Raw genomic sequence first — 57,671 nt, forward strand, 5'->3', positions numbered from 1 at the left:
CCCTTTGGCTCTGTTTGCAAAAGGGAATTTAAAAAAATGAGAGGATCACTCAGGGCTTCGCCTGCACCCAGGCTACATTACTGTCATCCCTGTAGACTTAGAATACTTATTTTCCCGGTTAAATTTTGTGAGGAACTCTCAGGGCTTGTCCGCGGGATCCAGAAGATCTACTAAGAGACAGTTGCAAGTAACCAGGCTACGTTTACTTCAGCACCAGCCTACATGGTTATCAAATAATGTTTCTTTGGAATGGAGGCTCTAGGTTTTTGAAGAGGTAGGGGTATACCATGTCTCTTCACGGATAATTTGTTCCCACCAGGCAGACATTTTTTCCTCATTCATTTCGTGCCATTCAACAGGATGTAGTACCAAAGCATCAGCCATTCGTTTTGATAAATCATACATGGCAAGTCGTTTGGGAAGAGAGTCTTTCTCCCATGCTTCAATCGCCTGCTGAACATTATCCCCTTTCTTGAGATGTTCACTAAGACTTAATGCATCTTGGATGGCTAAGGAAGCGCCGTTTCCTACATGAGGTCGTAATACCGCACTAGCATCACCCAGTAAAAGAGCACCTGGAACCACAAGACGATTGACACAAACATCAACAATTTTCTGCATGAACGGAGATGACGTATCGAGAATTATTTGTGCAGCTACCTTAGGCAATTGATTAAGAGCTAATTGATGTAGATGTTCTTTTGCTTTTGCGGAAAAGTCGATTAAAGAGGTTGGGCCTAAACCCTCTAGATCTGCAATCGCTATTTTTTCATAAAAAACCCAGTTTAACTTATTCGTTTGATGATGATAGACCGGATAAGTTAATAAATGTCCTTTGTTATAGCAGTAATAAAGCCCCTGATCATTGAAAAGAGTATTATTTTTTATCTTCTCAAATTCCAGTGTTCCACGCCATGCAACATAACCCGAATATTCCGGTTGCACATTGGATACCAATTTTCTTCCCAGAGATTGAACACCATCAGCAAAAACAATGAGATCAAAGGGCTGTGTTTCTCCAGACTCTAAAGTGACTTGGCCAGGGCCTTTATCATGGAGCTGTACATCAATGACTTTTACTCCATGACGATATATCGAGTTTGGTATTTTTTTTCTTAAGTTAGTGAATAAAGTATCCCAGTGGAGACTTGCCATGGACATTTCCTGTTTCCATAAAAATTTTCCGTGAAACGGTTCGTTATCCGCTTGGCAATAAAAACTGCGCGCTTTGAGTGTATGAGATAAGGTATCTGGGTCAATAATATTTTTGGCGATTAAGATATTCAGTAATTCAATAGAAACGGTAATACCCGCCCCACGTGATTTTAAATCATCTGCTCGCTCAAAAACAGTGACGGGGAACTGGTCTTTCAATAATAAGGCTAAGGCACAACCTGCTATAGAACCCCCAATAATAGCGATTTTCAACGTAATTTCTTCCAGGAAATTGAATGAATACGATGGATTATATAAAGTAACAAAACAAAATCAATAAAGACCAATTAAACGCACAGGAGCTTCGGTTAACTCAGCGATTTTCATAGGCAAAATCATGCTGTAGGCGCCAAATACGGGTAATTTTGTTGCATTAAAAACATTTTCAACTATATATTTCTCGTTTTCGAGCATCAACTGGTGAACAATATAGTCATTTTCTGGTCTATCCGGAGACAAGGTATCAATCCCAATGCCTGCGCAATTTCGCTCCAGGATTAATCGTGCAGCTTCTTCGCTAATACAGGGAAAAACCAAATTATTTCTATAGTGTTGGGCATCATGCCAATTATTTTCCCATCCAGTATAAAAAATAACAAACGTATGCTCAGTAATTGTTCGATGTTTTTTCTCGAAATCCAGAATGTCCTTCCTGGTAATACTGTAGCGCTCATGCGACTGAGGGCTTACATCAATAACCACACATTGAGTAATTAAATGATGATCAATAAGATCAAGTTCGGCAACGTGAAGCCCATTTTTAATACAATGAGCTGGAGCGTCAATATGGGTGCCAATCCCTGCTGGCATACTCATTTCTTGCACTTTAAATTGTACTGCAGTAGAACATTCGTCATAATTTAGGATTGTTTTATGACTAAAGCCACAGCCTATATCCCAGGATGGACTTTCTGGCGAAAGTGTATGGGTCATGTCAATGATCTTAAATGGAAAAGTCATTTGGATTCTCAAAAAAACGATACGTTCTTATGTTTTGCCATAATTTTGCGAAAAGGAAAATAGGGTTTTGTTTCTTTCTAAGGTTGTAGCCTGGTTGCTTGCAACCAGAATCGGATAACTTCATCAATTGTTAGAATTCGAGTTCAGCACCATCCCGGTTGCAAGCAACCGGGATGCCAAGGTATTTTTAATTAAAGTTCCAATCAGCAACTGGGGTTTCTGAATATTGATTTTTAGTATATTGCTCCAGCATATAATTAAAATCATTTTTGTGTTTCGTAAGATGTTTTTTTTGCCAGATACTTCCATTTTGATTTTTATACAGCCTGGTTTTAATGATATCTAAATAAAAATGGGCATCTACAGAGTTTATTCCCAAATCTTCAAGTCCTTTTAAAGCGAGCGGGACTAAGTTTTTTAAAAGAGTTCCAGCCTTTATCTTACCGGTAGTCCAATTTAATCTCGCCTCTAATCCATAACGAGCTGACTCATAAAAATTTTTTAAAGTAGATTCATGGGTTATTAAAGAAGTCAATGAAGGTAATGTGTTTGCGTAATAATAAGTGATGCCATAAAAAAACGCAGCATTTGCTATCATATCGATTACCGTTGGGCCTGTAGATAAGGCGCGGTGTTCTATTCTCAGATAAGGTTCACTCTGTTTATTAAAATCTAAAATAGGTCTGTTCCAACGAAAGATGCAACTATTTTGACATCGAACATGGAACATATGATCAATAGGTTCTTCATAAGCTGCCAGAGGCAAGAGATAAGGAAAATTTTTTAAATTATTTTCAAAAATGGGGAATAGAGTCTCTTGCATATAATTAGGTTCAAAAAAAACGGTTTTTTGCAATGGATGAGGAAATGTATAAAGTTGTTCAAAAATACCAATTCGTGTTTCGCTCCATAAATTTTTTCCACAAAAGTAAGGTGAATTACTGCTAAGAGCTAATAAGGGAGCTGATAATATTTGAATAATATTAAAATAATGAACTAATTGATGTTGAGGAACTTCTATATGAAGTTGCAAGGCACATATTAAACCTTCTATAGCTAAAGATTCTGGAGATAACAGGAGATTTTCATTTTTTCCTTTGATATGAATGGATAAAGGCTCTTCTTTGCGGTATTGGGTTACAAACTCATTCATTAAAAGAAAAGCATTCTTAGGCGTAATATAGGAAGATCGAAAAAGAGCAGGGTCTGTTTGCGGTATTGAGCCTATAAGTGCTAAGTGATGCCCCGTATTAAGTGCTATTTCGCAACATTTATTCCATGTCGTTAAAATATTTTGATGCAGAAGAGATAAAAAATTATCTTTTAAGGGAAAAACGGGAGTGTTAATTTCCAGTTGAGTACCTCCGGCTTCTCTTACCAATTCTTGATTTTTTAATTTTTTCGTAAAAAGAATGTTATGGGGCGTTAACTGATATTCTTTATCCAAAATAAGAAATTCAATTTCAGCACCTGCATTCATATGCTCCGATTTAAAATAATTTTTTGTGAACCATTTTTCTAAAAGCTGGGTTTCAGCAATTAAATTTTTTTCAAATAATTCACAATCAATTTTATAGTTTTCAATTTTTTTAATGCGCATTGCACAGTCCTTAGTATTTACAACTAAAGCTTTTGTAATGAAGTACTTAAATTTGCTTCAACCATGAAACAATGGTTCACCGGAATAATTTGCCATTTAAATCCATTATTGGTTGATAATTTTTCAGAAGCAATGATGATGTATTTGTAAATGGTTTCTTTTGATGCTTTTTGCACAGGATCTTCTTCTACGGAGAAATACATCGTTTCCGGTTTAATGCATGGAGAAGTACACGAGCGAAATGCAACGATTCTTTTTCCATCTGTAATGCAGATATTAAAATAAGACACACCTTTTTCATGATGTTTTTTTACTAATTCGTTAATTATGTTCAATGCTTTTAGCAACGTATCGTATATATCATGAGCGTTTTTTATTGTTACATTTTTTGCTAATTGCAAAAATAATGCAAAAATCAGTTCTGAGTCTGTACTGCCTTTAATCCAATTATAAATATCATTGTCCAATAAATTATGAATGTGACGTTTAATTTTTTCAAAGTAGGGTATCCATCCATTATGCATAAATAACCATTTTTTATAGATAAAAGGATGACAATTAAATTGAGAGATCCCTCCTGTACTTGCTGCACGTATATGGCCAAAAAACAAATGAGATTGGGTCTTTTTTGCCAAATAAGTTAAATTCTGATCATTCCATGCGGGGAAAAGTGATGTGAATAAAGCAGGTGTTCTAGAGAATGAAGTGTACCACCCTAATCCAAACCCATCGCCATTAGTCAAAGTACGCGACTCACGGGCAAGAAGGCTTTGCTTTATAAGCGAATTGTTCGGTTTTATTAAAAGATCCGCTAATAAAATATTTTCTTTTCCTATATAAGCTACAAATCGACACATAATTTGTCCTTATCGAGGCTTAAACGATCCAATCATTGTAATTTTAGGAGGGGAAAAATGAGATGTCCAAAATAAACATTCAAATCATTACTTTTTTATTCATTGCTATTCATGTTAACCAGACTTCATCTCGTGGTTTGTATTAGTATCTGCTGCCAATTCGACTCTCTTAGTCAAGAGGGTGCGATTACAATTTGGTATGGGATGTTGTGTAGTATAATTAATAACAATGGGTAGCCACGGACGTAGGCAAGATGGAAAAAAATAAATGGGAGTTTTGGATTGATCGAGGCGGCACATTCACCGATGTTGTCGCGTGCAGTCCTGAAGGGCATGTAAGCAGCCATAAATTACTTTCTGAAAATCCTGAACGCTATCCAGATGCAGCTATCCAAGGTATTCAAGATATTCTCAAATGTACCTCTATTCCAGCAGATGACATTGCATTCATTAAAATGGGAACAACAGTAGCAACGAATACCTTACTTGAGCGAAAAGGGGCGAAAGTGCTTTTAGCAATTACTCAAGGCTATGCTGATGCATTACGAATTGGGTATCAAAATCGTCCCGAACTTTTTGCATTAAATATTAGATTACCTTCTTTACTTTATAACGATGTGATTGAAATTAAGGAACGAATTGATGCAAAAGGTACAGTCCTACACCTCTTAGATGTAGAAACGTCCCGAAAAAAAATGGAGCAAGCCTATGCTAAAGGATATCGCACGCTTGCTATCGTATTGATGCATGCTTATCACTTTAGTCAGCATGAAAAAAAATTAAAGGAAATTGCTGAGGCAATAGGATTCACACAAATTTCGGTGAGTCATGAAGTCGTACCTGTCATGAAATTGGTAAGTCGTGGCGAGACCACTGTTGTTGATGCTTATCTTTCTCCAGTGCTACAACGCTACATTCAAAGTCTGCAAAATAAGTTAGGAAAAATTCCATTGTTTTTTATGCAATCAAATGGGGGGTTGGTGAGTGCAAAACTTTTTCGGGGTAAAGACAGTCTTTTTTCAGGTCCAGCAGGAGGCGTAATAGGTATGATTAAAACCAGCCAATTCGCTGGTTTTAATCAGGTTATTGGCTTTGATATGGGGGGAACGTCAACCGATGTTTCTCATTTCGCAGGCGAATACGAACGCAGCTATGATTATGAGTTTAGTGGAGTACATATTCGAACGCCAATGATGTCGATCCATACTATAGCAGCGGGGGGAGGGTCGATTCTTAATTTTGATGGTCAACGTTATACGGTAGGACCTCAATCAGCAGGAGCAAATCCTGGGCCTGCCTGTTATCGTCGTGGTGGTCCACTCACTATAACCGATTGCAATGTGCTGCTTGGCAAAATTCAACCTCAATTTTTCCCTAAAATCTTTGGTTCTACAGCCAATCAAGAAATTGATGCGCTCATAGTGAAGGAGCATTTTCGGGATTTAGCAAAAAAAATCCAAAAAGAAACAGGAAGTAAAAAAACGGTTGAAGAAGTTGCAGAAGGTTATCTCAACATCGCAGTGGAGAATATGGCAAATGCGATAAAAAAAATTTCCATACAACGTGGTTATGATGTGAGGCAGTATGTCTTAAATTGTTTTGGTGGAGCTGCAGGGCAGCATGCATGTAGGGTTGCTGATAACTTAGGGATCAAAAAGATATTAATTCATCCCCTGGCTGGTGTACTTTCTGCTTATGGAATGGGATTGGCAGAAATCAGCGTCATGCATGAACAAGCAATTGAAAGAGCATTGCAGCGCGGTATTCTTTCTTTTTTGCGTCCAAATTTTATAAAAATAGAGCAAAAAGCACATAAGGCATTAAAATCCCAGGGATTAACCAATGCGGCTGTGACATGCAAACGGCAAGTGCACTTACGTTATGAAGGCTCAGATACCACATTACTCGTTGCATTGGGAACCATTAAATCCATGCGGCAAACATTTATAGAGCAACATCGTAAAACTTTTGGATTCGCTTCATCCAGAAAAAAACTGATTGTTGAAGCTATTTCTATAGAATGTGCCGTTCCTAGTAAAACCTCTATTGAATTGACTGAAGAAACACTAAAGCACCGTCCTGAAAATAAAATTCCACACCGTGAGACAGTTAAAATTTTTACTCAGGATTCTTATCATAAAGCGTCCGTGTATGACCAAGGTGAATTAATTCCTGGGGATTGCATTCAAGGTTGTGCCGTAATTATCGAAGCCAATGCGACCACCATTGTGGAACCGGGTTGGCAAGCTGAGATGACTGCACAAAAATACTTATTATTAACACGATATCAAACCCCGGCTGCTAAAGGAGTCACTACGCAAATTGATCCTGCTCTGTTGGAAATATTTAATAATCGCTTCATGAGTATCGCGGAGCAAATGGGCGAGGTTCTACGTAAAACAGCAAGTTCGGTTAATATCAAAGAACGCCTTGATTTTTCCTGCGCTGTTTTTGATGAACAGGGCGAGCTCGTTGCCAATGCGCCTCATATTCCGGTGCATCTAGGCTCCATGAGCGAAAGTGTTAAATCCATATTAAAGAACAATCCGAAGATTCATCCTCACGATGTATATGTCTTAAATGCGCCTTACAATGGTGGAACCCATTTGCCGGACATCACTATGATCACTCCGGTTTTTGATAAGCAAGGAAGTAATTTGTTATTTCTGGTTGGTTCGCGCGGGCATCATGCGGATATTGGAGGGATTACTCCGGGATCTATCCCCGCAGAAAGCAAAATTGTCGAGGAAGAAGGAGTACTGATCAATAATTTTAAAATCATGGATCAAGGTCGTTTTTTAGAAAAAGCGACGTTAAATTTGCTCACTAAAGCAAAATATCCAGCGCGTAACCCGCACCAAAATTTAGAGGATTTTAAAGCGCAGATTGCAGCAAATGCTTCGGGTGTGCAGAGTTTATTGGATTTAATTGCGCAGTTTGGTTTGGACGTCGTGCATGCGTATATGAAACACGTACGTGATAATGCGACTGCATCAGTAGAGCGTTTATTGGGTAAGCTGGGTAATGGCCATTTTACTTATGCATTAGATGATGGAAGCCAAATTAGGGTCGCATTGAGTATTAATAAACAAACAAAACGGATGCACATTGATTTTACTGGAAGTTGCAAACAACACCCGGGCAACTTTAATGCGCCCACAGCGATTTGTAAGGCTGCTGTTTTATATGTTCTGCGCTGTCTGGTTGCTGAAAATATTCCGTTAAATAGTGGTTGTTTTGTACCGATTGAGCTGATTATCCCTGAAAAAAGCATTTTAAATCCAAGTTATCCTGCTGCGGTTGTTGCAGGTAACGTTGAAACGTCTCAATGTATTGTTGATACCCTGTTTGGTGCATTAGGAGTAGTCGCTGCATCCCAAGGAACGTGTAACAATTTCACTTTTGGCAATAAAGCGTATCAATATTATGAAACAATTTGTGGTGGCGCTGGGGCTGGGCCTGACTTTGATGGAGCTTCTGCAGTTCATACTCATATGACGAATACGTATCTTACCGATCCAGAAATTCTAGAATTGCGTTTCCCAATTCTGCTCGAGCAATTTTCCATTCGCAAAGGAAGTGGGGGAGGAGGTTTACATTGTGGTGGGGATGGTGTCGTTCGACGGATTCGTTTTTTAGAGAAGATGATCGTAAATATTATTTCCAGTCATCGTGTCATTCCTCCATATGGGATGCAAGGAGGGGCTTCGGGTAAGCCCGGACACAATTGGGTTCAACGTGCAAATGGTTACGTAGAAGAATTAGGGAGTTGTGCACGTAGAGAAATGCATCCAGGTGATGTTTTCATTATTGAAACGCCAGGAGGTGGGGGATTTGGTAAACCATAACCTAAACTAAAAAAGTCCTTCAAAAACCATTTACACCGTAATGGTGCCCTATTTCGACGCTCCGCGGCTTGTCCCTGAGAGATCCTCACAAAATTTAACCAGGAAGAATGTTATTTGTTGCCCGTCATCCCTGCCTACGCAGGGATGACAGCCTTTTAAACATCACCGTAAACTATAGAATAGGTTTCCTGGTTAAATTTTGTGAGGATCTCTCAGGGCTTGTCCGCGGAATCCAGGAGATCTACTCTGCCGGATCCTGGATCCCGCAGACAAGCCGCGAGACGTAGATGAAAAGGCTTCACTCCGAATTCTATTAAAAATGTGCCACAAAGCGCAGTATTCCATTTGTGCCTTGGGCGCGATTTCGGGCGCCTTGCTCAGAGTATACATTTAAAAAAATAAAGTGGTTTTTGCTAAGGCTATAGACCATCCCTGGACCAATTGCCCAAACACGTTCCTTGCGATCGGGAACCCCAACACCATTTACCAGAGTGTCGGTAATCTGATTGAAAAAATAGCCATTTACGCCCACAGTGAACTTCTCTATTATGGCATAACCTACTGCAATATCCCCAAAAACAGCTTGTCCTGCTTGTGTGGAATGGACAGTGGGTCCAAAAGCAACGTTAGGACTATGATTGACACCATTCCATAGATAATGCAGCCGTGCAGCTGCAGATAATTTAGGTGTCATCCAAAACGTAAAAGCCCAGTAGGGATTTAACGACAAAAAATGACTGCCGGGGTTAATTGCATTGAGGCTGCTGTATCGCCCTACTGGTATCACTACATCCAGTTCAAAGCGCTGAACAAATAAAGGCCCTTTTCCGTCTTTTCGCATAATCGGATCAAACTGCAGCGCAGGCCCGACCCACCAATCACCAGGACCATTATCAGCTTTTAGAATCATATTATCTAATCCATCATCCACACGGGCATTAACTACCCAAGGCAAAAGTGTGGCAAAACCTAAATTAGCCCCGAAAATTTTTTTTGTCGTTACATAGATAAACTGAGTCACATTTGCAACAACATCAAGTTCAGTACGTGGCAGAGGAAGTTTATTGCCCTTGTTATCATTAAACCGATTGGAAGTGTAGTACTGAAAATAATCTTGGAAATAAAAGCCTGGGCCAGAAGGAGGGCTCCCATCATAAAAACTGGTATAACCCAGATTAACAACGGGTTGATCATAAGCAAGCGTTGATGAAGAGGCTAATAAGAATGCCAAGCTAAAACAAAAATGCAGTATTCCTTTCCATTGCATAAAAAGTTGTCCTTTCTAAAACCTATTTCTTTCGTCTTTCTATTGCCGACTGAACTGTACCGAATTAACCGAATTTTTCAGGACTCGTTATTGTATCGTGGAAGATCTCGATTATTCTTTTTTGTATAATTAAATTATTACTCTTTGATAATTGAATGAAATTATGTCTGATTTATTTCAGAAGAACAATATATTGCTGCCATATCGGGTTTTTATAATTTGGGGCTGCTGAAATTGGTGGTGGGTGAGCGATGAACGATTTCGAGATCTAAGATAATATGGAAAAACGCTACTTGCAAAAGCAGAAGAATGAGCGAAACATATGGGATGTAACATTTTGATGGAGATTATACTATGCGTACTGCATTTATCGGCTTGGACTATATTATTGATATTATGCATCCTCAAGGAAAAATCGCCCGTTCCGCTTCACATGCACAGGAGCGTGATGTAATTAAAAAAGTAAATAAGGCGCTGGAGATTGCAAAACTAAAAAATTGGTTAGCCATAATGGTTAAAGTGGGTTTTAGTACACATTATATAGAGCAACCGAAACACTCTCCTCTCTTTGGTAAAGTTCATGAATTGGGTGCACTTAAGTTAGGTACTGAAGGAACTGAATTTCATCCGGAATTGCAAATTGGTGATAGTTTAGTCATTGTTAAACCTCGAGTTAGTGCCTTTTATGCAACGGCACTTGATGCTGCATTACGAGCAAATCAAATTGAACGACTTATTATAGGAGGAGTAAGCACTTCTTGGGCGGTGCAAAGCACGGCTCGCGATGCCCATGATCGTGACTATAAGGTTTGTATCGTTGAAGATATATGTGCAGCAGCGAATCAGGAGGAGCATCAATTTTCCATCCAATTAATGGAGAAAATAGCACACATAGTAACGGTAAATGAATTAAAAGGTATTTGATGCAGGTTATTTCTAAGGCGATACACGCAGTAAAAGATGAGATTCTGCTATGGCCGTTGATAAGAGGTATTATTGTATTATTGCCTTTCGCTTTTCTTTATTTGCATACCAATAATCCACGTTGGCTCCAGTCTTCTGTATTGACTATGGCAACCCTGATTGTAGAAGAGCGACTGGCACTGACTGCATTAGGCGTATTACTCCATGGCAGTATGATTATTGCAATGTTTTATTTGCTCTTTTTAACCCAACTAAAACCTGTGTTGTATGTTGTTTCATGTTCCCTTGCAGCAACGATTGTGATCTGGGTAACAATAAAAGGAGAGAAGTTACGTCCTTTGGGAAGTTGGACTTTTATTCCTGCCATTATTCTTGCTACGGAATTTGCAGCTGAGACTAAGCCCGCAACAATGTTTTATCAAGCGCCTCAATTCTTACCTTATTTAGTGTTTGCATTAATCCCTACTTTATTGATCGCGCAGATTGATAAAATGAGAGCATTTTATAAAAAACGTGTCACACATTATCATCCCTTGCGATTGGGCGGTTTAGGTGATTTCGGAGAAAAAAAACCTTATATTGAAAGCCTGATCGCTATGGCACTTGCTGTTTTTATTTCTGCATTTTTAGTTGAGTATTTGCAAATGGAAAATGGCCAATGGATGATTTGGGGTGCGGCAAGTGTTGTGACCGGTAACATAACGACAACGCCACAAAAATTACGTCAACGTGTTACAGGGGTCTCCATCGGTGTCCCCTTAGGTATTTTATTAGGTCAATTTATTCCTGATACCCCTTTTGATTTGACTTTTGCCGTGTGTGGTGTTTTTTTAACTTTAGTGGCTTTTCGTCGTTATGCGGTTGCATATACTTTCCGGTGTTTCTTTGTTACAACAGCGGTGATACTGGCGACTCAGTCAGTTAGTGTTGCTTCAGAGCGCTTTACTCACGTTATATTGGGCGGACTCGTAGGATTCATGTGTGTTATGATCTGCCATTTTTGCTTACTTTACACAACAAAAAAATAAAATTTAAAATTCAGGTGTCATTTGAATTTTTGAACGTGTTACATTAAGGCTTAGATATATTTTATCAATGTTCTGTGTAGGAAGATTTTCTAATAAATTAAGCTATAGGGGGGTATAACTATGCATTATCGAATGAGTTATTCAAGCGCTATTATTCCTGTTTTATTGGTTTTATTGATTATCCCAACTATTTCTTCAGCAGCACAAAAATCTAATCTGCGGAATATGCGTTATTGCGAGATTATTTTTTCTAAAAGTATCAGTTATTATGCAGTATATAATACGATTGGACTTAATGATTGCCCACAAAATATTTGGGCTAAGATAACACCTAAGGATGTAGAAAAAGCGACAGGATCAACCCATGTTCACTTGAATGGTCCTCGTTACTGGACAATTGATGGGATGAAAAATTCTGAGCTGGTCAACCCCGATGTCATGACATTTAATGGGTTGGCTATGCGAGAAGCGGGAATACTCCGTATTCGTATAAAGGATGTATTATTGGCTGTTCCTTATAAGCTGCGAGAAGTTGCTCGTACAACAACGTGGGTTTATGATGCTGGAAAGCCTGTTTATGAACTCATTGACCCAAAGGGCAATGTGTTTGTCATGCAATCCTATAGTGTGCAAAAAGTACCACAAACAGAACAATCTCTAGCTCAGTTGGGTGCAAAACTGAAGTTGCCTGCCCATTGGCAATTTAAAACAGGAGTTCTTAAGAAAACAAGCACAGTACAAGCGATTGATAATATGGCTGTAGTTGTTCAAGATGATTTTTTAAATACTTATCAAAAAGCAACTCACGATTTGCTTGCGGATTAAAGAGAGCCACAATAAATGGAAAATTCGAATTGCTACGATCTCTATTTTTAATTCGATGTAGCTTTTTAAATTTCTCTGAATTAAGACGCATCATCTTGGAGTTCTTGCCTAACCTGTGAATTTTGCTTTAGTGCAAGGTGTAATCGTTTCGAGGGGCGAAATGGTTACGCTTTGCACTAAAGTAAAAGGCGCAGGTTATTACTCATTGAGCACTTTAATGGGAAATGGAGGCAGTTCTTTATGGGCTTTTAAAAAGTCCGTTATTTGTTCTCCATCCTTAACTCTTGCAGATGAATACAGTCCAGTAGTACATGTATTTTTAGTATACTTATCAGTAACAATCATGTAAGGACCTTTATTACGTACTATAGAGCACAGGCACTTTGCTTTTGTGGGATCTTTTTTATCAATGACGCAAGGACTATCCAAACACCATGCCCAAGGACGATCATTTTTACACATTGCATAAGATTTAATAGGATAATAGCGTGATTTAATGAGTTCTCCTTTATTCGTTTTCTTTACGCTAGAACACGACTTTGTACCTACGGAGTATCCTTTGTGTACACTGCAATGACAAGATACCCAACCTTTTTTTCCAGGTATTGGTTTACAGGGTGCTGTAGTACATAAAGCAAATTTGCTTTTGCAAAGAGTGAAATCAGAAGTTTTAGCACTTATGGGGAAAGTAAACATCAATAATAAAAATATAAGTAGATTTTTTTTCATGTTTTGTGTTCCTTATATTTGTTTTTATTTCCATACGAGAATTTCTGGCAATTTACGAGGTACTACTGGGTGAGTTCCGGCTGGAGTCCCTACAATAATGGGGGCAATTGCTGTTATATCAGAAGGAATATTCAGTTTTGTTTTCCATTCAGGAGTATTCAATGCTGAAACCGCAAGGCCGATAACACAGGTACCCAGTCCTTGAGCACACGCAGCGAGTATTAAGTTTTCAGCTGCCAACCAACAATCTGCAGCTACAAAATGGCCATGATATTTACTGTAAATAATGATGAGGGTGCTTGCATTATAAAATGCATGAAAATCAGGATCATTTATAAGTTCTTGCAGATATCTCATCTGCATTTTTGAATAGTTAAGGGATTCTGAGTATATGAGGGCTTTCACACTGTCTGATAAACGATCCAGTGTATTCTGATCTTGAATTACAGCAAAAGACCATGGTTCTTCATGCATGGCAGTAGGCGCTTGAACTGCGGCATCAAGTAATGAATTAATGGTTGTCCGATCAAGTTTTTTTGATGTGTAATTACGTATGGATCGACGTTTGTAAATTATTTCAATTTCGTGCATTAGGGCTTTTTCTTCCTTGTGTTTTTTTGAAGTAGCCATAATTTTCTCCATTTAAACCCTGTGACCTATATAATCACAGGAAAAATAACACATTTTTTTCATACGACGATTTCTAGGAGTTTGTTATGCTTGTTTTTCATGACAAACATAAGAACTCCTTTTCCTAGGGCGATGAATTGTTTGTAAATGATAAACCTCTGCTAGGTATGGATGTTTTTTCATAACATCAGAATAATTCCTTTTATGGTTCTTAAATTTTGGTTCATCTTCTCGCTTTGTCAAGTTTATCAAATCAGGCTCGATTGATTTAAGGAAACAAAGTATTATTGGGGGGTATTAGAAGTAACTCAAATAATCGTATAAGTAGCATTTTGGGATTGTTGATGATGTAATTGAAGAATGGTCGTTGCGCATTTCGATGTTTAGTGACTATTTTATGATTTATTCATTACCAATGAGGCGTGCATGTTTCGTTATAATATGGATCTGAAATACTATGTATGACGCGATTATTTTTGATTTTGATGGGGTTATTTTAGATAGCGAACCCCTTCACTATGAAGCATGCTGTCATGTACTTAAGTTATTAGGGATAACGATAAGTTATTCTGAATATATGAAAAAATATTTGGGTTTTTCTGACAAGGACATGTTCCCAAGGCTATTACTCAACGAGGGATTTAGCTGTTCCGATAGTGAAATCAAACATTTGATTCAACAAAAAGCCAGTGCCTACATCAACATTATTCGTAATCGAGACTCCTTACCTCTGATTGTAGATTTTGAGCAATTTATTTTTAAAATTGCTCCTAAGATTAATAAAATCGCCATTTGTAGTGGATCCAGCCGCAGCGAAATTACTGCCGTACTCTCTAAAGTAAGGCAAGGAAAATTACACGCTTATTTTAATACCATTGTTACAACGGAAGATGTACAGAGCGGAAAACCATCTCCTGAGGGCTATTTACTCACTGCCAAACGTTTAAAGGTTGCTCCTGGACGTTGTTTGGTAATCGAAGACACACTCCATGGAGTCAAAGCAGCTAAAGCGGCGGGGATGCAAGTAATTGGTTTGACGACAACCTATGACAAACATCAATTTTTAATTGCGGATAAAGTCATTACAGGGTATAGACAGTTATTAGCTCGAGTTTGGTAATGGTAAGCATTTACGCAATGGCGTCACCTTAAGGGAGTCTGGGTGAAGGTCCGAAGGACCGAAACCCGGGTTTCACTTCGTTTCACCCAGGCTACACGTATATCCGTGAGAGTTAGGTGTGTTTAAGTTGATGCCATTGCTTGAACGGTTACTGGTAATGTGTATTCATGTAGCCTGAGTGGACGCAGCAAAATTCGGAAAAGTTCTTGGAATACCCCTGCTTCCACTTAGTCATTCAAAATAAGCGGCTCTATTGATTTGCTAACCAGTCTTCATAAGTTAAAGCAAAGCGAAAATGATCACACCATACGTCGTTCATTTTTAAGTATCTTGGGGAGAATCCTTCTTTAAGAAAGCCATTTTGGGTGGCTAAATGAATGGATGCAGTATTAGTAGGTTGGATGTTTGCTTCAATTCGATGCAGTTTTAATTCTAAGAAAATTTCTTTTAAAACCAGTTTTAATGCGCGACTCATTAGTCCTTGGCCAGCATAGGATACCGATGCAAAATAACCCATGTACGCACTTTGAAATACACCGTGCACCATGTCATTAATATTGAATACACCGATAATGTCTTCATTCCGATTTAATGCTAAAAAACATCGGCGATCCTCGTGCTGATATTTTTGTAAATAGGCTTGAAACTCCTCATGGGTTTGGGGGGTACTAACAAATGGATAGTGAAAATCCCGGCTTTTTTGCATGGTCAGGAGAAAATTGACTTCATCATGCTGACTTAATGTACGCAGCAATAGTGTATTTGTTGTTTGCATAAGTATAAACGTTTGAGAAAGCGGACATATTATCACAGTTATCATGTAGGAGTTTAGGGTTTACCCTGAGGGTTTGAAACATCAAGGACTGATTTGAGTTGCAAAGCAAGTTCTTCATTTGAATCACTTTATTATTTGGGATAAAATCGGCAAAAAAATACTCAGGTCATTGAAATCATGCCACTAATTGTCAATTTATCAGCCATACATGCTTTGAAACCCATCAGCTCCTGTGTTCGATCATTTGAGGATATTTGTGATCGTTATTCTACAGGTTATTTCAGTTGTTGCTCCAGTTTCTTTCAATCATGGACAAATTATGCTTGGCTTTTATGTATCAACTGGGTAGGAATGACTCTAAATTGATACAACCTTATCGTTTAGGCAAACTCACTACAGAGCAGTTTCTGGAGCGTTTATTGAAAATTTTTTCATTTCTTGAGGATGCGTCCTGAAAAGAGGGACATGGAGGAGTTAAAAGACAAGCAGTTGTATTCCAATACGTTTGCAAAGATGCTTTTAGAAGATGCTTGGAATTCACAAGTTGGATGGGATGAGTCAAAGGCAGATTATCTCACCGCATTAATTCATGAAGCGGAGCCTAAAAGAGATCCTATTTATTTCATTGCGAACACCAATGAATTGCATGTGTTACAGATTCTCAACATGTTGCGAAAAGCCTATCCATCCATTAATTTTTATCGAAATATTGATTTAAGTATTAAAGAAGATAAAGAGCCAGTTGAAATTGCTCCCGGTATATTTCTTTGTTTATCTTATCGCTACCAACTATTTAAAACACAAGAGGAAAACCAAACGGTTGATCCCAGCTCAACTATGTCTTTACTCAATTATTTGGTTATGAAACAACTTACAGATGTCCCTGTTTCAGAACTTCGTGTTATTAGTCAACACCAAGAGGATTTGGTTGAAGCACTACGCGTTGGTATTGATGCGGATCATATTTATCAGGCTAAAGATTATTTTGCAGTTCAAACAGCAAATATGAAGAAAATGAATTAAGTCTATGGATAAGGTGTGTTTGGGACTCACATTATATTTTTTCTTACTAGGGAGTACCGCGAGTATGGCTATGGACATAGTAACCGTAGAACAACCTGAATACCGCCAGGTTCTAAAGAGCAAGGCTCAAGAAGTCCAGTTTCCTTTAAGCCAGGAAGATAAAGAGTTAATTGCTGCAATGAAGACGAAATTGCATGGATTGGGCGGGGTTGGCTTGGCTGCGCCCCAGGTAAACTGTGCAAAAAGAATAATTGCAGTTTATATTCCCGAAGAAGCGACTTTATTACGAGATAATGTTAAAAAATTCTATCCTATGCATATTATGATTAATCCAAATTACGAACCGATGGCAGGCTCTAAGATGCACCAAGATTTCGAAGGGTGCTATTCTGTTTCCAGCAAATCTGGGAAGGTTCCTCGTTATGAGCAAATCACTGTGAGTTATTATGATGAGTCAGGTCATTTTCATCAACAAATTGAAGAGGGATTTTATGCTCGGGTTTTACAACATGAAATTGATCATTTAAATGGTTTTTTAATTCTCGACCGGCTTACTCCAGATTGCATACAAGGTTCAGTGGAAGAAATGATGGCTTTACGGCGAGAATCGTTACCCCCAGAGAAAAGAGCCATATTTGATCAGGTTGTTGCGCGAAAGAATAAAAAATAACCTTGAACTTAAAGATTAACTTATATGAGTTCATCCGCATTATGTTGAGGAGTATTTTTTAATAGTTCAGCTAAATTTTGAGCAGTAAACTGAGCTTTTGCTTGCTCATAACCCGTTTCAGCAATTTCTTTGTATTTTTTGAAATCCAGAATGCCGTATTGGTCTATTTTTAAAGTAATACCATAATCTGCCATGGCCATCATTTTCGAGGTATTTTGATGAGAGCTTATGGTTAATAGCCTCAACACCAACTCACCTAGGTTAATAGGTAATATCGATTCTTTCCCCATAAATTTATTGTAAAGTAGTTTCCAACCAGAAAGTGAATAAGGTATTGGTGTTAATTTAAATACGTTATTAATACTGATATTGGAAGCAATAATTTTACTGCTATGTGAGTACTGTCTCATGACATTGGTGGGGATATTATTGAGTATTCCGCCATCAATCAGAAGTTTGTCATTAAAGGATACTGGCGGGTAAATAAAAGGTAGGGATATGCTGGAGCGAATGGATTCCCATAATCGTCCTCTATCATGGACATATAAATTTTTGCTGATTAAATCGGTTGATACGCAAAAATAGTTTAGCCATAAATCCTCGATTTGACTGTTTTCACCATAGAGCTCAATAAGACTGTCTGTGGCTCTTTTGCCTGTAGCAATTGCAATATAGGGAAAGGTAAAGTCAATCTTGGCTCCTTTGATTAAATGTTCTTCCACATATTTCAAAACATCACTAGAGGAATATCCCATGGCAAAAGCGGCAGCGAGCATTGCTCCCATACTTGTTCCGGCAATATAATCTATGGGTATTCCTCTTTCTTCTAATAAGCGATAAACACCTATATGCGCAAGACCTCGTGCTCCTCCACCACTGAGTACTAAGGAAATAGTATTGTCAGTAAAGATTCGCATCATTCGAGAAATACCTTCCTCCGTATTATTTCGAACATGGAAGTGACTGTTGACCGAGCGTTTTTCTAACCAGCTTTGCGTATTTTTTGGTGGGTTTGCCGTTTGATGAACAAGTACTAATACGTTGCGTTTAATAAAATTACTTTGCATCGTTAAGATGTAATTCTCTACTTCAGATAAGGCGGGATCGTGTTCTTCTGCAAGCGCTAAAAAAGCGAGTGAATCTGCTTGACGTACACAAAACTTTGTCCAGCTTGTTATTGTTTCATCGGCTAGATAGAAAATATAGGAGTATTCTTTTTCTAGTTGGTTAATCCATAAAATTCCTTCATTACTCATATTCCCATTCACATCCAGTAGATTTTTTCTATTTTCCAGATAACTGCTGTTTAATAAAAGGATTTTTTCTCCATAAGAGAAACGAAAAATCATTTCTTGCAATTGAAATTCGAGGTTTTGTATTGGTCTTATAGGGATTAGAGCAACGGATTTATCGCGTGTTGCAGGGCCATGAATTCCCTGCAGTGAATTGGTTAGTCGTTGAATGGTGAATTGGGTTATTTTATTCAGCAGCTCAGGAAATGTTCTGCACAATTTCAAAAAGTTTTTTTTCGATAATTTTAAGATAATACAGTCACGTAAGGTATAGACATTCGCAGAGCGGGGTAAATCAGATATAAGAGCCATTTCGCCTATAATTGACCCTTCATGTAACTCACCTTGAAACGTTATGTTTCCTTCAATATCGGTTATCTGGTAGTAAAGACGACCTTTAATTAAAATGTAAAGATCATTCATAGTTTCCCCTTTTTTAATCAAAAGGGAATCACTGGTTCGAGATTCTATTTCCAAAACACGAGAAAGTTTTGCAAGACATGCATCGCTCATTAGCCTAAAAGGTTCATGCTGTTTAATGAATTCAAAAATTTCTTGGGGTGTAAGTAATGGTTTATCCATATTTTATTATTAATCGAGATTAAACTAATTATTTTTATTATAGACATTGTTTTTTGGCGAGTAGGTGATGAGAGGTTTCTGCTCATTGCGTTTATCGGTGCGATATTGCGAGTCACTAAGGAAAACCATTATTTTTCAAAGGTGAACTTGACAAAATTGAATATAAATTTCTAAAATGCAAAGGGCTAAATTATATTTTGCCTTATAGCTTATTTAACTAACTCTAAAAGGAATTTAGTAATGAACAAATTACAATTAACAGGCGTTGCTCTTGCAATGGGTGCTGCTTCTATGTTTGCTTTAACCCCTGCTTTTGCTGCTGATACTTCTGCTGGCATGGTAAAATGCCAAGGTGGTAATGCATGTAAAGGACAAGGCGCTTGCAAAACTGCAGATAACGCTTGTAAAGGCCAAAACGCTTGTAAAGGCAAAGGTGTGGCTGAAATGTCTCAAGAAGACTGCCAAAAAGCTGGTGGTACTGTTGTTCAATAATTTCAATTTGAGTTCCGCATTACTCCAGGCATGTTTTGCATGCCTGGTTTCACATTTTTCCCCGGACTGAATATGGATATCCCAAAGTATAAAGTAACTGAAAAAATGCCTTTTTTAGGTTTTGGATTGGGATTACGACCTGATTATTATGAAGAAATCTTAGAACAAAAACCCAACTTGGATTGGTTTGAGATACTCACTGAAAATTATATGGTTCCGGGCGGTAAGCCACTTTATTATCTTGATCAAATACGAGCTCACTATCCTGTAGTGATGCATGGGGTATCTCTTTCATTAGGAAGCACAGACCCTCTGGATCGAGCTTATTTAAAGCAATTAAGCGCGTTGGCCGCTCGTGTCGAGCCAGTCTGGATTTCTGATCATTTATGCTGGACTGGGGTTAACGGCATCAATGCTCATGATTTGTTACCTGTTCCCTATACACGTGAAACTGTAAACCACGTTGTATCACGAATTCAGCAAGTGCAGGATTTTTTAGGACGTCCCATTTTAATTGAAAATGTTTCCAGTTATCTTACTTACAAACAATCTGAAATGACCGAATGGGAGTTTATCCAGGAAATTGTAAAACAAGCGGATTGTTATATTTTATTAGACATAAATAATATTTATGTGAGTTCTGTAAATCATCAGTTTAATCCTATAGATTATATTATGGCTATCCCTGCTGAGCGTGTAGCTCAAATTCATTTAGCGGGTCATGCAAATCACGGAAATTACATTATTGATACACATGATGCTCCAGTAATTCAACCTGTTTGGGATCTTTACGCTGCAACGTTACAACGTTTAGGGCCAATATCATCTATGATTGAACGGGATGACAATATGCCTCCTTTTGCGGAGTTGCTCGCAGAAGTCAATCGGGCACGACGGATTGCGGAATCGATTTTGGTTGAAGAGGTACTTGTATGATCGGGCTTTCTCAGTTACAAGATGAGTTTCAAAAATTTTTATTATCAGGACATTCTGCGATTCATGGTTCTATAGTACATACTGATTTGGTATCAGTGGATATTCGCTTAGGCATTTATCGTGATGCGTATAAACTTCGGCTTATTGAAAGTTTGAGTACTAACTTTCCTGCCTTGTATGCTTATTTAGGAACGGAAGAATTTAATAAGTTAGCGACTTATTACATTGATGCTCATCCTTCTTATTATCGCTCTATTCGATGGTTTGGTGATTTATTACCAGATTTCATTAAGCATAATTATCCACACTATTCACATTTATCTGAGCTTGCTGATTTTGAGTGGAAAATGGGTTTGGCTTTTGATGCTGCTGATGAACAGATAGTACGAGTTGAGGATATGGCAGTTATTCCACCAGAAGCATGGCCTAATCTTCAATTTGTTCTCCATCCATCGCTGCAGCGAGTCAATTATTTGGGAAACACAATTCCTCTTTGGAAAGCGTTAACTCATGATCAGGAACTTCCTGAATTGCAACAAAACTCTGTGCCTACATCCTGGGTTTTATGGCGATCCCCAGAAAACATTATTCAATTTTATAGTGTGTCTGATGAAGAAGCGTGGGCTTTAGATAATTTATCACAAAGGTTGTCTTTTGGTGCACTTTGCGAAGGGCTTTGCCAGTGGATAAAACCGGAGGAGGTAGGCATGAAGGCTGCTTCTTTTCTCAAGGGTTGGATTCAAAATGGTATGCTATCGCAATTGTTGATTGACGATTAGTTGCTTATTTTTCAAATAGACACTTCCTATTGCGAGTTAAATTCTCTCGTAGCATAATATGTGAACATTTTTATATTAGACCTCTTTGGAAACTCGCTGCAGGGGATGAATTGCGAGGAGACATGGAGTGCAGAACCGGAGTGTACAGCAGTCACATGAGGATTCGAGCACCATATCGACGAAGCAGTAGAGTTTCTGAAGACAATTCTATAGAGTGCAACCGGGGATTAATCAATGTCTGGAATTAAAATTGAAATTGACAAGGGATCTTCCATGACTCATTCGAGATCCGAAGTCTCCGATGATGCTCTTACTGTGGAAGTACAAGAAAGGATAATCGATAATCCAGGTGGTGGTGATTGCGGATTTTATGCGTTTGCTATAGGTTTAATCGATATTATCCTAAAAGAGTACGCACTTACTGGAAAAAGCAAAACTTATGACCAATGGAAGAGCCAAGGACTTAATCACGTTAGCTTGCAAGAGATTCTTGACATTGATTTAAATGAATTATACCACTCACCTGGAAATTATAAAAAAGAGCTCCTGTTCAAGTTACAAATGTCTTTACGAACTATTGCCTGTAATATCTATAAAAACGAACCCATCAACAGAATAAAAACAGAAGCCGTATTAAAAGATCGGCGAGCCAATATTGAAGCCACTCCAATATTTTGTAAATTTATGGAATTGGTCGACTTTTTCTTAGGAATAGGCGACTCACTTGCTAAGATAAGTCAATTTAACGAATTAGCTTTATCTCGAGAAGTCCAAGAGTTGGCAATGGAAACTGCTCAATCGCTAGTACCACTGCTAACAGATAAAAGCGAGAAGGAAGCAAGAAGAATACAAAATGCCCGTGTCAAAGAGGTATTACTGAAAGATATAGTAGTAGACGAGAAAGCAAATCCTGATTCAATTATTTTAAAAGGCATGGATAAGATAAAAGAAAAAGGAAGATGGGCAACCCATTATGACTTGAAAGAAATCGCCGATCAACTTCATGTAAATCTCCATGTAGTCGGTAAGGAGAACGGACGCGATACACCTTCTTACCCTGTCATTACCTTATATAACATGGGTAACTCCCATTGGACTACAAAAGTGACACTGGTTAGAAAAATTTTAACGAAACCTACCAAGCCGCTTGGGGACACTTCGCTACCTGGTTTAAGCAGTAAGAAAATAATTGAGTTAGAAACAGAATCTAAACCACCTAAAAAAGATACTGTTCCAAAAAAATTACCTACCCAAGATCAAAATTTCCCAAAAACAGAAGCAGGTACACAAAAGAAAACTCCACCTGAAGTAATGAATTCTGAAAAGACAAAGAGACAACCGCAATACTCTCTCAATAAACAAACTCTTTTTAACCACAGTGATGAGATACCTTTAACGTCAATGAGTTCAAAGGCAGATCGAAAAGAATTAAATCGATTAATTCATATAATCCATCGTGCAGTAATCGTGTATTGTACCTATAGTGATGGAATTATTTTTTCACTTTTACACAGACATGGTCAGTCCGGTAGGGGAAGAGCCAGTAAGTTTGATGAGGAATTTTCTTTAGTTGAAGACCTGGATCAGGCCAAAAATATGTTAATGGATTTTCTAGAAGATAGTAAAAACGGCAATACTCATCCTCATTCATTCAGGACTATGTTATTACAGGGGTTATTAGCAGCAAATGAGCCGCATCATAAAAAGGATTTAAACTATATATCTAAAAATTATTCGGCTCTTTTGGATGAGTTAAAAGGGGAGTTAACTCCTGATGAATTGGGAATTTTTTAGTGCTGAAACGTCAGATTTGAGTTCAAAATCTGACGTTCCACTAAGATTCAAACATATCCTATGAACGTAGCCTGGGTGCAGCGCAGCGGAACCCGGGTTTCGCTGCACTGCACCCAGGCTACATTTTTACAATTATTCATCTGAATAGGTTCGTTTTCGACTTAATAAAGCAAGAAGGGGGGGTAATACTGAAATAAAAATGATGCCGTAAATTACTACGGTGAAATTTTCTTTTATTAATGGAATTGAGCCGAGAAAATAGCCTAAGCTCAATAAACTGGCGATCCATATTAAGGCACTGATCAAATTGTACAACGAGAAATGAACAATTCGCATTGTCCCTATACCTGCAACAAAAGGTGCAAAAGTGCGTATGATTGGAAGGAAACGCGCAAAAATTATCGTTTTACCTCCATGTTTTTCATAAAATGCATGGGTTTCCTCTAAGTGTTTTTTATTAAGCAGCCAGGATTTATCGGTAGAAAAAATACGAGGGCCTAGTAGTCGACCAACCAAGAAATTAATTTGATTTCCCAAAACTGAGGCAAGAAACAGCAGCAACAACAAAATTGAAATATTTAACGGGTTCCCTGGTTGTGCTGCGATACTGCCTGCAGCAAATAGTAACGAGTCTCCCGGTAAAAAAGGGGTGACAATAAGTCCGGTTTCGCAGAAAATTACTGCAAACAAAAACAAATAAGTCCAAAATCCATAGTTTGAAACAATGGTATTTAGGTAAACATCAATATGAATAATATAATCAAAAATAGTGTTTAAAATCATTTTATATTGAAATTGAATGAAATAAAGTAAATATTCTTACATACTTATTTCTTAATTAATATAAATTTTATGTCTTCAGCGTGCCTGCTTTTGCTATTCTTATAGAATAGACCAATATAAGGAGTATGTATGGCTCAGAAGAATGGCGCATTGCAAAAACAAAAAACGATGAAGAATCTAAATTCATGAATACGTTATTTCATCTCGCTTTTCCAGTGCATGATCTGGCTCTGGCAAAAGATTTTTATCACCATAAATTGGGTTTTTCGTTAGGGCGTGAGTCGGAGCATGCATTGATTCTGGAATTTGACCATCATCAAATTGTGGCACATAAAGTTGATGCGATCCTTCCTTTACAAGAAAGTATTTATCCACGACATTTTGGTTTAATTTTTCTTGATCGACATGAGTTTGATGTTTTTTTGGCACAAATTAAAAAAGAGCACATTCCCTTTGAAATTCCACTAAAAACACGGTTTAAAGGCACTCGAATTGAACATCAATCCTTTTTCTTGAAGGATCCAAGCAATAATTTGTTGGAATTTAAATATTATCAATTTGCTTCAGCCATTTTCGGTGAACAAAATTTTAAAAAAATTGGTGAATCTTCTAAGGAGTGAATAAGCTTTGATTCTTTTGAATATACAAAGCGTTTCAGTACTCAAAAATCAAATCATTTTAGCTCAAGCTAGCGAAATGGAAATAGACACTAATGATGCCACAATAAGTTGAATAACCATTTCTGTAATCTTACAATGGATTTTTATAGGTGGATTTTTTCTAGTCAAGGATGCTTTGTGCGTTTTCTATTCCCTATCAGTTTGTTCTTAAGCGCTGTTCTTTTGTTTAGCATTCAACCTATGGTTGCTAAATCTTTATTACCTGTTTATGGGGGAACACCTGCAGTTTGGACTGTATGCATGCTTTTTTTTCAGGCTATATTGCTATTTGCTTATGGATATGCCGCAGTGCTTGGTTTTTTTAATAAACCAAGTGTATGGCGATTGACGCACGCCACACTCGTCTTCTTGAGTTTTATTGTGTTACCTCTTGTATTTCAACCCTTGATACTTCATGAATCACCTGAATGGAGCATTTTATCTAATTTATTTACCCAATTGGGGTTACCCTTAATTGTTATTGGTGCCTCAGCACCTTTATTACAATTTGCATACAGTCAGACTAAGGAAAAAGGCGCTGGAGATCCTTACTTTTTATATGCTGCTTCTAACCTAGGTAGTCTCTTATCTTTATTACTTTACCCTTGGGTCATCGAACGTTTTATTGGCTTAAAAAATCAATTTTTTTTATGGAACATAGTTTATGTAATTTATCTGGTTCTGTTGTTTTTTATTCTCATTTCTAATCGTTATCAACCGCTGGAAAAACAAAATGAACTCGCTGCAGTTTGGTCTTGGCAGAAAATACTGTATTGGATTTTTTTAAGTTTTGCTCCATGCAGTTTAATGCTGGGAGTGACTTTGTATATTACTACAGATATCGCGGCCACACCTTTATTTTGGGTGTTGCCCTTGGCTTTGTATCTGCTTACTTTTGTGCTTGTATTCACTAACAAACCCTTGATTTCATTTTCATGGATAGCCAGAAATGCTGTATTTTTTCTCATTTTTCCGATTATTGGTTTTATTTTAAATGCAGGACAAATAAAGGCTTGGCAGGGTATTTTGTTTCATTTGTCGAGTTTCTTCATGTTGGCATTGCTGTGCCATAGTCAGTTATTTTTAAGCAGGCCTAAGCCACAGTCCCTTACGTTATTTTATTTTTGCTTAGCTCTTGGGGGGGTACTGGCGGGTGTGTTCAATGGAGTTTTAGCACCACGTTGGTTCAACCAGATTTATGAGTATCCTTTAGCAATCTTACTAAGTCTTTTTGCTTTGCCGCAATTGTCAAGAAAGTATGGTTGGTGGGTCCCTGTGGTTGTTCTGATTCTTATGCTGTTGCATTACAGCATTAATGCTATCCATTGGCCTAAAGGTTTTTCATCTTTCCAGATCTGCGCTATTTTGGCATTAATTGTCATAGTTATCTGGCAAGAAAGTAAAGCCAGCTTGATTTTATCGTTATTCATTTTATTTGGGTTTATTTTTTCACCACTATTACAAAATGATTCAATTTTAATGCAAATACGCAATTTTTATGGGGTAAAAAAAGTAATAGACAAACAAGGAACACATGTCTTAATCAATCAGTCTACAGTGCATGGATTGCAAGCTACAGGAGAGAAAAAACCTGCTGGACTGACTTCTTATTATGGCGCGGTTAAACCCCTGGTGGGGGCCATGCAACAAAAATGGAGCTCTTTATCAGTAACAATTATTGGCTTAGGTATTGGTACTATGATCTGCCAATTTCGAAAAGAAGATCAAATTAAAGTCATTGAGATTGATAATCAAGTTATTGATCTCGCAAAAAATCCTCAATTATTTACCTACTTACGTGATTGTCCGCCGCGTGTGACCATTATGAAAAATGATGGAAGATTGGCTGTAGAACAATTACCGGATCATTCCCAAAACTTATTGGTCATTGATGCTTTTAGTTCAGATGCAATTCCTGTGCATTTATTAACTCTTGAAGCATTTACTTTATATCAACAAAAAATTACCGAAGACGGGGGTATATTGATTCATTTAAGTAATCGGCATATGAAATTATTACCTGTGATCAATGCTGCTGGTAGGTCTTTGGAGTTGATGGTGCTTTATTTAAATAATAAAGGTATTCTGTCATTAGGTCAGTTTGATTCTCAGTGGGCTTTTTTGACTTCTAATGAAAATCTGGCTTTTCAAATTATAAAAGAGGCTCGTTGGCACTTTAATACAAGCGACGAGCAGTTTTTATGGACTGATGATTATTCGAACTTAATCCCATTATTCAAATGGTAGGGTCTGTTTACATTTCTACTATCTTGGCCAAAATCGTTTGATTTTCTGTGCTCCGATGCTCACATACTTCGTGTATGCTGCGCTTCGGTGCTCGAAAATCAAACGATTTTGACTCAAGCTAGCGAAATATAAACAGACCCTAACAAAGAGCTAAGTGGTAATTTTATCGTAGCCTGGGTGAAGGCGTAAGCCGTAACCCGGGGAAATATACGGCAAACCCGGGTTTCGCTGCGCTTCACCCAGGCTACGTGATAGGAGGTTAAGATGTGAATCCAATGAATGTTAAACTTCAGCTAAATTTCCTTTAGACTCCAACCAGACTTTTCTGTCGCTTGCTCGTTTTTTATTTAACATCATATCCATAATTGCTTCAGCTCCTTCCTCATCATCCATGGTTAATTGAACCAAGCGTCTGGTATTGGGATCCATGGTTGTTTCACGTAATTGTATCGGATTCATTTCACCCAAGCCTTTGAAGCGCTGAACATTTGCTTTAGCTCGAGTTGTTTGTGTCAAGTGATTGAGGATACGAGTTTTCTCTTCATCATCCAGAGCATAATAAACATCTTTGCCTGCATCAATTCGATAAAGTGGAGGCATAGCCACAAATACATGTCCTGCTTGAACCAGTGGTTTAAAATGGCGTAAAAATAAGGCGCAAATCAACGTTGCAATGTGTGCTCCATCGGAGTCGGCATCTGCGAGAATGCATAATTTACCGTAACGAAGCCCACTCAGATCAGAAGAACCGGGATCTACCCCAATCGCCACGGAAATATCATGAATTTCCTGGGATGCCAAGACTTGTGATGAATCCACTTCCCAGGAATTAAGAATCTTCCCACGCAGGGGCAATATTGCTTGAAAGTCTTTATTACGTGCTTGTTTTGCTGATCCACCTGCTGAATCACCTTCTACTAAAAATAATTCAGCTTGGCTTAAGTCAGTGAGTAAGCAGTCAGCCAATTTACCTGGAAGGGCAGGTCCTTGACTTACTCGCTTGCGTGCTACTTGTTTGGCCTGTCTCAAACGTTTTTGTGCACGGTCTATTGCCAAAGAAGCAATTGCTTCACCTTGATTGCGGTGTTGATTGAGCCACAATGCAAACGCATCTTTAACCACATTACTGACAAAGGCTGAAATTTGGCGGGAACTTAAGCGTTCTTTAGTCTGGCCTGCGAATTGTGGCTCTTTCATCTTAACTGATAATACATACTGGCAGGGCTCCCACAGATCATCTGCGGTAAGTTTTACTCCTCGAGGCAGTAGATTTCTTAATTCACAAAATTCAGCCATGGCATCAAATAAACCGGATCGTAAGCCATTAACGTGGGTACCGCCTTGAATCGTTGGAATTAAATTCACATAACTTTCACTAAAACCACTGTTTGCTCCATCAGACCAAACCAAAGCCCAGTCAACAGTCGCTTCGTCACTTTTGAATTCGCCTGTAAAGGGTTCTTCAGGTAAGTACTCTCCATCGGGTAATGATTGATTTAAATAATCAATAAGCCCTTGCTCATAGCACCAATGCATTTCTTCATTACTTGTCTTATTGACAAAAGTCATGGACAAGCCAGTGCAAAGTACGGCTTTGGCTCTAAGCACATGAGTAAGATGTTTTACTGAAATACGCGTTGTATCAAAATACTTGGCATTGGGCCAAAAACGGATAATTGTACCTGTATCTCTTTTTTTAGTAAGGCCTGCTTCATTTAATTCACACAATTTATCGCCATTGGCAAATGACATTTGATAAATAATTCCATTGCGTTTAATGGTGACATCAAGACGATCAGAAAGGGCATTCACTACAGAAACACCTACTCCATGTAATCCACCAGAAAAGCTGTAATTTTTATCAGAAAACTTACCTCCGGCGTGTAAGCGCGTCATAATGACCTCAACACCACTTAAGCCTAATTGTGGATGTAAATCAACTGGCATACCGCGACCATCATCTTCTACTTCAATAGAACCATCTTCATGAAGTGTGACACGTATATTGCTTGCAAAGCCTGCCAATACTTCATCCACGCTGTTATCAATCACCTCTTGTGCCAGATGATTAGGGCGTGTCGTATCGGTATACATGCCGGGGCGCCGTTGAACAGGCTCCAGTCCACTTAAGACTTCAATTGCTTGGGCAGTATAGTTTTCTGACATGGGTATTTCTCAAATAAAAGTTAGGTTTATTTTACCATATATTATGATACAGTAGACCAAAGACGCATATTCCTTTTATAAATCTATTATAAAGAGCCCCTGCTCTGCAAGCAGAAGAAGATCAGAAGGTCGTCACTGAACCCTGGATTTGGGGCGTCTAGGGTAGTGTTTCATCAAGCGAAACAGAAAACATATGCAAAAAAATAGTGTTGAAATTCATCAATTGTCTGTAGCTTTTCAAAATCACCATAAAACGGTATCTGCTTTGGATGAAGTCAGTTTTAGTTTACATCCTGGTGAAACCTTGGTTTTATTAGGAGAGTCAGGTTGTGGTAAGTCCTTAACTTCTTTGGCATTAATGCGTTTGTTACCAAAATCCGGTGTTTATGGAATGGATAGCCTCATTCATATGGATGGACAAGACATTCTGGATTTACCGGAGCAGATGATGCGGCAATTGAGAGGCCGCAAGATTGCAATGATTTTCCAAGAGCCAATGACGGCACTTAATCCGGTGATGACTATAGGAGAACAATTGACAGAAGCTTTGGTAAAATGTAACTCCTTTAACAAGCAAGAGCTGCAAGAGGCATTATTATCCTTGCTTCATGAGGTGGAAATGCCTCAACCAGAAGTTAAAATCCATCAATATCCACATCAATTGTCCGGTGGACAGAAACAACGCGTAGTCATTGCTATGGCTTTGGCTTGTAAACCCGATGTTTTAGTTGCTGATGAGCCAACAACCGCTTTGGATGTTACAATCCAGGCTCAAATCCTTGCATTACTCAAAAAAGTACAAAAAAACCATCAGATGAGTTTACTGCTCATTACCCATGATCTAGGGGTACTTAGAGCTATGGCATCTCGAGTATGTGTGATGTATGCAGGGCAAGTGGTAGCGCAATCTTCTGTTGATGATTTTTTTTCACGAATAAAGCAGCATCCCTATGTACAGCAGTTGTTGGCTTCTGTGCCTTCTTTCGCAAAACGTGAGGAACGGTTGTCGGTAATTCGAGGGTTTGTACCTTCGTTAGAGGAAATGCCTTCAGGTTGTCGTTTTCACCCACGGTGTATGTATGCATTTGAGCGTTGTCCAGTAGAAGAGCCGCAATTACAAGAACAAAGTGGTCGATTGGTACGATGTCATTTATATCCTGACTTAGATGAACTACCTCCTTTGCAAAAAAATAAAATAGCCTGGGATGTTGCATCTTCTGAAGCAAGAACAATACTCACAGTGAGGAATTTATCTGTTGGGTTTATCCAGAAAAAAGGAGTATTCAGCCGCCATAAAGTTATATTTAAAGCAGTTGATGGTCTTTCATTTCGTTTGCAGCAAGGAAAAACCTTAGCTTTGGTAGGTGAATCAGGATGTGGAAAAACTACGGCCAGTCGTGCTTTGTTGCGTTTATTGCCTATTTCTGGAGGCGAAATACATTATAAAGAATACGATGTGCTGGCATTAAAAGGACGCCCATTAAGAGAATACAGAAAAAAAGTACAAATTATTTTCCAAGATCCTTTTTCATCGATGAATCCACGAATGACAGTAGGAGAAATAATAGCCGAGGGCATGCATGCCCAGGGGATGAAACGTACTGTAATTAACCTAAGGCAAAAGGAATTGTTAAACCAGGTCAACTTGCCTAGCAATAGTTTACAACGTTATCCGCATCAATTTTCCGGTGGCCAAAGACAACGAATTTGCATCGCGCGCGCTTTGGCAACAGAACCAGATGTTTTGATTTGTGATGAACCAACGAGTGCTTTAGATGTTTCTGTGCAGGCACAAATTCTCAATTTATTAAAGGAATTACAGCAGGAAACGGGTATTTCTTATTTATTTATTACCCATAATATGGGAGTAGTCTCCTATATTGCTGATGAAGTGCTCGTGATGAAGAATGGAGTAGGCGTTGAGTTTGGAAGTTGCGAATCCCTTTTTAAAAATCCTAAAGAAGCGTATACACAGCAACTTTTAAATGCTGTTTTAGATGTTTTTTAATCAAAATTTCAAGTTACTACGAACTATCTTTTTCATATTTTATTCATTAAAAATGTGATATATTTGCGCACTATTTGGATAATAAAGTCTTAGTATTATTATCCTGGAAAAAGCAGTTGAAGCCTACTGCGCAAGCTAAAGGTACCGAATCTACCAGATCTTTTTGAATTTTCACTCACTGCAGCTTTTGCGAAAAAATTCAAAAAAATCCAACATCTTCAGCACCTTTGGTTTACTCGCTATGGCCCCAACTACTTTTCCCAGGATTTATTTGGGGGACATGGTTGTATGAGAATCGCTGTGGGCAAAGATAATTTTAATAATATCAAGGATTTTATCACCTATTTGGAAGCTACCTTCGAGCAAGATAAGTTGGTTACTGAAGAAGTTACTCTATCTTTGGAATGTGATGGGTTAATCCAAGAAGAGTTTGATGAATTGGTTGAATTTCTTTTAAAACCAGAACGCCCCAGACTTTATAAATTCAATTTTCCTCCCCAGCAGGAGCAATATCAATCGCCTTTCGACAATGTCTATCTAATGGGTAAACGACAAAAATTTTCTCTTGAATTCCAGCAGCAGGTGGAGTTACCTGGCTTACCCATTTCTTTTCAACCCCCCATCAATAAAATACGAAAAACGAAAAAGAATTGGATTGAGGGGACAAAAGGCCCCAGCATTAGTCTACAACTGCAATATCAGATTCAATCCCAGCAGGGACCCCATCAATCGGAGCGACTCCAAAAGGCAACTCAGAGAAAACGAAAAGAGGAGCTGGTCGTAGGTGCTGTTGTTGAAGCAGAAAAAATACCCTCGGAAGACTTGGGCGAGTTAGTTGATCGTGCCAGTTTAGGTAGTAAGAAGTGGCTGAGCTTTCTAAAAAAGCAATTGAATCCAAATCAACTCGCCACATCTGAAAAACTATTACTTTCCATCTGGGATAGGCTGGTTGGTGAAGGTGCCAATCAAGTTAAGGCGCTGGATAGGAAAATTACCCATGTGCAGGCAGCAGCCATGGAAAAAATTATCCGAAATTTTCCTGAGTTTTCTTATGGCGTGCTTTTTGAAAATTTACCAGCGGGATTTTATCTAAAACAAACTCAGGATGGCAAAAACGTATTGTGCTTTAGTGAAGCACCAGAACATCAACATCTCGAACAAATAAATCCTTTGACGCTCATTCCTGAATTTTCTCCGGTAAATGCCCGCAATATTGTTGGCTCATACCACCAATTTAGATTCTTGAAAAAAAATTCTGAAAATGTGGGGCGTTATAAAGCTGAATTTAATTATCTAATGAGTAGAAAGTGCACACCGGAACGTCGTCAAGAAGCTTTTGTTTTTTTCTTGTCTGCGTTGACAGAAAATGATGCGCCAAAATTGCAGCGGATAAAAAGATTATTACAGACAATACCCTTATCTGACCTTAACTATCGTAGTCTGGCTCAAGTGTTAATTCATGCTGGAGCTGATGGTGTTTTACTTTTATTGCAACAACTTAAGACCTTACACGATAAGAATCTTTTTAAAGATTTTAATGAGATGTTTCTGGATAAACCAGAAAATTATCTCGCATTAACGTCAGCTCAAGGTTTTGCAAACCTTAAAAAGTTGAGTGAATTAAATAGTGAACAGAGAACTTGGTGGAATTCTTTAGTTGCACAACATAAAGCATCGGGTTCCCGTACAGAGTTTAATGAGTTATTTGCTGCTTATGATTATTTTCTGAGACAGCTGGAAAACAAGAACCTGAAGTTACCTTTATCCTGTCCCTTAAAAAATATCAGACACCTGAAACCCGCATTAGATCGCTTATTGTTTATCATAAACAACAGCAGCGATCCAGAAGAGCAGCTTACGTGTCTTGATGGATTGGATTTTGAGGCCTATGGCGCTTACTATGCCAGTCGTTATAACAGGTATAAGTTATTATCGCGGCACATGAATTTAAGGCCCAACGTTCATGAAGAGGCTCTTGATTATACGGTTCCTGCGATGCCGAATGAAATGCGTGCATGGTTAGCCCGTTTGGATGATTCATACGGAGAGATTATATCCCGGTTTTATCGTTTTATCGGCGAGCAGGAATGGGCATTTACACTGGATGTATATCAAAAAATCGAACAGGAAATTAGTAGCAATCAAAAGCTGAATAAGCAGAATAAAGTATTATTTCTCAGTATAGTTGCTTTGATAACTTCGGGGCAACGTGCTTGCACTAAAACCGAAGATCCCTATACCCAAGTTAAGAATTTACTAAGCCAATTCATTACAATAACTGAGGACTTTGACGAGCATTTAAACAGTCAATTGTCGACAGTACTTCTTGCTTTTTTGGGATCACTGGAGCAGTGTCGTTGGGAATCAATGCCCACTGCAGATGAGTTGAATAAGCTTATTGATGTCTTATTGCCTATGCAAAAAGCAAAAGCCCCGGAGTTAGCACGACATGATTTTCTGGATATGAGTTCGCTTACTTTGAAATTCATAGGTGAATATAACAATGTGGCATCAATCGTTATCGATAATTATCAAAGACGTTTTGCCATAGAGCAGACAAAGACTGTTCCTATTCAGAAATTTGCTTTGCCAATTTTGCTAAAGCATTTGGTTACTCCTTCTAAACTGAATCAATTTTTGCCTGATCTCTTTCACGATCAACCCGAGTCACTTTCTCAGTTTATGGTACTCTTTTCATTATTTAACGATGAAATACCGGAAGGTACCGGACATGATAAAGACGATAGTGAATTTGAGACAAAAATAAAAAACCTAGCACAAGCGGTACATGACATGCAGCCTGAACGTAGGGGACAGTTATTATCAATTCTTGCTGAGATTAATATAGAAGCTTCTTATCGCCTGCCCTCCCTGGAGCAACTGATAAAAACTGTGGATTCAGTGGCAAAGGCAGAAGCGAAATTAGGTGTACTGCCAAGTGTTGAAAATCAAAAAGCAGGTATTCTTGAAATTATTCGTGCTGAATTACCGGATCTAAAAATAGGAAAAGATACAGTTAACGAAACAGAAATTAATCTTTTTAGCGTGCTGAGACAAAGTTACGAGGAATGGCAACTCGAAAGTAAACTTGCAAATTTACCAGAAAAACTAAAAGGATACTTGGAACCCTGGATGGATGCTCATCAAGTGGTATTGTATTATTTGAAAAAGCAACCAATTAACCCCAGAATAGTCTTCGAGTTTTTGGCTGAGGAAGAACAGGAAGTTAAAAATTTATTGGGCAGTAGATGGTTTGCTTGGACTTTATCTGGATTTCCTCAAGAAAAAATACAAATGACTCAAGCATTGGGGGCTGAATTTTTTACAAAGAAATCCTACCTGCCTGTGTTGAAATCTAAAATAAAGGCTAGTTGTCAATCCAGCTTAATTGCTGCTTTAAAGCCATTACAAACAAATCAGGATTTTGATAATTTTCTATTGAAGCAAATTAAAGGATTAAATACGAGTCAACCCATTGACGAATCACTGCAGGAATATGGTCAGCAATTAGATGTAGTGAATGGCTTAATTAACTCCTTAACACGCATTAAAAACCAGAACAACATTGAGTTTCACCGTTGCATTTCGTTATTAACTGATGGAATGAAGTCCATAGCACCTGAAAAGTCTTTTTTAACCGCAATTCAGATGACGAATCTGCTGGATGCTTTGAGTCGAGAAAAACCGTGTTTCGTCGCATCTCCCTTAGCTATTTTATGCAAAATATTGAACGAAACGCCAAAATATACAGTGGAGCAGTTACGTGATGCTTTAAACGAGGTCACTTATTTAACAAAGTACCGGGAAGATCTCGGGGAAGAGGTGTATGAAAACTTATTACGTTGTTCATTTACTCATAATTTAACCCAGAAATCCTTATTCCCATTAAAAGAATTGATGGGATTTAAGTCCTTAACAGATGTAGATGAAAAACATTCCGAAGCTTTGTTCAATGCACTGATTCACGTAATAAAAAAAGCAGATCCGGATGTTGATGAGCAAATACTTCAAAAAGTCATTGATAAAATCACATCAATTACCCAAGCCAAAACATCGGTAAAGTCGTTGGTACCATTGCTCACTTTATTAATAAAAACGTGTACCAAAGGTAGCAAGGCTGAGTTAACTCGTTTTTACAACATAGTCAATAAGTTGGAAGCCACAGAAGATCCGGACTTAAATAATTGGGCAAAAATATTGCTTGTATTGGGTGAGCATGTAACCGATAAAAACATTCATCAACTATTAGATGTGCTAACAGGGCTTGAATTAAATCAACAATATTTACAGGAAATTACAACATTGTTTGATTATCCGCCTTACCCAGAGATAGGACCGTTTATCAAAATATTAAATGGGTACGTTCAGGATCTCAGAGCTTATGTTGATGCATTTGATAAAGATCCAAAATCAGGGCGTTCCCCTCAAAAAAATGCATTTGATATCGTTCTAAAAGACTCCGAACAAGTTCTTGATGAGCAATTTGAGATCTCACAAGTGCGACGAGTCATTGCCAACATTAAAGATACTTTTGCAGGAACTTTAAGTAGCCAGGAACAATATGATTTAGCCCAACAAGTTACCTACATCAATGCAATAGGAAGAGATAAACCTTTAACTCTGGTTGTAGGTGATGATCCAACGACGAAACACATTAAAGTCTATAAAAATTTAACTAAAGTCAGCCGTGTTGAGTTGCGTGAATTATCAGATTCATTGATTGCTGCACTAAGAAAACCAGATCTTGAGGCTCATGAGAAGCTAAAAGCCCAATTAAGGTTGCTTGCCGTGTTGCGGGAACAATATTCCCGGGCTACAGGAAAATTTGTTGATTCCACACAACTTATTGCCATTTTAATGTCATTAAAAAATCAGCAAAGCAACATGCTGATGGAAATTGATAATGAGGAAGATAACAGTATTGCAGCTGCATTATTTGCAGTAATGCAATGGGTTAAGGCTGATGGTGGGACAATTGATGTGTGTGCTCCCAGCCGTGATTTGATGGCTCAAAGTTATAAAGATCATGCCAAAGATTTTTTTACCTCTCTGGGTATTGCTTCAAGTAGTATTGAGATAGGTGCTCCCAAAGGAACCTATCAAGTGGGGGGGATAAACTATTCCACTATAGGTGACTTAGCGTTATATCGTTCTCGGGCCAAAGCTGAGAATGAAAACTTAACCGCTTACAAGGCTGGTCATCGTGTATCAAGTAATTTAATTCTTTATGGATCTGATTTTTCAGAATTAGATGAAAGGATTTTATTTAATCTTGCTATCAGGGCCGAGGGTGATGAGGGTAGTGACAATAATCCTTATGCATGGATTTATTTTTTAGTGAATGAATTTATTGATCAGGAACAATTTAAAATTCTCCATGTGACTCAAGGTTGGAGCGTGGATCAGGACGTAGACCAGTTAAGAGAATTTTTGTACAGACATGCTCCTACAGGTTTGCATAAAGCACAGTTAAACGTCTTATCAAAGGATAAATTGAGTGTATGGATTAATTCAGCTATAGCCGCTCAACGATTCGTTGAAGGCGAAGATTTTGTTATTCCACCTTCTGAAACAGCACAGCATTTTGCTATTCCCATAAATCAAAAAACGCACCAAAGTGGTTTGACCTTTATGGAGCATCAGTTTTTGCATGCGCGGTTACACATAGCACATCCCGAGTGGGAATTCGTTATTCCGCCAGAGATGCGTTTTGTTGATTCTGTTTCAACCAAAGAGTTTATTGATGACTATAAAAAGCAAGGGCGTATTATTAGCATTTCTAGAGCTTTAGCAAGACAAGATGATTTAGTCGAGCAATGCAGTAAGTTTGATATAGATGTTGCATGTCGAATAGCTTCTGATCAACAAGTAGCCGTAAAACAAACTGCAAATAAGGAAGCTCATTTGCACGTGCTTAATGAATCCATCAAGCAAGCAAAAAATGGACAACCTATTGTCATCTTTGCTCGAGACGCTCATGCAGTAGAACTCCTTGAAGGGAAACTAAAAGCACAGTTTACGGAAAAAAATATTGCCGCATTTAAAGATGCCGGCCAGTCATACGAAAACTGGATAAAAAATCAGTCTGGCCAGAAAAATACAATAACTGTTGTTACCGCTACACTCGGACGAAAATCCTCTTTTGATACAAAGCATTCAGAAGGGTTTTTGACGATTCAGACTGAGTTGGATACTCCTCATGAAACGCTGCAAATCATGAATCATAGTGCAGGACATGATAAGCCAGGTAGGCACATTGTAATTTATGAAGAGTATGGAGCATTCTTGTCGCAATCTTGTTTTTATCAGTCCGAAGAAGGCCGCGAGAACATGTTTGCTAAATTAGCACAGCTAAAAAGGCAACGAAATGAGGACATTGCAGTTGAGCGTCATTACATTCAAACGATCTCTAGTGTACAACACGTTGTTTTACAGCAATTCCAGGAATGGAAAGAATTTTTGCATCTTGTTTATCCAAAATCTGAATGGAGAACATTGGATGCTGAGTTATTAGCCCAAAGAGATGATTTAATTCTTGCTTTGAGCGAACAGTGGGGTGAATGTCTTAAACATTCTAATCCGCAAAAAAAATATTCCAATCCTTATGTACGTCGTAATGCAAACAAAGAATTACAAACTGGAGCACTGAATGAAGCAGTAGTTGCGTATGAAGTTGCTGTAAATTCGATTTGGAATCAGCAACGTGCATTTCTTAAAGAAAAGGCTATGCCTTTCATTGTAGAAGACTCAGTCAATGCGCTGCGTTATCATTATCTGGATGGAGTGTCATTAAGTGAGCAATTGCAGCTTCATCGATTGGCAGAACATGAAAGCAAAAAAGAACTGTTTGCTCAGATGAAAAAGACGCGTCGTTATGTTGCATCTGGATTGGACGTAAGCGGAGCGATGCTGCGGTTTGCTGATGGTGATGTAGAGGCCTATCGCGCAGCTTTTGTTAAAAGCCAAGTAAAATTATTTGCTGCAGACATTAGTCGAATTATAAAAAATAATTCTTATTTAAATAAAACCACGCGACCATTATTGGTTAAGCAAGTTGAGCGTGCAACGAATTTAGATATTCTTGTTGACCTTTTACTTGATTATGCGAATTATCTTCCTGAAGATCGATTTGCTGAAAAATACGCCATGCAACCCATCATTCAAGAATTGTTAAGGGTATATCAACAAGCCGACCTTGAAGAAACAAGTGAGTTGCTGGAATTAAAAACAATCTATTTGGATCAAGTGGCGGCAGAAATTGTTGACGATTTGGAAAGTACTTTATCTTGGGCAATGAAAGAACATCGTGGCTTGGGATATTTCCTTGAGCGTTCTGCAGTTATTGCTGCTGCAGATGCCATATTGAATGCCACTCACATTTTAAAAGGCACTAAAACGCTACAGGATAGGCAAATTGCAATTAAGAATTTGTATAAAGTATTGACAAAACATGAAGCGCAGTTGGAAGGTTTATGGATATTCTCTTTTGGCCTCCATAAGAACACACATACTTTAATTAAAGAAACTTTGGATACTCTTGATGGATTAGCGACGATGAGTTCAAATGAAAATGAACTGGATGCTGATTTCATACATGATTGTAAAGAGGAGTCTCTTTATGAAGTGATGAAAGGAAAACTGGATTCTGCGATTCACGTTATTGAGGAGGAAGAGCCTCGGTTACAAAAAAATAATGAATGGAATGTGATTAAAAAAGCATTAAGTGTAATGCAAGCTGAAAACAACACGATCTATGGTTTTTATGAAATGCATTACTTTCTTGCGAATAAAGTAGAAGAGTTAGCGAGGAAAGGCTCTAAGGTGCAAGAGTTTGCAATTCGTCTGCGAGGAGAAGTTCGTAATATTTGTGAACGGTTTAGCGAGGATCATAAAGAATTACTGAATACGAGCAAGTTTTTGACACACAAGGCGGATAATCTTAAAGAAAAACTTAATGGATTAAATGGATTTGACGTAAAAGAGGTTAAGCTCAAAGAAGGACATAATGGCTTTAGTGATTATTTTGATTTAGTGATCAAAGGTGTTGGTTCACATCCTTTATTCCATAATTTTACCCAATATAATTCCCGCGCTCACGAGCTAACTGAGGAGCGAAAAGATTTAGAATTAAAACTAATCAAAGCGAATGAACAATTGTCAATTTTGGACCGATTGATAAAAGAGCAAGTACCACTGCTTCAACTTGAAGCAAAAATTAAACCAGATGCAGAGCAGTTCCCGAGACAATTTCAGGATCAGGTCAATGAAATCCTGGTTTTAAAAGAATGGTTAGCAGGTCAAATGCCTAAAGACTTAAGTTCTTTTTCTGAAAAAGTTCGCAATAGTTTTCTCGATAGAGAGTTAATCAAAACATTTAAGTTTCCTGATTTGCAAGCAGCAGAAATCGAAAAAATTCAGGATATCATTTTAATGATCGAATTTAGAGACCTGCATCAACGGGTAGTTGAAGGAATGAAACCAAAAACTACTTGGGGTAGTATTACTTCTTATGTAGCAAGCTATGTCTTTACTCCAGAAGATATGGAAGATTGGCGTTTGGATTTTCATGAATTGCTTCGAAGACCGGAAAGAAACTTGACCGATGCATTCGGCCCGGATATTAAAAACAAACAGAGTGTATTGGCCGCTCAGCTTGGTAAATTACATCAACAAACAGCAGAACAAGTCGAGTCGCTGAAACAACAAGTTGCATTTCTCAATGATAAAATTGCTGACGAAGAGAAAAAAGGTGGACTTTATGTGATGCGAATTAATAACGCATCTGAGCTTTTGGAGTTTGAGCAGCTACTATCGACCATGCAGCAAAAAGCGAAACCTGTTCCCCAAGTAGATGCGAAGCCTAAGACATCGTCCGAAATCACACATCCACAAGTTGATCTATCGGATCATGAAAACAGAACAGTGGAATTGGTTATGTAACGAATTTTGTAGCGCTGGGTAAAGCGCTACTTAGGTGCAGTGCATTTTAAAAAACTTAATAATTCGCGACATACAGGTAAGGAAAAAAGACCTTCAGTAACATTGAATTATGTGGCAATTAGTACATAAAAATTACACTTCCTGCTATATAGTATTTGACCTAACTCTTTGCAAATGATTTACGTTATCTTCATGAAGATTATCTTCCTTCAAATTTTGAAGTTCTTTTTTGATTTGTACTTGTTCTTCATCAAAGGTTTTATATTTTTCAATGTGAAGGTCCCACTTTTCGATTAAGTAATTTACAAATTTTTTAAAAGGATTCGAATGTTTTCTTATTGCTGCTTCGAAATTAGGATTACTTACTGATGTTTTTAACTGCGAAACTAAATCATTAAATAGCTTTTTTGTGCCCTCGACACTAGCTCCATTGTTAATTCCTATTTTGCATTCTTGAATCATTTGTTGCATTTTTGAAACCGTTGCTTTCTCTTTCATTGAATCAGGCAATTCTTTGCTTAAATCAAGAAAAAATTTTTCAATCTTGATTAACTGCTTTACTCTCTCTCTTTGATATTTACGTTCAATTGTTACTTCCTTTTCTTTTCTGCTATGAGATTGGGATTGTTCGAGCGAATCGTTTTGCAAAGATTTTGCATGAGCAAGTCCTGCTTCTACTACGAGAGAACTATCGATTGACGACTCTGGCAATTCAAAGTCGAATAGTCCATTACAATGCTCATAGAATTCTTCTGCCAAGGCAGCATGCATATCCGCGCTAGGATGGAGACCATCCCAAAACATATAGCCACTAGCTGGGGATATGTGCGCTTTTTGACAATTTATGTCATTTTTATTTTCTTTAAAAGTATCCGACTTAAGGTATTGTTGAGCACGTTTAGCTTTATTAAAACCATAATGTTCAGGATTATCAGATATTTTCTTAAAAGCACCAGCAGCATCAAAAATACTAATACAAGCCTCAGGGTGTAACTTTTTCAGCTCATCACATTTTTCTTGTAATTGCGTATTAAAGTAAGTCACGAGCTTCCGGATCGTTTCTTGCTCTTTAGCGCTTTTTTCTTGAAACCTTGGCGTCTGTGAGATATCTGGCAAATTCACCAGAACAAAATTTGTATATCCATTTCCTATTAACTCCTTAAGATTATGGATTCGTGCATTAACTGCATTATCTACTATTTTTTTAGTTGGTTTTTTATTTACCGTAACTAAATCATTAGCACCAGTCCATTCTACAATCAGTACTTTCTTCTTTTCACTTTCCGAAACATTATTCTTCTCATCTTTTAAGAACTTCGTTCGTTCTTTTTCCAGTGAAGAAACTATCTGTCTGGCGCCAAGTTTCGATATGTTTGGAGTGAATGTTGATGAATAATCGAATGCTGTTGCTCCGCCTTCAGCAAAGTTTATAAAAACTTCCTGGCCATTATATAGGATTTTGTCACCATTTTTACTGTGTTTAATAGCCTTTCGATGAAAATCAAAATATTTTTTCTTGGAAATAAGTGCATGACCACAGTCAGTATTATTACCCGCTATTGGAAGTCCTTCTTCCTCTTGTATCTTTTTTATTGAAGTCCTTGCCATAATCACATGAGCAAAGTGCCAAGGCCATGCAACACCGTTAGTAAATGCTCCGAGAGGAGATTTATTTAGGGCAGGTACTATATTATGCCCACGTAGACCGGGGAAAAATTTTCTCCTGTACATCTTTCCTGTATCTGACACACTGTCTCCTAGGAAAATTATTTTTTCTATTTTTGATTTAGGCATAGTCATCTTCCTTCTGTAAATACTACTCTTAAGCAATATAGCGCACACATCGTTGCTCGTTTCATGGTCGAAAAATTTTTCATTTGCCAATTTTTTTATCAGCTATCCAGTGATGTGTCGGCCAATTTAGTCTGTGTTGATTTTTATTCTGAATCTTGGCTTTGTTTCCTATCTCACTAAAGGAACAGTTTTTGGTTAGTGATAGCTATACTGTAAATTCAGGTGTAATTGTTAAATCGGACCTCTTATCAATTTTTTTACTTCTAATAGTTTTGCTTTATATTTTTCTACACTCCCCTGTATTTCTTCCAAATGTGATGAAGCTTTTTCAGGATTACCACAATGTGAGATATTGGTTTATTTTTCCCTGCCCCTTTGAGTTCCGCTGCGCTTCGTCAATTAAATCTTCAACAAGAGACGCTGAGTGTATCTTTGCGGAAAATCTTTGTCTTTCAAGCGCGCTATCAAAGCATCACAATTTTCTATTTTTTGAATTGCCTTTGTATCTGATACTAAAAATTGTTGTGTATCATCAATAAATCCTTTCTTTTTATGTCGGATTGCACAATTAGTAGGTTTTATTACACCGTCATGTAGCCGATATTCCGTATGTTGCTTTTCAGATGCTGTAAGAGGTTGACCTTTTTTATTAACAATGCGTTTCGTTAGGATTGGTGGCAATGAGGCAAAAGCAGTTTTAAACTGTATATCCCGATAGAGAACGGCTATTTGAATGGGCAATTGAATATCTTGTATTAACATAATAGTATTAAGATGCATAAAATATATGTTCAATTATAGACCATAAACTGCTATTCTCTACCAGTCGCCTTATTTTTTGTTTAAATATTGAACTATAATCAGATCTAGGTGATGTTGAAAATTTGGAACTGCAATGTTATCTCCAGAGGTAGTAAAGGTTATTGATAGTATTGGTGAAAAAATTGAAACCAATAATTTTGAATCATTAACTTTCGAAGATATTAAAAATGCATGTTTTATGGTGATGGGACAGATAGAACATTTGAAAGCCAACAACCAACTCCCTACTGCAGATAATTCCAAAGAGAAAGAACTGATCGCATATAAACGTACGGTGATGCACTTAGTAGAATGGCAAGCACGATTTATAGAAATGAAGAAAAGCAACGTGTTAGGAAATTACATTGCAGATTTAAATTTCTTACGTGAAATAGTCCATTCAATACCTGATGTATTAGGTGCGGCTTATAAAGAAGAAATGGAAAAAATTAACTTTTACATTTCCAATATGCTCGACAATATAAATAAGCTAAAAAATAAATTGCTCGAAGCAAATTGTTTTGATGTTGCTCTAACGGCACATACACAATGTGCTTATGAAATTACGTTTTTATACTCTAAGCTTCTCGAAATACACTATACAGCTAAAATGCGTAATTCAGTGGTCATTAAAGGATATTTTGAAGCACTTCAGGAAACTTTTGATTTTTATTTGCAAGAAATTACCTATTTTCGTGATCTTGAAATTACCAATGCTAAATGTTTGAGCTACTGCGTGATGAATTATCTTCCCAAAAACGTACGGCACTAACCTGGATTTCTTCGCAACCTCTACTGCAGTGGAGAATTGCTTCGTCAATGCGGTGCTCGAATCCACATGTACTTCGTGAACACTCCAGTTCTCTATTCTACATCTCCGCGCATTTCGCTTTCTGTAGCGAGTTTTCGCAGAAGACTTCTGAGCGGACTGCTCTTAAGTTTCATTCCCCCAGCCTCATGATTTTTCGTCAAATAATTTACATTCAAATCATAATAAGTGCAGTAAATATAAAAAATACTATACTTTGATAAAATATAATCATGAAAATCGGATAGTGGATGATGGGATTCCTTCATATATCACCAGATGAACATTTAAAACGGGTAATGGGTAATCCAAGTGATTTAATCCTAAAGCAACGTGAGTTATCGGAGGCAACTTATCCGCTTTTGGTTTCTTATTTAGTGTGGCTCAGAAGACTTAATGCGATTCAAAATAAAAATGATGTAATTCGTCAAAATGAACAACTTTTTGATGAGTTTGTCTACTTGTGCGAACATAATTTACTTTTTTTTCTGACTGTTAGTGGTCGTTTTGATATCATTCGCGAGCTTTTCAAAGATAAAGATTTATTGGCAAAAGAAGTTGCATTGCTTGAAGAAATCGAAAAAGAACATGCTCAGGCCACAGCAGCTAATCTCCAGAATTTTGTGTTTATCCCCAGAAAAAAAGAATCATCAACACTCCTATCTGAAGTACCTAAACCATTACCTCTTCCTACATCTGAATGGGAAAAGTCACTTTATGGCATAACTAATATGAGTTTGTATCAATATTATGAAGAGGAAATGAAACGAATTACTTATATCCATCATATAAAACAAATTAAACTCGTGGACACCTCTTATGAGGAACATATTTCCTTGATGCAAAAGGCGGTAAACTTAATTTCCCAAGATGAAAATATTTCTGGAGAAACAAAACAAAAGGCGATAACACTTTATAACAAATTAATTGCAATAAAAAATGAGCTGGAAGCGGAGTATCCTGATGTGTCTCTAGTGGATGCCGCCTCATCAGAGATAGAGGCCATTGAGAAACAGTACCAAGTGAAACAAGAAAAACTTAAAGAAGCTCAAGAGGCTCTCCAGTCCTTTTTTGAAGAGGTTCGTCACGAAGCGCCACAATTGCAAACGATTTATGAAGAACATCAAGAAATTGTCAGAAACTTTGAAAAAGAAAGCCAAGCAATTCAAATTGAGTGGAAGAAAGAGATGGAGATGCTATCAACTCATTATGAAAATGCACGTGTTGATGCTTTAAAAGATATAGACAGTAGTTTGAGTTTAATCATAGATGAATTAAAAAAATGTCCCGTGGACGAATTGAATGAAGAACAAATCAACACATTGGATGCTACGTTGATTCAATTACAAGAGTATAAAGAGAAACTAAAAACAGTTGAGGGTTATGAGTCTACCCAAGTTTTATTAAGTGCATGCAATAAAGATTTAGATACAATAGTGAGTATTATTAGACCTGCATTATCAGAGGAGGCAAAAAAACGTTTTGACCTCAATGTAAACTTAATGAAAGATATGTTTGCTGCACCACAAGATAGCGCCAAGCACTTGATTTCGACTCCAGATAATTCATTACAAGAAACGATTGATAGGGGGGCTGAATCTTTTAAACCCAACGTCACTGTTCCTTTGCCTGTAGAGCAAGTCGTTGACTTAAAATCAAGTACGTCTACTATTGAGCATGAGAAGATAGAGGAGTCTCAACCCGAAGGTAAAAAACTTAAAACGGTCCATTTACCTGAGGAGCAAGTCCAAGTCGTTGACGTAAAATCAAGTACTCCTACTATTGAGCATGAGAAGATAGAGGAGTCTCAACCCGAAGGTGAAAAACTTAAAACGGACCATTTACCTGAAGAGCTAGTCCAGGTCGTTGACGTAAAATCAAGTACGTCTACTATTGAGCTTGTGGCGATAGAACAGCATCAATCAGAAGTTTCTGAGGGTGAAAAAACTGAAACGATCCAGTTACCAGAGCGAAACAGTGAAACAGAATCAAGTAAACCTATTGAGGTTACAAGTACGAAATGGCATGAATCCGAAGATCCTAAAAAATCAGAACACGTTGAACGATATCGATTTTTTATGAATTCTATAAGGGACGGGACTGAACTTATTGAATTTGATCCGGAGAAACAGCGCAATTATGAATCCGCCCTAAAAGAGCTATCCAATGTTTTAAGCGACTTACATGCAGAAGTCGAGCCAGAAATTTCAGAAAAAATAAAAAAAATCGAAATTCTTATTAACGCTGCAAAATCAATGGGATTTGATAAAGCAAGCCCGTCACATATTCAGAAAATTTGTAATGCATGTGATTTAGGCATTGATTATGAACCCTTGAGTCTTGTAAAAGATAATCTTGCCTCAATGTTTCATTTCCCAAGTAGCCAGCAAAACAATGTGGGAATGTAGTACATTTCGCCCAGTATTCGGAATATTATATGACATCATGCCCTTTTTTTGGTATAATATGACCAATTTTTTATAATAGGGAGAGAAAAATGCCGTCAATTCATGAAGATGCATTATGGGAAGCTGTAAATAAAAAAGAATATGAAAAGGTTAAAAAACTGATTACCGACCATCCAGAGTTGGTGAACGCAGTAAATTCCAACGGCAGGACTCTTCTTATGAGAGTTGTGCTTGCTCTAGTTCCACCATTAGACCTAATTCAATTTATTGCAATACATCCTGATCTTAGTTTTGAAAATAAAAGCCTTGAGACTACCCAAACTACTGTTGGAGCAATTTTATCCACAGGACGCCCTGATATATTGGAAATTTTTGCTAAAGATCCACGCATAATTTTTGATAGTGATCAGTTGGCCTATACGACAGCCAAGAAAAATTTGGAAAGAGCAACAAAAGGCAAGGTAGAAAACTATACGAAAATGCTTATCATCATTCGTGATGCGACCATACGTCATGCAATTGCAACCGATAATCCTACCTTACTCGAGCGATTAGAAAACGAAGGGGATAATCTGTCTAATGCATTGAGCGATGGAAAACTTCCTGTACGTTTAATCACTAAAGAGAATCCTGCTCCTAAAGTGAAATTATGGTTTCAATCGCAAATTGGAAAAAATGGAACGAGTATTGGAACTCATGTTGATTCATTTTTTGTTCATACCCATGAAATGCAAAAAACAAAAGAACAAATGGAAGAGCTTAACCGTCGTAAATTGGAAGATAATATCAAATTGCTCGATAAGACTTATACGAGTACTTTAGAAAGTATGGATAGGGTTGTGAGCACCATTAGCCTCTCAAGCTAAATTTATTTGATTGAATCAGCGAGTAGGTTGGGTCGTTTCGACCCAACAACTTCAACTCACAATCACTCATTGTTGATGATTTAATTTATCTTGTAACCCATCCATAAATCATTTAATTTGCTTTATTAAAAAAATTCCAGGGACAATTATACCGTGTGGTATCAACACGATGAAGAAGGATTAATCCTTCATGTATATGTTCAGCCAGGCGCTAAAAAAACAGAGATTGTCGGGATTCATGAGGGTGAACTTAAAATTCGCTTGAATATTCCACCAATTGAAGGTCGTGCCAATAAAGCATTGTTGAAGTATATTGCACAAATATTTAAGGTACCGGCAAGAAACGTTATATTACAACGCGGGGATAAATCAAGACATAAAATACTTAGGGTTATCGGTAGTGGGGTAGCACCTGATGATTTGTTTTGAATCGTAATGTAATATTTTGCGATAGTAAAAAATAATAAATAATTTATCATTTGAACACTATGAAAATTGAACAGTTTCCCATCTCCATTAATACCTCAGGCCGAGGCACGCAGGATATAACTGATGAAATAATAAATATTCTCTCAAAAGCCTCAATACAACAGGGCTTATGCCATTTATTTCTCAAACATACCAGCGCTTCTTTAATGCTTTGTGAAAATTATGATCCTCAAGTTCGTATGGATCTGGAAAATTTCCTGGTTCGATTAGTTCCTGATGGTGATCCTCTTTTTAAACATGTGATTGAAGGTAAGGATGATATGCCTGCACATGTTCGCACCGTGCTAACTCAAACAAGCTTAACTATCCCCATCCAAAATGGAAAATTAGCTTTGGGGACATGGCAAGGAATCTATCTTTACGAGCATCGCTATCAATCACAAAAACGTCATCTGATTATTACTGTTGCAGGAGACTAGTCAAGCGTTTTTGGTATACTATGGCCAACAGACCCTAATTAATTTTTTTTGAATTGGAAAAAATATGCCCCAGATACCTCAATGCCCTAAATGTAATTCAGAATATACTTATGAAGATGGTAGTCAATTCATTTGTCCAGAATGTTCCTATGAATGGTCGAAAGATGGTATAGAAGAGCATGTTCATGATGAGCAACGAATTATTAAAGATGCGCATGGTCAGATTCTCCAAGATGGGGATACAGTGACAGTAATTAAAGATTTAAAAATAAAAGGGTCATCCCAGGTAGTCAAAGTTGGTACTAAAGTAAAAAATATTCGCTTGGTTGATGGTGATCATGATATCGATTGTAAAATTGAGGGAATTGGTCCCATGAAATTAAAATCTCAATTTGTAAAGAAGGGATAGGCGATGCATAAACCGCTGCACATTACTTTTTTATTTTATGAAGGAATGACTGTTCTGGATGCAATTGGCCCTTATGAGGTACTAAGTCGTTTGCCAGAAGTTGTAGTGCAGCGGGTTGCTCTAAATTCCGGACCAGTACGTGCATGCTCCGGACTAACTCTGATTGCTGAACATGCATTAGCCGATATTTTACATACCGATGTTCTGTTGGTTCCAGGGGCTGGTAATGCAACTGCATTGCGTGAATTTCCTGAAATTCTCGCATGGGTTAAAGCAACTCATGAACATACATTATGGACTACCTCAGTATGTACTGGAAGTTTGATCTTAGGCGCGGCAGGGATTTTATCGGGAGTTAATGCAACCACTCATTGGGCAGTAATGAATCGATTGAAAAGCTGGGGAGCAATACCGACTCACAAGCGATTTGTTACAGATGGAAAAATCATTACAGCAGCTGGTGTTTCCGCAGGTATTGATATGGCTTTATATCTTGCTGCAAAACTTACTGATGAAAATATAGCACAAAGTTTACAACTTGGTTTGGAGTATGATCCCGAACCACCTTTTAATTCCGGTTCACCAGAGAAAGCACCAGAAGCACTGGTTCAATCTCTTCGTGAACGCTTGTTAAAAAATAGGTTTGAACCGGAATAATTTAAGGCATAACGTAGATTATTAACGCAATTAATCCAGCAATGGCGATGATTGGATGAACTATTGCTGCTAATTTGGGAAGCGGCTTCCCTTTCCTAGCAAGTGTAGCCAAGGTTAATCCACCTAATGCTGCAACAATCAAGATAATTAAGCTTGCCATAAGGAGGGACGATTGACCTGACAGAAATGTAAGCATGTACACGATCATAATGAGTAGCCCTAATCCTGCAAAAACTCCATGCAGAGCCTTTATTTTTTGATTAACAGGCCTATCTTGCAATATCGCGGTCAAAAGAAAAAAACCACAGATCACTGCAGCAAGAAATAAAACAATAGCAAGTTTTAACATACACTCTCCTGTTTAAGAAAATCCTATCTAATAACATTGTAGCCTGGGTGCAGCGCAGCGGAACCCGGGAAATTGGTCCAATCAGAATACCCTGGGTTCCGCTGCGCTGCACCCAGGTTACACAATACAATGAGTTTTATTCAGGTGTTACGTAATTTTCTTTTAACTTAGGGAGATTTAGAAGTTCGTTTTCTAACTGTTCACCTAAAGTATCTTTTTTCAGAGAAGGGGAGAAATTGATGATTGGAGCAGGATTTTTCAGCGCCTCAGTCAAGCTGATAAATTTATATCCATTTTTTTGATACATTTCCAAAACATCACCTAGTGCATAACTATTTAGAAGATTTGCATGGATTAATAATATTTGTTTGGCATTTTTCCCTTGAGAGCGTTTTTCAGCCCTTAATGTTTGCTTCCATATATAAGCCAAATAGCGGGGCTTTAATTTTTGAATGTAAGCTACTCGAGAACGATATGGAACTTTATAAAGCATCGCATTAAAGTCAAAATCTTTACTGTCAATGGTTACTGGGGCAATGGTGTAATTATGCTCCTTGAGGTAATCATATACTTGTTGCTTTTTGGCTTTAGCGCCTTCTGCCAGATAGGGATAGCGAAAATATTTGGGTTGAGTCATGATTGGAGTAAGAATTTTATCGGCACGATCCAAATCAGCAAGGTATTTTTCGGCACTTATTTGATTCAGATTATAATGTGAATAAGTGTGATTGCCTAACATAAAGCCTGCTTGACGAAATTGCTCAAGAAAATCCCATTGACCCTTTTCTATAGCTCCAGCAATCACAAAACCTGTAACTGGGACTTTATATTTTTGAAAAGTTTGCACAATTTGCGTAAAACGCTCTGTTGAACGTTCCCGATTTCCTGGAGTATTCATTCTTGAAGCAACAAGAGGCAAATCATCCATGGTAATTGCAATTTCTTTTTCATCATCAGCAAAACAAATGGAAGAAAATAATGCAATAAAAAGGAAGAGTAATTTAAGCATCGATAGTCCTTATCAAGTTCTAATAACATGGATGGTAACATAATTCGATGAATACGTTAAAAGAAGATTAGTCCGCGGGGTTTTATCAATCTCAAATCGTAACTTGAAAAACAATGACTGTTGAGAATCAACCCCAAGTGAGCGATTTGGCAAGAGATTCTTAAAAATTCTGGCATTTATAAACATTAAGTGCATATTCTTTATGTCTAAAAGGGTAGGTATGAGTAGGTATTTTTTGACAGAGATCAAAATATTGTTCCAAGCAGCTCTGCCGGTCGTATCGATCGATATACACTATTTCTTTTAGTGTTTTATCGGCAATTTTTTTCTTGATGTCAGTGCCCCATAAAGCATATTGATTTTGAGCGGTGTCACAACCCAACGTATAAATGGTCGGTTTATTTTGGAGGAAAAAGAGCATGCGTGCTGCAAACCAGCCTGATGTAAAAATCGTATCGGGTAATTGAGGGTATGTAGAATTAAAATTCTGAATTAAATGATAAACAACAAGTTTTTTTGATTTTATCACATTGAACTTGGACGTATTGTTAATTAAAACGAAGAGGCTGATTACGGCATAAAATAGGATCAATAAAATGGCGAATCTACGCTTATAGGTTGTGGTGGCCCAATATCCCAATAAAATTGCGCTGCTCATTAGATACGGTGTCAGCCAGAACTCTCGAATACCAGCTTTACTGGCGGTATATAAGTAAAAACAAAGAAAAGTAATACAAACAATACGGCACAAGGTCACAATTAATGCCTTTTTCTTATCCATTTCATGGTTTCGTACTAAAAAGGGAGGAAGAAGCATGATGTTGAGTGAGGGTACAAATAGGGTAAAGAATGTTTTTATCGCATGGTAAACGGGGTTTACCTCATGATGGAGTTTATGAGTGGTTAACTGATAGATAAATGATTGCCAATGATTTTGATAATTCCAGAGAATAACGGGACTAAAAATAATAATGGCTAAGATAGAAGCAAAATAAAAGTGCTTTGTTTTAAAAATTGAGCGGTAAGTAAAAATTAAAAAAATAAGCAGGGATAGAATTAAAACGATTCCGGAATATTTGGATAGCATCATTAATCCGGCACTGATTCCGATTAAATAGAGAGTTCTTACGCTATTTGTCTGGATAAATCTTATAGTGAAATACAGGGTTGAGGCCCAAAATAAAGCAAGGGGGCTTTCATAGGTGGTTTGCTGTAAAATATCCAAGGTGACAAGAGGAGAAAATAGCCATGATAACATGGCAATAAAGCTTGCTTCCTGGGATAAAATAAATCGGGCACTTTTATAAATAAACCAACTGCTGAGTGCCATTACGGTGATGCCTACACAGCTTAAAGCAAACAGATTATTTCCAAACAACGAAGTTGCAAGCCTAATAAAATAGGCAATCATGGGCGATCCATCATAATAGGATAACGCCAAATGGCGGCTCCAGTCCCAATAATAGTACGTATCAAGAGATAATATGTTAATGGGTGCTATCACTACTAGGATGACAAAATAGAGGGTTAAACACAGGTAAACACTTCGCGAGTTAAAAAAGTCCCACGAGATAACTTTACTATTTGGCTGTTCCTCTGTCATATCTCTATGACCCAGTTGAATGCCTAAAGGTGAAACTATTTTCCTCAGATTCTTTATCATGAACAAGTTCACCTTTAGCTAGGGACAAGTTTTTCTGCCCAGATATGACGAGAATAAGTATAGTAATTTAAAAGAGAGATTAAACCTATGCCAATACCCATGATTATATTTTCGCGCAATGGTCCACTGCCAAAGCAAAGGACTCCAAGTCGTAACCAATAACTTTGCAAATTAATGATAAACACTGAATAAAGAGCGAAAAGGCTAAGGCGTTTTATTTTTAAAGACCAGGATAACTTATGCTTTACGCCAAAAGTAAGTCTGTTATTTAAAATGAAATTATTAATGATTGCGGTACATACTGCAATTTGCGACGCATCGAATGGTGAGAACTGAAAATATTCACGTAATACATTGTAGGTAATAAATTGTACAAAAATACCCAATGATCCTACCAGACACATTTTTAAATAACGTTTGATTTCTTGATAGCGCAAAGTAAAAACAACGCGTAATGAATCGACAATACTGTTTTTAGGTAATTTGCTGTATCCGGTATTGCGATCGATAAAATCAATGGGATACTCACGAATTTTTGCTTTATTTTTATGTAAAAGCCAAAGTAATTGCATTTTATATGCATAGTGATTCGTAAGAAATTGTTGGGGCAGAATTTTTATAAGCTGTTGTCGGCGAGTAGCACGAAAACCGCTGGTAAAATCTTTATATTTAGGGGTAAGAATTGCTCTGGCAATATAATTACCCAAAATAGAGAATAACTTGCGATGTAATTCCCAGTTTTTCGGAATACTTCCTCCTTCCACATAACGGCTTCCCAGAACACAATCACAGGTTTGCAACATGTCCAACATAGGACGAATATACTTGGGTTGATGGGAAAGATCCGCATCAAACTCAAAGATAATGTCCGCATTCAAAGCAACTAACGCATAATTCATGGCTTGCAAATACGCAGACCCAAGCCCAGATTTGGTGGGTTCATTTTGTAAGTGTAATTTCGAATAATTTTTTTGTAATGAAGCAACGATTTGTTGCGTATTATCCGTAGAGGCACTATCAAAAATTAAAATATGTATATCATAGCGCTCAATGAGTTCTACCGATGTAAAAACTTGCTCTACTGTTGTTTGAATGACGGACGCTTCATTGTGCGTCGGAATGATAATAACTACTTTCTCTTTTTCTAATGAATTTTTTTCAATGGAATCAGAGGGATTATGTGCATCAAAAATCAACTTTATATCTCGGATTTATGGATATTTGAGGCAATGAGTGTATCAATTAGTTTTTAGAAAAAAAAGAGGTTATTTTCGTTCTTAGTTTCTTCTTTTGATTTTGACCACTTTTTCTATTTTTAACTATTTTTTTGCAAAAAATTAACACTATTGTTTTAATCTGTTATTGGTAATCCATAGTACAATTCAGTAATTTCTCTCAATTCATCTCCATGAGTTTTTTATGGGAAAATCAAAAATTGGTCTCATAAAACATACTTTTTTTAACGATTCATTTAAAAAAACCGATTTTTCTTTTAAAGAAGAAACGTTTCGGTTAGACCAATTAAAATATGAGTTTTCATCTTTATATCAAGTGCTTAGCTCTAATAAATCGTATTGGACCGAAGAACGCTCTATAGCGCTTTATCTGAGCTTTTTGTGTGATTTGCTGATTTCTTATTATCGCCTGGATTATGTTGGTTCTGATTTGGAAAAATTAAAACAATGTCGCAAAAAAATAGAAGCATTTTATAAAATAGATCCCATACAAGAAAAACAAAAATCGGTTGAGGGGTTTTCTGAATTTGTACGAGAGGAAGTAGGGACGAGTATTCCGGATTTTCTGTCTTCGTTGATTAGCATTTCCAAACTACGCCAATATATTGGGACTATAAATACCAAGCGTTCTCAATTTTCCTACAGTCGCGGTTTAGCAAACTATGCAATTATTTACCTGCAAAAGAGCTCTATTTCTGAGTTGATTCAAGAGATTAATAAAGTTCTTGGTAATCAATATAGTTTTATAGAGGGCATTAACTTTTTAAACAAATCACGAGAAGCAGTCACGGATTTGGGTATTGCGCTCTATGCACTTCGCTTTTTCATCAATTTGATACTTATGATTAAACATATTGTCGAGTCGGCAATAAGCGATGAATTATCAGCAAGAAAAGTGCTGAAGCAAGAAATGGAAAAGCGTGGCTTTATGATGGCTAATGACTTGGTTTGGGCAGTAGTGGGCTTATTGACTACATATAATAAATTTTTTCACATTGCAGAGACTGCTGTTCCACTCATCACGCTTGCTTTTTTGACGTTTGATACACTTTTACTGTTAGCTCAATGGATTTTTGAAGCGAGCCAACATCACGATCGTATCCATGAATTGCAGGAACAATTAAAAGAGGCAACAGTCTGGGAGCAAGCAGTGATTCAGCGCCAGATTGATGTATTAAATGATGAATGGGAGGCTAAAAGTACTTATTTTGCAATTAACGTTTTGGGAGCAAATATAATTGCCACCTGTTTTGCACTAAGTTTACTATGCACCGGTCCATTTGCATTAGCCGGGCTGGCGTTATTTAGTATGCTGGGTAATGCAATGTATAATACTTCAGAAGAATATAAAAAATATCAAAAATCCTCTATTGCTGTGCGACGTGAATTGGCAAACGGTACGATTCTGGATGATGAGCATCATCAACAGCTTTTAAGAAAACTCGATGAAGAGTGCAACAAAAATTATTGCGAATTTTTGAAAAGTTTGGCATTCAATGTGGGTGGAATTGCATTTATTATTACTGCAGCTGTAGCGTCGTGGCCACTTGCGGTGGGTTTAACTCTTCTTTATGTGGCTTATCGATTAAACGATGCATACCAAAAACAACTGCATAATCAGGAGGAATCTCCCCAAGATATTTATCGTCTCTTGAGTCCAGGTTAATCACAATGTCACAGTAATTTCCAGAATCCATAATAATTCATAGCGCAAAATACCAACTACACTATATATAACATTATAATTTTTAAGGAATAAAATTATGACCATGACCACAGGATTATCTGGAAATGAACTATTTTGTTTGCAACTTAAAAATTATTCTCCTGGGTCTATTGTTGTAGGAAATAGTGTCCATTCCTTGGGAATTATAGGGAGTGTCGGTTCAGGCTTTAAAGCAATGTTAGGTGGCGAATTAACGCAGATTACTTCACTCATAGAGCAAGGCAGAGAAACGGCATATAAACGCTTATTAGAGGAGGCGGTGAGCAAAAATGCAACAGGAATAACGGGGGTTACCAGTCAACTGATTCTCCATGGGGCAAATGTTGAGTTTTTATCGATAGGCTCAGTGATTTATGCTGAAAGTGGTGCGGATAAGGAAAAGTTTTCAACTTCAGCAGATGGTCAGGAATTATATGCTCAGCTTGATGCAGGTTATAAACCGATTTGTTTTTCTTTTGGTAATGTCGCATATTCTATGGGGTTAGGCCGAGGGTTAATCGGTAGTTTAAAAACTTTAGGGCGTGGTGAGATCAAGGAATACTCTGATATTTTTAATAAAACAAGACACTTGGCATTAAATCGTATCGTTGCTCATGCACGACAATACAAAGCAAATGCAGTATTAGGAATTAAGACAACTGTTTTGCCTTTTGGCGGTGTTAATGAAATGCTCATGATAGGAACTGCTTCTCAAAATCCTCAATTAATAACCGATGCGAATCATGATGTAGTTACCAGTGATATGACCAATATTGAAATGTGGAATATGGCTCGCTTAGGATATGCTCCTGTGAAATTATTATTAGGCACATCCGTTTATTCTTTAGGATTAGTGGGCGGGATTACTTCAGCAATTAAAGCATTTGTTCGTGGTGAAATTAATGAACTGACACGTATGATTTATCATGCTCGTGAGAATGCATTAGCAATTATCAATGAAGAAGCACAGTCCATAGGTGCAGATGATGTCGTAGGGGTTAAAACCTATGTGTATCAATTAGGTAATGGTTTAATCGAATTCTTGGCTATAGGTACTGCTGTAAAAAAAAACAATCGCATCAAAACCGAATCCGAACAATTACCTCCACAAGCCATTGTTGTGGATAAAGATACTTTTTATGATTCAACCAATGTGGACAGCATGAATGTCAATATAAACACGGGAGCAAAGCCAATAAATAGAGGGAATCTATCTTTGCTTGTTCCTTTGTTCATAATTATATTTTTAATATTGATTCAATTTTTTATTAATCATTTCGATGCTATTTTCAGATAGGTTTTTGATGGGTTGTTTACAGTCTCGTATCTTGTAGCTTGGGTTACGCTTCGCTGCACCCAGGCTACAGTATGCTACAAATCGTTCGACTCTAATTTTTATTCTTTTGATTGAGGTCTTGCCAAAGCTTGTATATTTCGATTGCTTCAGGGTGGGTGTGATAGGTCATTGGTAAATTTCTTTCCTGCCAGGGTTTCGCAAATTCATCATAAAAATTATCCAATGTGAAATATTTACGATCGTCAATATAATATTTTTTATAATCATCTCTTAACGTAATAAAAGTTACCTTTAGCGGACTGCAATAATACATCGCGGCCAAACACATGGGGCATGGATGAGCTAAAATGTAGAACTCACAATTAAGAAGATGTTCTGTATGAAGTTTCGCAGTCGCTTTTCTTATTGCCACAATCTCTGCATGCGCGGTAGGGTCGTTGGTTTGGGCTACCAGATTGGTTCCTTCAGCAATGATTTTACCATTTTCTACTATGAGGCAGGCAAAAGGCCTTCCACCTTGTTCTACATTCTCTTTAGCTAAATCAATAGTTTTCTTAATAAAATCCATTTTTTAAGTCCTTAGAATGAAAAATATTTAAAAATATAGTCTCTAGGGTCTGTTTACAGATCCTAATATTGAACCCAATCTTGCTCAGGTAGATTTTCCACGGGTAACAACTCATAAGTTTTGAAGACATCTCCGTCCTGCGATAAAAGAATTGCTATAGGCCTGGTTTTTTCAAAATGAGCAAAAATAATCATCATCATGACTGTGATTGGCACTGAGAGGAACATTCCTAATATTCCCCATATCGCTCCCCAAACGGCTAATGCGATTAAGATAACTAATGGACTTAAGTTCAATGAATTACTTAAGTAGCGCGGTTCAATCAAATTCCCTACGATAAATTGAATTGCTCCCAGACCCAGAATAATTTCAGTAAAAGGAATCCAACTGGTAAATTGTATTGCTGCTAAAGCGGTTGGAAAAGCAATGGCAATAATTGCTCCGATATTGGGAATAAAATTGAGAAAAAAGATAAGAAGCGCCCAAAACTCGGCAAAATCTAATCCTACCCACTTCATGACGACCCAACTAGCAAGTGCAGTAATGATACTTAAAATGGATTTTAGGCCGAGATAAGTCTGTGTGTTATTCACAATATGGCTAATGATGTTATTCATCAGCATACGGCCTTCCAAAGTAGGGAATAGAGCATCAAGTTTTTTTAGAAAAAAATGTTGTTCGACAAATAAAAAGACAACATACAATAAAATGAGTACCATAGAACCCATAAGTGTCGTAAACACCCCATAAACGTTAACAAAAATCGTTTGGAGGTTCAGGCTTTTGATCATAGTATTCATACTTGCCAGTACTTTTATATTAAATTTTTGATCAATATTGTTGAAAATTTTTAATAAATTTTCTTGATAGCGACTGGATGCTTCAATGACATTATCGACATTATTCGTAATGATACTAGTAAAAATAACAATACACACAGCAACTATTGCAAAAGCGAAAATCATACCCAGCCAATTGGGGAGGAGGGGGCCTACAGTGGGAATGCGTTGAATGATGTTACTTATTGTATTAAGAAGATGCCAAA

At 37.5% G+C, this 57,671-nt stretch carries 43 protein-coding genes (1 of these 43 running past the window's edge); 24 read left to right on the forward strand and 19 right to left on the reverse strand.

Features of this window, described 5'->3' with window-relative positions; all coding sequences use genetic code 11:
- Nucleotides 1–258 precede the first annotated feature (258 nt).
- From Lani_RS02735 to Lani_RS02750, 4 genes are all read right to left on the reverse strand, one after another.
- Nucleotides 259–1,428 carry a Rossmann-fold NAD(P)-binding domain-containing protein gene (locus Lani_RS02735; protein ID WP_019233863.1) on the reverse strand — a complete coding sequence of 390 codons (1,170 nt, stop codon included), beginning with the start codon at nt 1,426–1,428 and terminating at the stop codon, nt 259–261.
- 60 nt (nt 1,429–1,488) lie between these two features.
- Nucleotides 1,489–2,175, reverse strand: a complete 687-nt coding sequence (locus Lani_RS02740; protein WP_019233862.1) for a cyclase family protein — start codon at nt 2,173–2,175, stop codon at nt 1,489–1,491.
- 187 nt (nt 2,176–2,362) lie between these two features.
- On the reverse strand, nt 2,363–3,775 hold the full coding sequence (locus Lani_RS02745) for a glutamate-cysteine ligase family protein (RefSeq protein ID WP_019233861.1): 1,413 nt from the start codon (nt 3,773–3,775) through the stop codon (nt 2,363–2,365).
- A 23-nt stretch (nt 3,776–3,798) separates the two neighbouring features.
- Nucleotides 3,799–4,632, reverse strand: coding sequence for a class II glutamine amidotransferase (locus Lani_RS02750; protein ID WP_019233860.1), 834 nt, complete (start codon nt 4,630–4,632; stop codon nt 3,799–3,801).
- Nucleotides 4,633–4,886: 254 nt separating this feature from the next.
- Between Lani_RS02750 and Lani_RS02755 the strand changes: the two genes are divergently transcribed.
- A complete protein-coding gene (locus tag Lani_RS02755; RefSeq protein WP_058388387.1) occupies nt 4,887–8,480 on the forward strand; it encodes a hydantoinase B/oxoprolinase family protein in 3,594 nt (1,197 codons plus the stop codon).
- A 313-nt stretch (nt 8,481–8,793) separates the two neighbouring features.
- On the opposite strand, the gene Lani_RS02760 is transcribed toward Lani_RS02755, so the two are convergent.
- Nucleotides 8,794–9,747: a SphA family protein gene (locus Lani_RS02760; RefSeq protein ID WP_019233857.1), complete on the reverse strand. Its 954-nt coding sequence runs from the start codon at nt 9,745–9,747 to the stop codon at nt 8,794–8,796.
- 354 nt (nt 9,748–10,101) lie between these two features.
- Here Lani_RS02760 and Lani_RS02765 point away from each other — a divergent pair, with 354 nt between their 5' ends.
- From Lani_RS02765 to Lani_RS02775, 3 genes are all read left to right on the forward strand, one after another.
- Nucleotides 10,102–10,671 carry a cysteine hydrolase family protein gene (locus Lani_RS02765; protein WP_019233856.1) on the forward strand — a complete coding sequence of 190 codons (570 nt, stop codon included), beginning with the start codon at nt 10,102–10,104 and terminating at the stop codon, nt 10,669–10,671.
- A complete protein-coding gene (locus tag Lani_RS02770) occupies nt 10,671–11,699 on the forward strand; it encodes an FUSC family protein (RefSeq protein WP_058388388.1) in 1,029 nt (342 codons plus the stop codon). The genes Lani_RS02765 and Lani_RS02770 overlap by 1 nt, the downstream gene beginning before the upstream one ends.
- 120 nt (nt 11,700–11,819) lie before the next feature.
- Nucleotides 11,820–12,524, forward strand: coding sequence for a hypothetical protein (locus Lani_RS02775; RefSeq protein WP_019233855.1), 705 nt, complete (start codon nt 11,820–11,822; stop codon nt 12,522–12,524).
- A gap of 198 nt (nt 12,525–12,722) precedes the next feature.
- Here Lani_RS02775 and Lani_RS02780 read toward each other — a convergent pair whose 3' ends face one another.
- Nucleotides 12,723–13,253 carry a hypothetical protein gene (locus Lani_RS02780; protein ID WP_019233854.1) on the reverse strand — a complete coding sequence of 177 codons (531 nt, stop codon included), beginning with the start codon at nt 13,251–13,253 and terminating at the stop codon, nt 12,723–12,725.
- A gap of 24 nt (nt 13,254–13,277) precedes the next feature.
- Complete coding sequence (locus Lani_RS02785) at nt 13,278–13,883, reverse strand: nitroreductase family protein (RefSeq protein ID WP_019233853.1); 606 nt, start codon at nt 13,881–13,883, stop codon at nt 13,278–13,280.
- A gap of 457 nt (nt 13,884–14,340) precedes the next feature.
- On the opposite strand from Lani_RS02785, the gene Lani_RS02790 reads away from it, so the two are divergent.
- Nucleotides 14,341–15,003, forward strand: a complete 663-nt coding sequence (locus Lani_RS02790; protein ID WP_019233852.1) for an HAD family hydrolase — start codon at nt 14,341–14,343, stop codon at nt 15,001–15,003.
- A 250-nt stretch (nt 15,004–15,253) separates the two neighbouring features.
- On the opposite strand, the gene Lani_RS02795 is transcribed toward Lani_RS02790, so the two are convergent.
- Nucleotides 15,254–15,778, reverse strand: a complete 525-nt coding sequence (locus Lani_RS02795; protein ID WP_019233851.1) for a GNAT family N-acetyltransferase — start codon at nt 15,776–15,778, stop codon at nt 15,254–15,256.
- 465 nt (nt 15,779–16,243) lie between these two features.
- Here Lani_RS02795 and Lani_RS02800 point away from each other — a divergent pair, with 465 nt between their 5' ends.
- Nucleotides 16,244–16,801, forward strand: coding sequence for a hypothetical protein (locus Lani_RS02800; protein ID WP_019233850.1), 558 nt, complete (start codon nt 16,244–16,246; stop codon nt 16,799–16,801).
- Nucleotides 16,802–16,865: 64 nt separating this feature from the next.
- Nucleotides 16,866–17,471, forward strand: a complete 606-nt coding sequence (gene def / locus Lani_RS02805; RefSeq protein ID WP_019233849.1) for a peptide deformylase — start codon at nt 16,866–16,868, stop codon at nt 17,469–17,471.
- Between the two features lie 20 nt (nt 17,472–17,491).
- On the opposite strand, the gene Lani_RS02810 is transcribed toward def, so the two are convergent.
- A complete protein-coding gene (locus Lani_RS02810; protein ID WP_019233848.1) occupies nt 17,492–19,345 on the reverse strand; it encodes a cyclic nucleotide-binding and patatin-like phospholipase domain-containing protein in 1,854 nt (617 codons plus the stop codon).
- A 240-nt stretch (nt 19,346–19,585) separates the two neighbouring features.
- Here Lani_RS02810 and bufA2 point away from each other — a divergent pair, with 240 nt between their 5' ends.
- The 4 genes from bufA2 to Lani_RS02830 all read left to right on the forward strand — a co-directional run bounded on the left by bufA2 (nt 19,586) and on the right by Lani_RS02830 (nt 23,346).
- On the forward strand, nt 19,586–19,837 hold the full coding sequence (gene bufA2, locus Lani_RS02815) for a BufA2 family periplasmic bufferin-type metallophore (protein WP_019233847.1): 252 nt from the start codon (nt 19,586–19,588) through the stop codon (nt 19,835–19,837).
- Nucleotides 19,838–19,909: 72 nt separating this feature from the next.
- A complete protein-coding gene (bufB, locus tag Lani_RS02820; protein WP_040522671.1) occupies nt 19,910–20,773 on the forward strand; it encodes an MNIO family bufferin maturase in 864 nt (287 codons plus the stop codon).
- A complete protein-coding gene (locus tag Lani_RS02825; protein WP_019233845.1) occupies nt 20,770–21,552 on the forward strand; it encodes an HvfC/BufC N-terminal domain-containing protein in 783 nt (260 codons plus the stop codon). The genes bufB and Lani_RS02825 overlap by 4 nt, the downstream gene beginning before the upstream one ends.
- A 234-nt stretch (nt 21,553–21,786) precedes the next feature.
- On the forward strand, nt 21,787–23,346 hold the full coding sequence (locus Lani_RS02830; protein WP_019233844.1) for a hypothetical protein: 1,560 nt from the start codon (nt 21,787–21,789) through the stop codon (nt 23,344–23,346).
- A 132-nt stretch (nt 23,347–23,478) separates the two neighbouring features.
- Here Lani_RS02830 and Lani_RS02835 read toward each other — a convergent pair whose 3' ends face one another.
- The gene (locus tag Lani_RS02835) at nt 23,479–24,129 is read right to left on the reverse strand and encodes a DedA family protein (RefSeq protein ID WP_019233843.1); all 651 of its coding nucleotides are present in this window, start codon (nt 24,127–24,129) and stop codon (nt 23,479–23,481) included.
- A gap of 125 nt (nt 24,130–24,254) precedes the next feature.
- Between Lani_RS02835 and Lani_RS02840 the strand changes: the two genes are divergently transcribed.
- Both Lani_RS02840 and Lani_RS02845 read left to right on the forward strand, forming a co-directional pair.
- A complete protein-coding gene (locus tag Lani_RS02840; RefSeq protein WP_019233842.1) occupies nt 24,255–24,749 on the forward strand; it encodes a VOC family protein in 495 nt (164 codons plus the stop codon).
- A 135-nt stretch (nt 24,750–24,884) separates the two neighbouring features.
- A complete protein-coding gene (locus tag Lani_RS02845) occupies nt 24,885–27,035 on the forward strand; it encodes a spermidine synthase (protein ID WP_040522654.1) in 2,151 nt (716 codons plus the stop codon).
- 282 nt (nt 27,036–27,317) lie between these two features.
- Here the strand turns inward: Lani_RS02845 and parE are convergent, their stop codons facing one another.
- The gene (parE, locus tag Lani_RS02850; RefSeq protein WP_019233840.1) at nt 27,318–29,201 is read right to left on the reverse strand and encodes a DNA topoisomerase IV subunit B; all 1,884 of its coding nucleotides are present in this window, start codon (nt 29,199–29,201) and stop codon (nt 27,318–27,320) included.
- Between the two features lie 193 nt (nt 29,202–29,394).
- Between parE and Lani_RS02855 the strand changes: the two genes are divergently transcribed.
- Entirely contained in the window at nt 29,395–31,209 is a 1,815-nt protein-coding gene (locus tag Lani_RS02855; RefSeq protein WP_019233839.1) for an ABC transporter ATP-binding protein, read from the forward strand.
- Nucleotides 31,210–31,497: 288 nt separating this feature from the next.
- On the forward strand, nt 31,498–40,149 hold the full coding sequence (locus Lani_RS02860) for a hypothetical protein (protein WP_058388389.1): 8,652 nt from the start codon (nt 31,498–31,500) through the stop codon (nt 40,147–40,149).
- A gap of 144 nt (nt 40,150–40,293) precedes the next feature.
- Here the strand turns inward: Lani_RS02860 and Lani_RS02865 are convergent, their stop codons facing one another.
- Complete coding sequence (locus Lani_RS02865; RefSeq protein ID WP_019233835.1) at nt 40,294–41,943, reverse strand: SGNH/GDSL hydrolase family protein; 1,650 nt, start codon at nt 41,941–41,943, stop codon at nt 40,294–40,296.
- Between the two features lie 399 nt (nt 41,944–42,342).
- Nucleotides 42,343–42,723, reverse strand: a complete 381-nt coding sequence (locus tag Lani_RS02870; protein ID WP_019233834.1) for a hypothetical protein — start codon at nt 42,721–42,723, stop codon at nt 42,343–42,345.
- Between the two features lie 115 nt (nt 42,724–42,838).
- Here Lani_RS02870 and Lani_RS02875 point away from each other — a divergent pair, with 115 nt between their 5' ends.
- The 7 genes from Lani_RS02875 (at nt 42,839) to Lani_RS02910 (ending at nt 48,800) form a co-directional block, all read left to right on the forward strand.
- A complete protein-coding gene (locus Lani_RS02875; RefSeq protein WP_019233833.1) occupies nt 42,839–43,516 on the forward strand; it encodes a hypothetical protein in 678 nt (225 codons plus the stop codon).
- Between the two features lie 287 nt (nt 43,517–43,803).
- Nucleotides 43,804–45,960: a hypothetical protein gene (locus Lani_RS02885; RefSeq protein ID WP_223499409.1), complete on the forward strand. Its 2,157-nt coding sequence runs from the start codon at nt 43,804–43,806 to the stop codon at nt 45,958–45,960.
- An 89-nt stretch (nt 45,961–46,049) separates the two neighbouring features.
- Nucleotides 46,050–46,826 (forward strand): hypothetical protein, encoded by a 777-nt coding sequence (locus Lani_RS02890; protein WP_019233831.1) that lies wholly within the window; start codon nt 46,050–46,052, stop codon nt 46,824–46,826.
- A gap of 153 nt (nt 46,827–46,979) precedes the next feature.
- Nucleotides 46,980–47,255 carry a DUF167 domain-containing protein gene (locus Lani_RS02895; RefSeq protein ID WP_019233830.1) on the forward strand — a complete coding sequence of 92 codons (276 nt, stop codon included), beginning with the start codon at nt 46,980–46,982 and terminating at the stop codon, nt 47,253–47,255.
- 59 nt (nt 47,256–47,314) lie between these two features.
- Complete coding sequence (locus Lani_RS02900) at nt 47,315–47,734, forward strand: secondary thiamine-phosphate synthase enzyme YjbQ (protein ID WP_019233829.1); 420 nt, start codon at nt 47,315–47,317, stop codon at nt 47,732–47,734.
- A gap of 64 nt (nt 47,735–47,798) precedes the next feature.
- A complete protein-coding gene (locus Lani_RS02905; RefSeq protein ID WP_019233828.1) occupies nt 47,799–48,143 on the forward strand; it encodes a zinc ribbon domain-containing protein YjdM in 345 nt (114 codons plus the stop codon).
- Nucleotides 48,144–48,146: 3 nt separating this feature from the next.
- Nucleotides 48,147–48,800: a DJ-1/PfpI family protein gene (locus Lani_RS02910; protein ID WP_019233827.1), complete on the forward strand. Its 654-nt coding sequence runs from the start codon at nt 48,147–48,149 to the stop codon at nt 48,798–48,800.
- Nucleotide 48,801: 1 nt separating this feature from the next.
- Here Lani_RS02910 and Lani_RS02915 read toward each other — a convergent pair whose 3' ends face one another.
- The 4 genes from Lani_RS02915 to Lani_RS02930 all read right to left on the reverse strand — a co-directional run bounded on the left by Lani_RS02915 (nt 48,802) and on the right by Lani_RS02930 (nt 53,017).
- A complete protein-coding gene (locus tag Lani_RS02915) occupies nt 48,802–49,149 on the reverse strand; it encodes a hypothetical protein (protein ID WP_019233826.1) in 348 nt (115 codons plus the stop codon).
- A 136-nt stretch (nt 49,150–49,285) separates the two neighbouring features.
- Entirely contained in the window at nt 49,286–50,158 is an 873-nt protein-coding gene (locus Lani_RS02920; RefSeq protein WP_019233825.1) for a polysaccharide deacetylase family protein, read from the reverse strand.
- A 160-nt stretch (nt 50,159–50,318) separates the two neighbouring features.
- Complete coding sequence (locus tag Lani_RS02925; RefSeq protein ID WP_058388391.1) at nt 50,319–51,821, reverse strand: glycosyltransferase family 39 protein; 1,503 nt, start codon at nt 51,819–51,821, stop codon at nt 50,319–50,321.
- 14 nt (nt 51,822–51,835) lie between these two features.
- A complete protein-coding gene (locus tag Lani_RS02930; RefSeq protein ID WP_019233823.1) occupies nt 51,836–53,017 on the reverse strand; it encodes a glycosyltransferase family 2 protein in 1,182 nt (393 codons plus the stop codon).
- Nucleotides 53,018–53,240: 223 nt separating this feature from the next.
- Here Lani_RS02930 and Lani_RS02935 point away from each other — a divergent pair, with 223 nt between their 5' ends.
- Together Lani_RS02935 and Lani_RS02940 are read left to right on the forward strand one after the other, a co-directional pair.
- Nucleotides 53,241–54,722: a hypothetical protein gene (locus Lani_RS02935; RefSeq protein WP_019233822.1), complete on the forward strand. Its 1,482-nt coding sequence runs from the start codon at nt 53,241–53,243 to the stop codon at nt 54,720–54,722.
- Between the two features lie 97 nt (nt 54,723–54,819).
- Nucleotides 54,820–56,058 carry a heavy metal-binding domain-containing protein gene (locus Lani_RS02940; protein WP_058388392.1) on the forward strand — a complete coding sequence of 413 codons (1,239 nt, stop codon included), beginning with the start codon at nt 54,820–54,822 and terminating at the stop codon, nt 56,056–56,058.
- Between the two features lie 91 nt (nt 56,059–56,149).
- Here the strand turns inward: Lani_RS02940 and Lani_RS02945 are convergent, their stop codons facing one another.
- Together Lani_RS02945 and Lani_RS02950 are read right to left on the reverse strand one after the other, a co-directional pair.
- Entirely contained in the window at nt 56,150–56,626 is a 477-nt protein-coding gene (locus Lani_RS02945) for a nucleoside deaminase (protein WP_019233821.1), read from the reverse strand.
- 62 nt (nt 56,627–56,688) lie between these two features.
- A protein-coding gene (locus Lani_RS02950) for an AI-2E family transporter (RefSeq protein ID WP_019233820.1) crosses the window boundary here: on the reverse strand, nt 56,689–57,671 show its 3' portion. Its footprint extends 109 nt past the window's final position; 983 of the gene's 1,092 nt are visible here — the last part of the coding sequence; the start codon falls outside the window, past its right edge; its stop codon occupies nt 56,689–56,691.

It is taken from the genome of Legionella anisa (assembly GCF_001467525.1).
Taxonomy (GTDB): Bacteria; Pseudomonadota; Gammaproteobacteria; order Legionellales; family Legionellaceae; genus Legionella; species Legionella anisa.

What these genes read in the sequence shown, in the direction of transcription:
- bufA2 (WP_019233847.1), top strand. Translation starts at nt 19,586, where the DNA reads ATGAACAAATTACAATTAACAGGCGTTGCTCTTGCAATGGGTGCTGCT.
- Lani_RS02745 (WP_019233861.1), bottom strand. Translation starts at nt 3,775, where the DNA reads ATGCGCATTAAAAAAATTGAAAACTATAAAATTGATTGTGAATTATTT.
- Lani_RS02905 (WP_019233828.1), top strand. Translation starts at nt 47,799, where the DNA reads ATGCCCCAGATACCTCAATGCCCTAAATGTAATTCAGAATATACTTAT.
- Lani_RS02865 (WP_019233835.1), bottom strand. Translation starts at nt 41,943, where the DNA reads ATGCCTAAATCAAAAATAGAAAAAATAATTTTCCTAGGAGACAGTGTG.
- Lani_RS02740 (WP_019233862.1), bottom strand. Translation starts at nt 2,175, where the DNA reads ATGACTTTTCCATTTAAGATCATTGACATGACCCATACACTTTCGCCA.
- Lani_RS02840 (WP_019233842.1), top strand. Translation starts at nt 24,255, where the DNA reads ATGTATGGCTCAGAAGAATGGCGCATTGCAAAAACAAAAAACGATGAA.
- Lani_RS02925 (WP_058388391.1), bottom strand. Translation starts at nt 51,821, where the DNA reads ATGATAAAGAATCTGAGGAAAATAGTTTCACCTTTAGGCATTCAACTG.
- Lani_RS02915 (WP_019233826.1), bottom strand. Translation starts at nt 49,149, where the DNA reads ATGTTAAAACTTGCTATTGTTTTATTTCTTGCTGCAGTGATCTGTGGT.
- Lani_RS02775 (WP_019233855.1), top strand. Translation starts at nt 11,820, where the DNA reads ATGCATTATCGAATGAGTTATTCAAGCGCTATTATTCCTGTTTTATTG.
- Lani_RS02755 (WP_058388387.1), top strand. Translation starts at nt 4,887, where the DNA reads ATGGAAAAAAATAAATGGGAGTTTTGGATTGATCGAGGCGGCACATTC.
- Lani_RS02825 (WP_019233845.1), top strand. Translation starts at nt 20,770, where the DNA reads ATGATCGGGCTTTCTCAGTTACAAGATGAGTTTCAAAAATTTTTATTA.
- Lani_RS02770 (WP_058388388.1), top strand. Translation starts at nt 10,671, where the DNA reads ATGCAGGTTATTTCTAAGGCGATACACGCAGTAAAAGATGAGATTCTG.
- parE (WP_019233840.1), bottom strand. Translation starts at nt 29,201, where the DNA reads ATGTCAGAAAACTATACTGCCCAAGCAATTGAAGTCTTAAGTGGACTG.
- Lani_RS02760 (WP_019233857.1), bottom strand. Translation starts at nt 9,747, where the DNA reads ATGCAATGGAAAGGAATACTGCATTTTTGTTTTAGCTTGGCATTCTTA.
- Lani_RS02935 (WP_019233822.1), top strand. Translation starts at nt 53,241, where the DNA reads ATGGGAAAATCAAAAATTGGTCTCATAAAACATACTTTTTTTAACGAT.
- Lani_RS02790 (WP_019233852.1), top strand. Translation starts at nt 14,341, where the DNA reads ATGTATGACGCGATTATTTTTGATTTTGATGGGGTTATTTTAGATAGC.
- bufB (WP_040522671.1), top strand. Translation starts at nt 19,910, where the DNA reads ATGGATATCCCAAAGTATAAAGTAACTGAAAAAATGCCTTTTTTAGGT.
- Lani_RS02870 (WP_019233834.1), bottom strand. Translation starts at nt 42,723, where the DNA reads ATGCATCTTAATACTATTATGTTAATACAAGATATTCAATTGCCCATT.
- Lani_RS02800 (WP_019233850.1), top strand. Translation starts at nt 16,244, where the DNA reads ATGGAGGAGTTAAAAGACAAGCAGTTGTATTCCAATACGTTTGCAAAG.
- Lani_RS02810 (WP_019233848.1), bottom strand. Translation starts at nt 19,345, where the DNA reads ATGGATAAACCATTACTTACACCCCAAGAAATTTTTGAATTCATTAAA.
- Lani_RS02860 (WP_058388389.1), top strand. Translation starts at nt 31,498, where the DNA reads ATGAGAATCGCTGTGGGCAAAGATAATTTTAATAATATCAAGGATTTT.
- Lani_RS02945 (WP_019233821.1), bottom strand. Translation starts at nt 56,626, where the DNA reads ATGGATTTTATTAAGAAAACTATTGATTTAGCTAAAGAGAATGTAGAA.
- Lani_RS02900 (WP_019233829.1), top strand. Translation starts at nt 47,315, where the DNA reads ATGAAAATTGAACAGTTTCCCATCTCCATTAATACCTCAGGCCGAGGC.
- Lani_RS02765 (WP_019233856.1), top strand. Translation starts at nt 10,102, where the DNA reads ATGCGTACTGCATTTATCGGCTTGGACTATATTATTGATATTATGCAT.
- Lani_RS02795 (WP_019233851.1), bottom strand. Translation starts at nt 15,778, where the DNA reads ATGCAAACAACAAATACACTATTGCTGCGTACATTAAGTCAGCATGAT.
- Lani_RS02785 (WP_019233853.1), bottom strand. Translation starts at nt 13,883, where the DNA reads ATGGCTACTTCAAAAAAACACAAGGAAGAAAAAGCCCTAATGCACGAA.
- Lani_RS02875 (WP_019233833.1), top strand. Translation starts at nt 42,839, where the DNA reads ATGTTATCTCCAGAGGTAGTAAAGGTTATTGATAGTATTGGTGAAAAA.
- Lani_RS02780 (WP_019233854.1), bottom strand. Translation starts at nt 13,253, where the DNA reads ATGAAAAAAAATCTACTTATATTTTTATTATTGATGTTTACTTTCCCC.
- def (WP_019233849.1), top strand. Translation starts at nt 16,866, where the DNA reads ATGGCTATGGACATAGTAACCGTAGAACAACCTGAATACCGCCAGGTT.
- Lani_RS02920 (WP_019233825.1), bottom strand. Translation starts at nt 50,158, where the DNA reads ATGCTTAAATTACTCTTCCTTTTTATTGCATTATTTTCTTCCATTTGT.
- Lani_RS02830 (WP_019233844.1), top strand. Translation starts at nt 21,787, where the DNA reads ATGTCTGGAATTAAAATTGAAATTGACAAGGGATCTTCCATGACTCAT.
- Lani_RS02855 (WP_019233839.1), top strand. Translation starts at nt 29,395, where the DNA reads ATGCAAAAAAATAGTGTTGAAATTCATCAATTGTCTGTAGCTTTTCAA.
- Lani_RS02835 (WP_019233843.1), bottom strand. Translation starts at nt 24,129, where the DNA reads ATGATTTTAAACACTATTTTTGATTATATTATTCATATTGATGTTTAC.
- Lani_RS02885 (WP_223499409.1), top strand. Translation starts at nt 43,804, where the DNA reads ATGATGGGATTCCTTCATATATCACCAGATGAACATTTAAAACGGGTA.
- Lani_RS02750 (WP_019233860.1), bottom strand. Translation starts at nt 4,632, where the DNA reads ATGTGTCGATTTGTAGCTTATATAGGAAAAGAAAATATTTTATTAGCG.
- Lani_RS02890 (WP_019233831.1), top strand. Translation starts at nt 46,050, where the DNA reads ATGCCGTCAATTCATGAAGATGCATTATGGGAAGCTGTAAATAAAAAA.
- Lani_RS02845 (WP_040522654.1), top strand. Translation starts at nt 24,885, where the DNA reads ATGGATTTTTATAGGTGGATTTTTTCTAGTCAAGGATGCTTTGTGCGT.
- Lani_RS02910 (WP_019233827.1), top strand. Translation starts at nt 48,147, where the DNA reads ATGCATAAACCGCTGCACATTACTTTTTTATTTTATGAAGGAATGACT.
- Lani_RS02940 (WP_058388392.1), top strand. Translation starts at nt 54,820, where the DNA reads ATGACCATGACCACAGGATTATCTGGAAATGAACTATTTTGTTTGCAA.